The organism is Streptomyces sp. NPDC002156 (genome assembly GCF_053593675.1).
On sequence record NZ_JBSFDA010000087.1, the window covers coordinates 1 to 43,801 of the forward strand.

A 43,801-nucleotide genomic window follows, 5' to 3' on the forward strand; every position below is an offset into this window, starting at 1 on the left:
CAGCGCCATCACGCCACCGATGCAGAAGAACGCGAACGACGTCACCAGATACAGCGTGCCGATCGTCTTGTGGTCAGTGGTGGTGAGCCACTTGACGGCTCTGCGGCCGGTGGTGGTGCGGGGTGGGAGCTCGATGGTCTTCACGCCCCGCCTGTGTCCGTGCCCGGTCCGGGCGTCACACTCGGACGACGCGACAAGAATCACGGAAACGGGTGTGACGATCCGCGGACTGCCGGACACCAACGGAGCATGAGCAACGACGAGACCTTCGCCGCTGCCTATCGCGAGCACTACTGGGCGGTCAGCCGCTATGTCGCTCGGCGACTGGACGGCCGTACGAGCGAGGTGGAGGAAGTGGTGGCGGACGTCTTCACCGTCGCCTGGCGACGCCGTACCGATCTGCCCGCGTCCCCGCTGCCCTGGCTGTACGGCGTGGCACGCAACTGCCTGGCCAACGCGGTACGCGGCCAGGGCCGGCGCCGGCGGCTCGTCGACCGGGTGGGCAACGACGAGACGGCGCACGGCAGACAGGTCGTGGCGAGCCCCGACGCCGAGTCGCCGGGCGCCTGGGTGCACGAGGCGCTCGGCCGGCTCACCCCGGCCGACCAGGAGATACTGCGCCTGACGGCCTGGGAGGAACTCGCCGTCGATGAAGTCGCGGTGGCCCTGGGGTGCGGTACGCGCGCGGCGGCGATGCGGCTGCACCGGGCCCGGCGCCGGCTGAGAGCCGAGATCGACCGGATACGCCCCGCGCTCGCCGCCGACGTGAACTCCCCGAAGGAACACGGCCATGCCTGACGAACTCGACCTGCTGCGCGCCGCCGACCCGGTACCGGCGGACGGCCCCCTCTTCGGCGACGGCCCCCTGGACCACGACGCGGAACGCCGCCTGAACCAACTCCTGCACACCAGCGGCCGGTTCGGCCGTGGCCGCGCCCGCTGGACGTGGAGCCTCGCGACCGTCGCCGTCGTCGCGGCGACCGCGCTGGCCCTGCTCCTCGCGGGCCCGAACACGGCCCCGGCGGTGGCCGCACCCCGCCCGCTGCTCGTGCAGGCCGGCTCCACCCCCGTACCCCTGGCCAGGATGGCCGAGATCGCCGACGCGGCGGCCGCGGACGGCTCACCGGAACTCCGGAAGGGCACCCACGTACAGACGTGGAGCATGGGTATGTCGGAGGACAAGCCGCCGATCACGCTCCCCGTCGAGCGCATCGTGCGCTGGCACGCCGACGCGAGCCATACGGAGCTGGTGGTGGCGACCGACCCACAGCATCCCGGCCGACCGGTCCTCAGCGAGGGGGACGGCGAACCCGGCCTGGTCGAGGACGGGCACGTCATCAGCGACCAGACGTTCGGACCGAGCTGGAGCGACGCCCCACCCGAGTCGCCGCCACCGCACGACCCGGAGCGCCTGAAGGCCTACCTCCAGGAGGCACAGCACCAGACCACACCCCTCACCACCCCTGAACTCCTGGACGCGGTCAGGGTGTTGCTCGACCACTGGACCCTCGGCGCCCGCGAGAACGCGGCACTCGCCGCCCTGCTGGCGGACGCGGATGGCCTGCGCCCCGTCGGCCGGGTGACGGACCGACTCGGGCGCCCCGGCCAGGCGTACGTGTACGACGGCCACGGTGCCCGCCGCATGCTGATCCTGGCCCCGACCACCGGCACCGTCCTCGGCCTGGAACTCACCGCGACCTATGCGGAGCCCGAGTGGGGCCTGAAGGTGGGCGACGTCATGGATTACAGCGTCTGGATGCGCTGATCAGGAACCCTCCTCGTCCCACGCCTGCAGCACCGTCTGGTCGACGATCTTGCCGTCGCGGAGGGACAGCATCGAGCCGGCCAGGACTCGGACGCCGTCCGGGTACAGACAGGACTCGGTGTAGGCGACCTGGTCGCCCTGGACGACGACCTGTTCCAGTTTGTGGGTCATGTCCCTGCTGTAGACGTCGTTCAGCATGGTGCTGATCTCGTCGCGTCCGTGCATGACCATCGGGTGGCTGGGCTGGGTGTTGTGGTCGACGACGCGGAGTTCGGCGTCGTCGGCGTAGAGCGACAGCAGGGCCGTCGCGTCCTGTCCTTCGATGCCCCGGCGCAGTGCTTCGGTGTCGAAGGTGTGGCTTGCCGCGGTGCCCATGGTGACCTCCTCCGTGGGGGCGCGGCCCGGTCGGGCGCGGGCCGCGAGGGGCCCCTCCTTCTGAGGCTCCTCCGTCCCGGTGACCTCGGCAAGCGCAGGCAGAAGATGAGCCTGACGAGTGAGGGGGGCGGGGTGGCCGTGTCCGGGGAGGGGCGCGGGCCGTTGCTGAATGCATGATCTCAACACGACGAATCGCCGCCGCCGTTGGTCTCGCCGTCGGCGTCACCGGCCTCGCCGCCCCGCTGGCCAGTGCGGCCCCCGCCGCCGACCAGAACGCGGGCAAGCTGAACCCGATCGCCCAGCTCGACTCGCTCGCCGTGAGCGAGATTCCCGCCCAGTACCACGACGACCTGCCCCGGGTCTCCACCCAGCTCAGCTCGCTCAACCGGCTGAACGACCTCCAGCAGCTGCACCAGGTGACCGACATGGCCGCCCCCGTGACCGGGCTGCTGCCGGGCATCGAGGCCTGACAGACGTAACAGACGCAGCCTTACGAGCAGGAAACGAGGGCCCCCGGCCGCACCGGGCGGCCCTCGCTCTTGTGTGCTACCTCTGCCGGATCGCCGTCGTCGGTTCCGTGCCCAGGAAGTGGAAACCGGGTCTCGGGTGCATCAGGAAGTCGTGGTGGGAGATGTTCCACGCGTAGGCGCCCGCCAGTGAGAACAGGACTCTGTCGCCCGCCCGGAGTCTCGCTACCGGGACCCGGCGGGCAAGTACGTCCTTCGGTGTGCACAGCTGGCCCGCCAGTGTGACCCGTGCCTCCTCGGCCGCCGGGCGGGGCCACGGGTGCGGCCAGGTGTCCACCGGCAGTACCGTGCAGGGCTGGTCGTGGCCCTTCGTCGCCGGGGTGCGCAGATGGTGGGTGCCGCCCCGGACCACCGCGAACTCCTCGCCGTGGCTCCGCTTCACATCCAGCACCTCGGTGGCGTACCAGCCGCAGTACGCGGTCAGCGCCCGGCCGGGCTCGATACGCAGGGTCAGTTCCGGGTACGCCTCGGTCAGCCAGGCCAGGCCCCTGCCGAACGCCGCCCAGTCGAAACGGCGGTTCGGGGCGGCGTAGTCGACGGCCATCCCACCGCCGACGTTCACCTCGCTGATGCGCACCCCGAGCCCCGCCGCCCAGGTCACCACGGACTCCGCCACCGCCAGCTGCTCCCGGGCATCGAGTCCGCTCGCCAAGTGGGCGTGGATTCCGCGCAGTTCGAGCTGGGGGGACGTCCCGTCCGTGAGCGCCCGGAACACCCGCGCGGCTCCGGCCGGGTCCAGGCCGAAGGGGGTCGGCCGACCGCCCATCGTCAGCGAACTGCCCGCCAACGAGCCGTCCGCCACCGGGATGTTGACGCGGACCAGCACCGCCACCCGCCGCTCGGGTCCCACCTGCCGCGTCAACTCGGCGAGCATGCGCAGCTCGTGCTCGCTCTCGACATGGAACCGGTCGACGCCCTGCTTCAGCGCGGCCAACACCTCGTCCGGCGTCTTCCCCGGCCCGCCGAACGCCAGCGGCCGGCCCGGCACCGCGTCGGCGACATGGGCGAGTTCGCCGCCCGAGGAGACCTCGTAGCCGTCGACGTACGGCGCGAGCGCGGCCAGGATCTCCGGCTCCGGGTTGGCCTTGGCCGCGTAGTACAGCTCGACCCGCTCGGGCAGCGCCGCCCTGACCATCGCCGCGTGACCGCGCAGCTCCGTCAAGTCGTAGACGTACGCGGGCAGTTCGTTGGCGGGCAGGGACAGTGCGTGGTCGCGCACGGCGAGGGTCATCGGGTGCTCCGGGTGGTGTCGCGCAGGATGTCCTCGGCGAGCGGGGACGGCAGCCGTACGTATCCTGCCTCGCGGTCCGCCTTGCGCTCCCAGCGGGTGAGAAGGTTTGCCTTCGCGGGCAGCGGTACCCCGGCGAGCAGTGCGGCGAGCCGTGGCGGGCAGCCCGAACGGTCGGCGTAGGACCGGAGCGTGTCGCGCACTCGCGCCCACAGTGCGGCCTCGGCCTGTGGGTGCAAGTCGGCCAGGGCGGCGAGGAGTTCGGCGATGTGGTTGACGAGCAGGCAGTAGACGACCCGGTCCCAGCCGCGCTCCGCGTCGTACGTCATCGGGCCCGCGACCTCTGCCGGTACGGCGGTCAGTGTGTCGGTGTGGTGCTCGGGGACCAGTTTGGTGCCCTCCAGGTCCCGGAAGAGGACCTGGGCGGGGCGGCCGTCGGCGCCCACGCAGATCAGCACGTTCTGGAGATGCGGTTCCAGGACGAGGCCGTGGTCGAAGTAGGCGGCCAGCACGGGCGGGACGAGCAGTTCGAGGTACGCCGACCACCAGTCGAGGGCCGTGTCCGGGTCCGCGTCGGTGAGCAGCCGGGAGATGTGCGCGGCGCTGGACGGATACTCGTCGGCAACCGCCGCCGCCAGCAGGGGAGTTGCCCCAGGCGCGAGGCGTCGGGGCAGGCCCTCGCGGACGATCACGCCGAAGCCCTCGAAGAGGTCGCGGTCCGGGGTGCCGTCGGGGCCGGGCAGCGCCAGCGTGCGGTAGGCGGGCTCGCGGAGCACCGCGCTGCCGGGGAAGCGTTCGGCCAGCTCCGCGAGGGCCGGGGCGAGGGCGCGGGTGAGGGCGACTGCACCGGACAGCTCGTAACTGCTGTTCTTCCGTAGGCAGTTGGTGATCCGGACGTTCAGGCTGAACTTGAGGAAGGTCTCACCGTCGTACAGGGTCCGCACGGACGCGGTCGCGGCGAACGGGCGTCCGCCCGGGCCGAGGTCCAGGATGTCGCCGCGCTCCAACGCGGCCCGCAGCAGTGGGTGTTCGCGCAGGGTCTCGTACTGCCAGGGGTGCGTCGGCAGCAGCCGGTAGCCGTCGGGGACGTCCGTGCGCTGACCGTCCAGCGCGGCGGCGGCCCAGGGAGCGGCGCTCTCCTCGGCGATCAGATGGGCGCGTACGGCGAGATGCCGCAGCGGGAAGACGGCCCCGGTCTCCGGCGCGTACGCCGCCCAGGCGCGCGGGCAGCCGGTGCGGGCCTTGGGTGTTGGGTGGAAACGGTGGCCGAACAGCAGGGACTGCTCGGAGGCGAGATAGGCGGCGAGATGGGAGGTGGGGTGGGAGGTGGGGTGGTTGACCGGCCGTGCGGCGGGGCGCTCGTGGGCGAGTGCGGTCGTGATGGCCTGGTGGCTGGAGGTGATCTGTTCCAGGAACTCGTCGTTGCGTTCCCCGGTGCGCAGGGACAGTTCGTCGCGCGTGTACTCGGCCAGCCGCCGCCAGTCGACCACCGCCCAGCCGTCGCCGGTCTGTTCGCTGACCGGGCCGGTGAAGCGGTGGGCGCCCAGGAGGGACGTACGGCGGAGGCTGACCCGCAGGAGAACTCCGCGGCGGGGGAGGCGGAGCAGGAGATGGCCGTTGTCGACGACGGTCTGGCGTTCCGGGCCCGACACCTCGCGCAGCAGGCAGTTGAGGAGGGTGTGGGTCACCACGTCGTCGGCGGTGGGGAGTTCGGCGACAGGCAGTTCGGCAGCAGGCAGTTCGGCGGTGGTGGTGGCGGGCGAGTCGGTCAGTGAGGGCATCAGCGGCTCCAACGGGCGCGGTGCGAGCGGGGGTTGGGGAGGAAGAGGGAGGCGAGGACGGTGAGTGCGGCGGCGCCACTGCCGGTCAGTACCGGCGCGGCCGGGCCGAAACGGGCGCTGCCCACTGCCGCAGCGAGGCCGGCGGCGACCGCGCCGGCCTTGGAAAAGAACTCCAGCGCGCCGAACATCCCGCCGGGCGCACGGCCCTTGGCGCAGTCGGCGGCCAGCACGGACAGGGACACCAGGCCGAACGTGAGCCCCACCCCGAGGACCAGCCGTACGGCGATAAGCGCGGTCAGCGAGCCCGCCACGCCGTGTCCGGCGAGGCCGAGCGCGATGAAGGCGAAGCCGAGGACGATCCCGGTCCGGGGCCGGTCCCGGACGGCGGAGTGCACGGCCAGCGCCGACACCAGATAGACCAGGTGGGGGAGGGCGAAGAGGACGCCGGACAACGTGGCCGACGTACACGGCAGTCGGTCCTCGACCAGAGAGATCAGATAGGGGAAGGAGATGACGGTGGAGAACACGAACGCGAACTCCAGGGCGTACAGGGTGCGCAGGGAGACCACCGGCGCGGCGGAGGGCGCGGTGGTCTCGGGTATGGACTCGGGCGCCTGCTCCTCGCTCGGCTCGGGGAGCGCGGCGAGCAACAGGGCGGCGGTCAGCGGGAGTACGGCCAGCAGTGCGTACTGGCGGTGCGGCGACAGCCAGCCCGACAGCGCGCCGACGACGATCGGCGCGACGACCAGGGCGGCCCGGGCGCTGCCCTGCATCAGGGTGAGCGCCTTCGACAGGGCAGGGCCCTCCAGCGCGGCCCCCAAGTAGCCGTTGGACGCGGCGAACGTGCCGCCGAGGATGCCCTGAAGGATCAGCGCCACAGTGAACGTGGCCAGCGAGTCCGCCCAGCCGGCGAGCAGAAAGGCGACGGCGAGGCCCAACTGGGCGCGCAGCAGCAGCCGTTTGCGGCCGTAGCGGTCGGCGAGCCTGCCCCAGAGGGGAGCGCCGAGCGCGCCGAACACCGTCGGGACGACATACAGCACCCCGGCCCAGCGTGCGGAACGGTCGCCCAACTCCGGGAGGATCTCGGTGAGATACGGGGGAAGACCCAGGGCGGCGAAGGACGCGACGAAGTAGCAGGCGGCCACCGCGTGCACATGGCCGCGGCCGAACGAGGAGCGTCTCGGCAGCCGCCAGGCGGCCTCGGCACTCATACCGAATCCCCTGCCTGGAGAAGGTAGTTGGGGCCGGTGGTGTAGTGCTTGTTGATGTCGGCGGCGCCCGAACGGTCCTTGCTGAGCAGGGTTCCGGCGCTGACCATCGCCTTCACGGGCAGGTGCGGCGAGTCCAGGATCCGGCTGCGCAGTACGGTGGCCGGGGTGCCGCCGAGCCGGTCCACGGCCTCGGAGAGCCGGTCGCGGACCAGCCCCAGCAGCGTGGGCAGCGGTGCGCGGCCGTGCCGGGCGAGCCCGAACGCGTAGGCGCCCGCGCACAGATGGACGGTGATGGTGGCGAACACGTCGGCGACCGGCCCGTCCTCGGTGCCGTAGGTCCGCGCGTCGTCGAAGCCCCACGGCCCCGGCAGAGCGGCGGCGAGCCGGTCGGTGTTGAGGCGCGGCCCGTCGTTGTCCTTGAACAGCAGCCGCACCCGGCCCTGTTCGGGCCCCAGGACCAGCGACACGTTCTGCTGATGCGACTCCAGGGCGATTCCGAGGCCGAAGAGGGTGGTCTGCCAGTCGAAGAGGAGGGTGAGGCAGGAGTCCAGCAGGGCGAGCGGGTCGCCGCCGTGGAAGCGGTCGGCGAGCTGGTCGACGACCAGCCGTCCGCCGGGTGCCTCGGCCAGCAGGGCGGCCAGCGGGACGACGGCCGTGTCGTCGAGGCCGGCCGGGTAGCGGCGGCACAGGACGGCGAGGAGTTCGTGTCCGGCGTGCGCGTACGTGGTCTCGTCGGCGTGCAGAACGGTGTCCCGGAAGCGGGGCTCGCGCTCGACGACCCGCTCGATCAGCCGCTGCCCGGCGGCGCCGTCGGCGAGCGTGCCCGGCTTGATGGAGCGCCGGTTGCGCAGCCCCAACGTGGCGGTGGCCAGGGGGAGTTTGAGGTGCAGGGTGGGATCGGCGGCCACCGCGACGGTACGCATCGACAGCGTCGGCACCACTTCGAGGTGCCCGTGGTCGGCGAGCCGGGCGCGTCCCGCGAGGCCGGTGACCCGCATCGCCTCGTCGAGCGGGGCACCGACGGTCAACGGGTGCACGGGCAGGGCGATGTGAGTGCCGCTCAGATCCTCCATACCGAGCACAGCGGGCGTCGGCCAGCCCTCGGGCAGCGCTCCCGCAAGGGTCACCGCCTCCCGGGGCACGGCGAGCCAGCGCAGCGCGAAACGGGGGTGGAACTCCGGCGCGTACGCCCGCAGTTGCTTCTCCGTCAGCCCGGACCGGCCACGCGCGGTCGGATACACGGGATGGTCGATCCGGGCTGCGAGGGCGTCGTACGCCAGGGAGGCCGTCAGGCCCGTCCAGCGTGCGGGGTCGGTGCCATGACGGCCCGTCAGTCGCTCGGTGATCTCGTCCTGGGTGGCGTCGTGCAGCCGCAGCGTGGCCAGGGTCTGTCGGCACTCCTCGGCGAAGGCGTGGAAGCCGTCGCGGTCCACGGGGTCGGCCAGCGCGCGGAGTTCGGCGAGCACGGTGTCGTACGAGGTCAGCTCGGCGCCGTCCGACTCGCGTACGAGCAGCGGCAGTCGGGCGGCGTACACGCACTGGAAGCCGTCCTCGGTGAGCGGCAGCAGCAGGGCGTCGTCGGTGTCCGTCGGCAGGCGCAGCCAGATGCCGTCCGGGCGGTGGGTGAGCGTGCCCCGGGTGCGCAGACCGACGACGTCCTCGCGGAGCAGGGCGCTGAGGACGCGGGTGAGCAACTCGGCTCCGGCGTCGGCGGTCACGGCTGGACCTCCCAGCGCTGCGCCGCCAGGAACTCCGCCGACACCCGGTCGACCGTCGGCTGGTCGGTGCCGGTGGCCCGCAGGACGCCCACATAGTCGCGGTTGGTGCGGTACAGCTCGTGCCGCTCACCCACCGCGCGCAACGGACGGTACGTCAGATGGACGCCGTCCACGGTGAGTTCGGTGGCCGGGGGAGCCGAGGTCAGCGTGCCCGCGCGGTCGGCGCACGGGTACTCCAGCCGGGCGGCGCCGTCGCGTCGGACGCCGAGGTCGGCCGGGAGCGGCTCGCCCAGATGGGTGCGCAGGATGTGCTCGAAGAGCGGGATCTCCAGGAGCCGGGACAGCAGCAGGTCGACCTGGTCGCCGATGGCACGGTAGTTGACCTCGATGATCCGGGCGCGTCCCTCGTGCAGCACGAACTCGGTGTGGCACGCGCCGAACCCGACGCCCAGCGCGTCGAGTTGGGCCAGTATCTGGGCGACGACCGGCTCTGGGTGGGCCGGTACGAAGACGAGCCGCTCCTCGATGAAGTACGGGGGCGGCGACACGTCGGTGTGGAAACCGCCCAGGACGTGCCGGACGCTGCCGTCGCCGAGCGTCTCCAGGGTGTACAGCTCGCCGGGCAGATACTCCTCGACGACCAGCACGGCACCCGGCCGACGCGCGAAGATCTCCGTGGCGCGGGCCGCCAACTCCTCGGCGCCGCTGACGAGTACGACGTCCTCGCTGGCCACACCCTCACGCGGCTTGAGGACGCACGGGTACGGCGCGGCCGACGCGACAGGCTCGATCGGACCGGACTCCGTCAGCTCGGCGGACCACACGGTGTCCACGCCCGCGGCGGCGAGCCGGCGCCGCATCTCGGCCTTGTCCTTGCAGGCCAGAGCGGCCCGCCAGTCCTTGCCGGGCAGGCCGAAGTAGTCGGCGGCCAGGGCGGTCTGGGTCTGGAGATGGTCGCTGTTGCTGAAGACGGCGTCGGGCCGGTGATGCGTGGAGATCCGGGTGATGACGGCCCGGAAGTCCCGGACGTCGCACTCCAGGATCTCGACGTCCGGGTACACGGCCCTATGGGCGTCGGGCTGGTCGGTCAGCACGGTGACGTCCAGGCCGAGTTGGGCGGCGGCGGGCAGAAAGCCCTCGGTGACCGAGTCAGTGGGATTGAGAGCGAGCAGGTACAGGCGGCGCATGGTGTGTGGAACAACTTCCGCTAGCGGGTGGGGGGTGGGGCCCAGATCGGGGGTTCGGGCCGGGGGCCCGGGGGCGGGGCGCGTGCAGAAGGGCGTGCCCCGCCCCCGTACAGCGGGAGTTACTCCTTGGGGAGCCGCACACCGGTGGCCTTGGCCACGTCGGCGAGCATCTGCTCGGCGGCCTGGACGCCGATGCCGGACATCCAGATCTCGTCCGGGACCTCGAAGACCTTGCCGTTCTTGACGGCGGGCAGGCTCTTCCAGACCGGGTTGGTGACGACCTGCTGCTTCTGGGTCTTGTCCTCGGTGTCGGCGGCGGTGACGAAGACCAGGTCGGCGTCCGCCTGGTCGATCTGCTCCGGGCTGACGTCCTTCATCGTGACCTCGGGGTCGGTCGAGACCTGAGACTTGGGCCGGAGCAGGCCGATGTCGCCCAGGACGACACCGCTGTAGGAGTTGGACTGGTAGAGGCGCGTCGGACCGGCGATGAAGCGGACCACGGACGCCGTCGGCATGGTGCCCTTGTCCTTCGCCTTGATGGCCGCACCGAGCGCCTTGGCCCGCGTCTCGTACTCCTTGAGCTTGGCGGCGGCCTCGGTCTCCAGGCCGAGGGCCTCGGCGTGCACCTTCAGGTTCTGCTTCCAGACACCGCCGGTGGTCTCCGTGAAGACGGTCGGCGCGATCGCGCTGAGCTTGCTGTAGACGGCCTCGTGGCGGACCTTCGAGGACAGGATCAGATCGGGCTTGAGCGAGGCGATCAGTTCGAGGTTCGGCTCCAGGAGCGGACCGACGTCCTTCGTGCCGCTCAACTCGCCCTTCAGGTACGTCGGGAAGCCGCCCTCGGACTTGAAGTGCGGGGCGACCGCGCCGACCGGGTCGATGCCGAGCAGCGTCACGTCGTCCAGCTCGCCGGTGTCGAGCACGACGACCCGCTTGGGCTTGGCGGGGATCTTCACCTCGCCCATGACGGTCTTGAGGGTGCGAGGGAATCCGGCGGTGTCGGCGGCGGCCCGCGCCGTCGTGTCCGTGCTCTTGTCGTCGGACTCGCCGCTGCCGCAGGCGGCGAGCACGGCGGTGCCGAGTACGACGGCGAGGAGCAGGGCGATGAGCCTGCCGAGGCGGCCGAACCGGCCGATTCCGGGCAGGGAAGGGGTGTTGCGCATGAGGGGGGTCGGTCTTTCTGTCGATTGGGGTGGTGCGGGTGGGTCACGCGGTCGCGGCGGAGTGCCGCACCGCGCTGCCTCTGGGGACGACCAGCGGGGTGCCGGTCTCCGGGTCCGGTATGACCCGGCAGTCCACGTCGAACACGGACTTGACCAGCTCCGCGTCGAGCACGTCGGCGGGAGCGCCGGCGGCGGCGAGGCGGCCGTCCTTGAGGACCACCATGTGGTCCGCGTAGCGGGCGGCCTGTCCGAGGTCGTGCAGCACCATCACCACGGTGCGGCCCGCCTCGGCGTGCAGGGCGGCGACCAGATCGAGTACGTCGAGCTGGTGCCGGAGATCGAGGAAGGTGGTCGGTTCGTCGAGCAGGAGCAGCTCGGTGTCCTGCGCCAACGCCAGGGCGATCCAGGCGCGTTGGCGTTGTCCGCCGGAGAGCCGGTCGACGGGCTGGTCGCGCAGGCCGGTCGTGCCGGTGCGCTCCAGGGCCTCGTCGACCGCCCGCTGGTCGGCCGTCGACCAGGGGGCCAGCAGCCGCTGGTGCGGATACCGGCCGAGCCGGACGAGCGCCTCTACGGTGATCGCCTCCGGGGTGACCGGCTGCTGCGGCAGCAGCCCCATCCGCAGGGCCAGCGTCTTCGCGGACATCCGGTGGATGTCGGAGCCGTCCAGGGTGACGGTCCCGGCGGCGGGCGAGAGGAGTCGGCTCAGCCCTCTCAACAGGGTTGACTTCCCACAGGCGTTGGGGCCGACGATCGCGGTGACGGCGCCGCCGGGCAGGGTGAGGTCGAGTCCGCCGACGACGAGCCGGTCGCCGTAGCGCAGGTCGAGAGCCTCGGTGCGCAGCTGGTTGAGAGTGTCCGGCCGGGCGGTCATGCGTGACTCCTGTGAACGGGCTTGCTCTGACGGAACATCAGCACCAGCAGCCAGGGCGCGCCGAGCGTGGCGGTGACCGCCCCGACCGGCAGCCCCTCGACGGGCAGCAGATGCTGGACGACCAGGTCGGAGGCGAGCAGCAGTACGGCACCGGTGAGACCGGCCAGCGCGAGTGAGACGGCGGTCGGCGGGCCGGTGAGGAAGCGGACGATGTGCGGCACGGCGAGCGCCACGAACGTCACCGGTCCGGCGAGCGCGGCGGCCAGTGACGCCAACACGACGGCGACGAAGAGGAGTTGGAGCCGGGCGGCGGAGGTACTGAGCCCGAGGGCGCCCGCCGAGTCGTCCCCGAGGTCCAGCACGGCGAGCCGCCGGTGCAGTACGAGGGTGACGGCGAGCGCGGCCACCATGGCGCCGCCCGCTCCCCACACCTCCGTCCACGTCCGCCCGTACACCGAACCGGTGGTCCACTGGAGCGCGGAGCCGGCCAGCTCGGCCGGGAAGCGCACGATCAGCAGGTTCACGGCGGCGGCGAGCCCCGCCTGCACGGCGAGCCCGGTCAGCACCAGCCGCGTCACGGCGACCCCCGAACGCCAGGCGAACACGCCGAGCAGCAGGGCCGAGAACAGCCCCCCGGCCAGCGCGCCGACAGGGATCAGCGTCTGCGAGGCCCCGGCCGCGAGGAGCGAGACGGCGCCGAGCGAGGCCCCGCCGGTCACGCCCATGACGTCGGGCGAGGCCAGCGGATTCCGGAACAGCCGCTGCAGCACACACCCGGCGACACCGAGCCCGGCCCCGGCGGCGATCGCCGCGAAGGCGCGCGGCGCCCGGAACTGCTGTACGACCAGGACGTCCCCGGAGTCCCCGAGCCCGACCAGCGCCCGCAGCGCGGTACCGGCCGGCATGCCCATCTCACCGGTCGTCAGGGCGACGGTGAGCAGCACGAAGAGGGCGACGAGACCGCAGCCGGAGTACAGCAGCACGCGGCGGCGCGGTCGGAGCCGGGAGTCGGACGTCGTACGGGCGAATACGGCGGCGCTGGTCATGAGGCCGCCCTCCGGGCTGTACGGATGGCGGTCGTGGCGGAGTTCATCGGGCCACCTTCCGTGCCAGCAGCGCCAGCAGAGGCGCGCCCAGGAACGCGGTCACGATGCCGACCTCCAGTTCCGAGGGGCGGATCACCAGACGGCCCAGGACATCGGCCGAGAGCAGGAGAAGGGGCCCGGCGATCAGACAGCCGGGGACCAGGAGGCGGTGGTCGCCGCCCAGCAGCGGACGTACGAGGTGAGGCGCCGCGAGGCCGATGAACGCGATCGGGCCCGCCACCGCGACAGCAGAACCGGCCAGCAGGACGACCGCGATACCGCCCGCGAGGCGGATCCGGGCCACCGGGACACCGAGTGCCTGGGCCGAATCGTCGCCCAGGGCAAGGGCGTTGAGGGCGGGGGAGACCGCCAACGCGGTCAGCAGGCCGAGCAGCAGCGAGGGCAGGACCGGCCAGAGGGTGGTGAGGGTGCGGCCGGAGAGGGAGCCCGCCAGCCAGAAGCGGGCCTCGTCCAGGGTGCGCTGGTTGAGGAGCATCACCGCCGACGTCCAGGAAAGCAGGACCAGTTGGAGGACGGTGCCGCCCAACGCGAGCCGTACCGGGTCGAGGTCGCCTGCCCGGCGGGCCAGCGCTTGGGCGAGCAGGGCGGCGCCCGCAGCGCCCGCGAAGGCGAACCACACATACTCGACAGGGTCGTTGAGCTTCAGCGCGAAGATCGCGACCACCACCGCGAATCCGGCACCCGCGTTGATCCCGAGGGTGGTCGGTGAGGCGAGCGGATTGCGGGTGATGCCCTGGGCGACCGCCCCGGCGACCCCGAGCGCCGCGCCGACCGCGAGCCCGATCACCGTACGTGGCAGCCGCAGCCCGGTCACCACGAGCGCGTCTCTCCCCTGGGCGTGGCCGAACAGCGCGTCGGTCACCGTCGACAGGGGCACCGAGCGCGCGCCGAGGGCGAGACTCAGCGCGGAGATCAGGGCCAGGGCCCCGAGTCCGGTGAGAAGGATCGGGAGGTGCCTCAGGGCACGGAAGGGCACACCGGTGGTCGCACCGGTCGGTGCGCCCCGTTGGGTCGCAGTCACGAGCCGGGAGCTTAGGTTAGGCATGCTTTACTTTTCAACCAGCCGTGGAAGCGCTGTGACGTGCATGGTCCTTGATCATCGACATAAGGGCACCCCGGTAACCGCCTTGCGATCTTGCCAGTAAGGTAAGCCTTGCCTATCTAACCCCACCCGCACCTCTCTGCGCAGGAGTACCGATGAGCGTCGCCCTTGAGACCCCGCCGGCCACCGCCGCCGCGCGCGTGCTCGGCGGCGCCTATCAACGCCTCGCGGACATCTGCGAAGTGCTCAGCGTGCAGGTCGCGCGGCCAGGTGTGACGTGCCCTCAAGCGGGCGTCACCGGAGCCGAGTTGACGGACAGTCACGAGGCTCTCGGCGCCTTCGTAGAGGCCGAGACGGCACGGATCCAGGAGCGTTACGGGCACACCGCCCGCCCGCATGTCGCCGCGTCCCGCGCCCTGCACGACTACGCCTGGTCGGTCGGCCTGCTGATGAGCGGCGTCTGGTACCTGGAGCGCCGCGTGCCACGCGTCCGGCCCGAGGACGTACGGCTGGACCTCGCCACCGGGGAGTACAAGATCACACCGGGTTCCTACTTCTCCTGCCTCCCCGGGGACCCCGCCGCCACCCTCCCCGGAGTCACCGTGCTCCCGCACGAGGACGCGCTGCGGACCGAGTTGCGCTCGGCCGTCGCCGACCACATGGCCCCGCTGCTCACCGCACTCGGCCCGGTCGCCCGTCGGCGCTCGCGCGCCCTGTGGGGCCTGGTCTCCGACGACCTCGTCTCCGGGATCTGGTACCTCGGGCGCGTCCTCGGCCGCGAGGGCGACGCGATCCGCGCGGCCACCGAACTGCTGCCCTCCGCGGTCGCCCCGTACCCCGGCGGCGCCGACTTCCGCCATCTCACCGACACGTCCGGGCAGCGCCACCCGACCCGTACCCGCGCCGGCTGCTGCCTCTACTACACGATCCGCCCCGACGAGGCCTGCTCCACCTGCCCCCGCACCTGCGACTCGGAACGCCTGCGCAGGCTGGAGAGCTGAGCGCTGCCCGCAAGCCGTGTGCTCAGCCGGTGGTCGCCAGGAACTGGGTCGCCGCCAGCTCGGCGTACAGCGGGTCCCCCGCGACGAGTTCACGATGGGTGCCCACAGCCCGTACCCGCCCCGCGTCCATCACCACGATCCGGTCCGCCATCGTCACCGTCGACAGCCGGTGGGCGACGACGAGAACAGTCGTCGTACGGGCGACATCCGCGACCGTGTCCCGCAGCGCGGCCTCGTTCACCGCGTCCAGCTGCGAGGTCGCCTCGTCGAGCAGGAGCAGCCGGGGGCGGCGCAGCAGCGCACGGGCGATGGCCACCCGCTGGCGCTCACCGCCCGACAGCTTGGTGCCACGATGCCCGACCAGCGTGTCGAGGCCGCGCGGCAGCCGGGACACCAGACCGTCGAGCCGGGTCGTCTTCACGACGCGCGTGACCGCCTCCTCGTCCGCCTCCGGATTGCCCAGGACCAGGTTGTCGCGCAGCGAGCCCGACAGTACTGGCGCGTCCTGCTCGACATAGCCGATGGCGGACCGGAGTTCGGTCAGCTCCCAGTCGGCGGCGTTCCGGCCGTCGAGCGTGATCACGCCGGACTCGGGGTCGTAGAACCGTTCGATGAGCGAGAACACGGTGGTCTTGCCCGCTCCGGACGGGCCGACGAACGCCGTCATGCCCCGGGCCGGCACGGCGAACGTCACGCCGTGGTGGACGTACGGCAGATCGTCGTCGTAGCGGAAGCGCACCTCCTCGAAGGCGAGCGCCGCCGGTTCGGCGTCGGCGGCCGGGAGGGGCGCCGGGTGGGCCGACGACGGTTCGGCGGGCAGGGCGAGGGCCTCCTGGATACGGGTGAGGGCCGCCGCACCCGTCTGGTACTGCGTGACCGCGCCGACTACCTGCTGGATCGGCGACATCAGATAGAAGACATAGAGGAGGAACGCGACCAGCGTGCCGACCTCGACCGCGCCCGTCGCGACCCGCGCACCGCCGACCGCGAGCACCGTGATGAACGCGATCTGCATGGCCAGGCCCGCCGTGTTGCCCGCCGCAGCAGCCCACTTGGCGGCGCTCACGCTCTGCCGCCACGACTCCTCGGCCGCCGCGTGCAGGTTCCGCTCCTCGCGGTGCTCGGCGCCGGACGCCTTGATCGTGCGCAGCGCGCCCAGCACCCGTTCCAGCGAGGCACCCATGACACCGACCGCGTCCTGCGCCCGTCGGCTCGCCTTGTTGATACGCGGCACGATCACCCCGAGCACGGTCCCCGCGCCCAGGATCACGGCGAGGGTGACGCCCAGCAGCACCGGGTCCACCAGGCCCATCATCACGATCGTCGCGACCAGGGTGAGCCCGCCGGTGCCGAGGCCGACGAGCGAGTCGGTGGTGACCTCGCGCAGCAGGGTCGTGTCGGACGTGACGCGGGCCATCAGATCGCCGGGCTCGGTCCGGTCCACGGCCGGGATCCGCAGCCGCAGCAGATAGGAGGACAGCGCCCGCCGCGCCCCCAGCACCACGGACTCGGCGGTCCGCCGCAGCACGTACGAACCCAGCGCGCCCAGCGCCGCGTTGGCGACGACCAGCGCCGACATCAGCAGCAGGGCCTTGGTGATCGTCCGGTCGTGGGACAGATCGTCGATGAGCCCCCGCGCCACCAGCGGCAGTGCCAGCCCGGCGGCCCCCGTGGCCAGCGAGAGCAGGGCGCCCACCAGCAGGGTCCACCGGTGCGGCCGTACGTATCCGAGGAGCAGCCGCCAGGCGGGCGGAGCGGGGTTCGGCTCTGCGATGCTCACGAGGCTCCTCGGCGGGCAGACGGGCGGGAGATTTCACCCTACGTCGGTGGCCGGGGGAGCGACGAAGTAGTTATTTCTGCCCGTTCTCCGTGTGCTCCTCGTGCAGCGCCCGCCAGTCCAGCGCCGTCGCGAGGACGAGAGGAGGCGTGTCCCCGCTGGGCAGACAGTCGCCGAGCATGCCGGCCAGTACCTCGCCCGGGCCGAGTTCGAGATACGTGGTCACCCCGTCCTGCGTCAACAGGCCTACCGCGTCCGCGAATTGGACCGGCTCGCGCAGCTCGCGCACCCAGAACTCCGGTGTGCACGCCTCGTCTTCGCCGACCGGTTTCGCCGTGATGTCGGAGATCAGGGGGAGGCGTGGGGCGCGCAGGTCCAGCGTCCCCAGAGTACGGCGGTATTCGGCGAGGAGCGGTTCGAAGTGCGGCGAGTGGGCTGCCACATCGGTACGCAGGACCCGCGTCCGCCGACCGCGCCTCTCCCACTCCTCCTGTACGGCCGTCACCGCGTCCCGGTCGCCCGAAACCACCACCGCCCGGGGCCCGTTGACGGCCGCGACCACCACGCCGGACCCCGGGCGCAGCTCCTCCGGGGACGCCTCCACCGCCGCCATCGCACCCCCCTTCGGCAACGCGCCCATGAGCCGCGACAGCGTGCCCACCGCACGGCAGCCGTCCGCCAGCGAGAACACCCCGGCGGCATGGGCGGCGGCCATCCGCCCGGCCGAGTACCCGAACAGCACGTCCGGGCGCACACCCCAGCTCTCCAGCAGCCGGTACTGCGCGACCTGGAGCGCGAAGATCGCCGGATTCCCGAACGCGATCCGGTCCAGCAGCGCGGCCGTGCGCGTCCCGGCCTCGGCGAACATCACGTCCAGCAGCGGCACGTCCAGATACGGGTCGAGCCCCGCGCACACCTCCTTCAGCGTCGCCGCGAACACCGGGAAGCTGTCGTGGAGTTCACGCCCCATCCCTGGCCGTTGCGACCCGGCGCCCGAGAACAGGAACGCGGTCCGGCCGCCAGGAGGCCTCTGTCGTACGGGAGTCGGCCGCGCGGCAGCTGCTCCCTCGGGCAACGGCCGGACCGGAGCGGTCAGTTGAGCGATCACTTCCTCGGCCGACGAGCACACCACGATCCGCTCCAGGTCCCCGGGGTGCAGGAAGCCCTCGTCCCGCGCGTGTTCCAGGAACGCCAGCAGCGGGCGGTAGAAGCCGTACGGGTCGAGCAGCAGACACGGCTTGCGGTGGATGCGCAGCTGCGCCCAGGCCAGCGCCTCCAGCAGCTCCTCCGCCGTACCGAGCCCGCCCGGCAGCGCCACGAATGCGTCGCCCAACTCGGCCATCCTCGCCTTGCGTTCATGGATGTCGGTCACCACCTCCAGCTCGCTGAGGCCGGTGTGCGCGATCTCGTACGGCAGCATCCGGCGCGGTACGACGCCCGTGACCTTGCCGCCGCCGTCCAGTGCTGCGTCCGCGAGCGCGCCCATGAGGCCGGTGCGGGCCCCGCCGTAGACGAGGCGCAGGCCCGCCTCCGCGAGGGCGCGGCCCAGGTCGGCGGCGGTCTCCCGATGACCGGGGCGGTGTCCGGGGGAGGCGCCGCAGAAGACGGTGACGGTGTGAACCGAGGTCACAACGGTGGCGGAAGTCGCGGCGTTCACAGAGGTCACGGCCACAGTCCGTACCCCCGAGTGAGGACGGAGTGCGGGTCGTAGCGGTGCTTCGCACGGGCCAGGGCCTCCCAGGCGGGGCCGAAGTGGGCCCGCCAGTCCCCGGAGGTCATCGGCACCGCGCTGGTCGGGTGCAGGACACCGCCGAGGTCGCGCGCCCGCTCGTACAGCGCCCGGTTGGCGGCGACCGCCTCCCGTACGTTCTCGGGGGCGCCGGGCGGTGCCGTGCGCATCAGGGAGAGCAGGCACAGGAGTTCGCCCGGCGGCCTGCGCAGCAGCGGGGCGCGCAGAGCCCGGGAGGTGAGGGGGCGCAGCTGGACCACTCCGCAGGCGCGCAGGCCGGTCTGCGCGTGGTCGGCCAGTACCGTCGGGACGAACGCGGCGGCGGCCTCCTCCGGGAGGAGGAGCGTGAGCCAGGGGTGCGGGCGCTGCCACTCGCCCGTGGTGCGCAGGATCCGCTCGTCGCGGTCCATGCGGCGCAGGAACTCCTCGTACGAGAGGTTCTCGATCTCCTCGGCGTCCCGGTCGTGTTCGAGGCCGCCGGTCAACAGGGTGTCGTCGACGGGGAGTTGGCCGGTGTGCGGGGCCACGGCCTCGATCATGTAGTCCCAGGCGCCGTCGAGCGCGGGTCGTGCCTGGCCGCACACATGGCTGAAGCGGTCGTCGCGGGCGAGGGCGCGCTGGTCGGCGAAGAACGTGCCGGGTGTGTGGTGGTAGAGGCGGAAGCGGCGGACCAGGGCGGGTACGGGGACCAGGTCGAGCGTGGCGCGCACTATCAGCGCGCACTGGCCGAGGCCCGCCAGCACGGCGTCGAACAGGTCCCGGTGGCGCTCGCGCGAGCAGGTCACCTCCTCGCCGGCGCCCGTGACGACGTCCAACTCCCTCACGTGGTCGGCGACCAGACCGTGCCGGTGACTGGAACCGCCCAGGCCCCCGGTGCTCAGCAGCCCGCCGACGCTGCCGCCGAGATGGTCGGGGAGCACGGGCGGGGTGAGCCCCTCGGCGAGGGCGGCCCGGACGACCTCGCTCCAGCGGGCGCCCGCTCCGGCGGTCACCGTCCGTGCGGCGGGCGTACAGCGCACCTCGTTCAGGGCGCTCAGGTCGACGACGTACCCGCCCTCGGCCTGGCCCTGGCCGTAGACGGAGTAGCCGCCGCCCCGGGCGCTGACCGGCAGCCCGCGCGGGCCGGCCACCGCGACGAACTCGCGGAGCGCGGCCACGGACGGGGGCGAGAACACGCCGAGCGGCCGTGAACCGACGATATGGCCGAAGTCGTCGGCGGCCGGGACTGTTTTCGCGGCGTCCCCGCCGGCCGACTCCGGGAACGGAACCAGGTAATCCGACCGGGGAATGACGTTTGCTATCCCTTTCACGCGGCACGCCCCAGCATGCCGGGATCGAAAACCGGTCCAGACACCCGTTTCTCGAAAGTTTCGGTGAACACGCGGCTCTGCAGAATGCCGTGTTCGGCATGGCGCAGGGCGATCAGGGACGCCATCCGTGACAGCACCGGAGCAGGCGGCACCTGTTTGTGGATGGTCTCTACATCCAGTGAATATTTCGCACAGCATTCCAGGACGGCCTCAAAACCGTTCACGGACGCCGCGAAACGCCGTTGCCGGGGATCGACCCAGAGTGCGGCCAGCTCCTCCAGTAGGCTGCGGTCGGGGGCCGGCGGGGCGAGCATCGTCAGCGCGCGGCCGGTGAGCGCCTCGACGTACTCGTCGTACGCGGGCAGCGGCAGCACCCGTACGGACAGTTGCCAGGGCAGCGCGGCGCAACGTGCGGCCAGGACCCGCAGCAGGGAGATCGAGCCGCCCTCGACGATCACGAACCGATGCTGCGCGCCCAGCCGTTCCACCAGGTCGAAAAGGGACTCGGCGGCCGCTGCCGCGCCGAGGTCGCCGTCGGCGACGGTCCGGTCGCCGAGCCAGTACCGCCGTACACCCGGGGCCTGTCCGCCCGCGCGGGCGCTGGTGGTGGCCAGGTCCGTGAAGCACTGGAGCCGGTCGGCGACGACCACCGGGGCGCCGGTGACCCGGGCCAGATCGTTGGCCGCCGCGCTCTTCCCCGCCCCCGTCGGCCCCGCGATCAGATGAACAAAAGGACGAGCCGTGCAATCCGTCGTGCCGTCCGCTGGGCTCTCGGCCATCGGAGTTTCCCTCCCGATCCGTGCAACCGTTGTCGAGCACGGACAAGAGAAGCACGGTGTGACGTTGCGTCAAAACCAGCTCACAGCCTGGGCAGGGCAAAGAAACAACCACATTCATCTGTGGTTGTTAAAGGCCGGAAAATGCGGAGTGGAGTGTCGAATTCCGGGGAATCCGGAGTGGTGTGAGGCGGGCGCTGCAGCGCCTTTTTTAATGAATTCCTCACGCTGTGCGTCAGGTTCTTACCCAGGAGGACACCGTGCAATCCGAGATGTTGCTCGCCGCCGCCGACGCCCTGCCGCTCCCGGGAGGCGACGCGGGCCGCCCGGACGCCAGGGTCCTCGTCGGCTTCGGTGTGCCGGCGGAACTGGCCCGGTTCGTCGCCCGCCCGGGCTGGACCGTGTACGTCCCCGGCCATCCGGACGAGGTGCGGCGGGCCGTGATGACCGCCATGGCTCGGGGTGAGCAGGCGTACGTCCATGTGTCCGCCGAGTCCAACGCCGAACCGCGCGGCGCGACCGACGGTTTCGAACTGGTCCGGGAGGGACGTGCCGGTGTGGTGCTCGCGGTGGGCGCCACCCTCGACCCGGTGCTGCGAGCCACGGCCGGACTGGACCTCGCCGTCCTCTACACGGCCACCGTCCGCCCCTTCGACGAGCTCGGACTGCGCACCGCCGTGCTCGCCGCCGACCATGCCGACGTGGTGCTGGTCGAGCCCTGCGCGCGCGGCACCTCGGCCCATCATGTCGCCGGCACGCTGGTCCACGTACCGCACCGGCTGCTGGCCCTCGGCGAGCCGGACGGCCTGGACGAGGCCGAACTCGCCCGGGCCGTCCGGGACTTCATGCGCTGACGTCGGTGGCGTTGCCGGCCGACTCGGCGTGTGCCCGGGACCGCTGCGCGAGCGCGGTGAGGGTGGCGTCGAGGTCGGCGGGCCGGGGCCGGTTGTGCGGCAGCTTGGCCAACAGGTAGGCCATGCCGCAGGTGTTGCTGACGGCCGAGAACACGAGACCGCCCGCGATCCCCGCGGACAGCACCTGCCAGGCGGGGTGCAGAAGGCCCAGCCCGAGGCCGGCGAGGACGATGGTGCCCGCGGTGAAGCGGACCTGACGTTCCATGGACCAGATGGCGCGGGTCCTGGTCGCCGGGTGGTGCAGTTCGTGTCCCCCGTCCCGCCAGCCCTGGGTGCCGCCGGTCAGGGTCATGGCCGGGACACCGTTCTCGGTGAGGACCGTACAGGCGGACTCGGAGCGGGCGCCGGAGGCACAGACGACGAGCAGCTCGCCCTGCTCCGCCGCCTCCTTGAGGACGGGCAGCGCACGCCGGACGTGGTCCAGGGGGATGTTCAGGGCGCCGGGGAGATGCCCGGAGGCGTACTCGCCCGGGGTGCGGACATCGATGACGGTCAGCTGCGGCAGGCGGCTGCGGGCCTGGTCGGTGTCGAGGGCGAGGGGAGTGGTCATGGGGGACTGGGATCCTTTCGTGGGGTCCGACCGTTGAGGGAGGTAAAATACCCCCAAGGGTATGTAGCGGAGTGTGTGGAGGAGTGGTTGTGGAACTGCAGTTCGAGGGTGATGAGCTGAAGTCGGTGCTGAATCGGCTGCGCCGGGCGCAGGGGCAGATCTCCGGGGTGATCAGGATGATCGAGGAGGGCCGCGACTGCGAGGAGGTCGTCACCCAGCTCGCCGCCGCCTCGCGCGCCCTGGACCGGGCGGGGTTCGCCATCATCGCGACCGGACTCCAGCAGTGCCTGACCGATGTGGAGGCGGCCGAGCGGAGCGGCGAGACGAAGGAGCAGATGCGGGCCCGGCTGGAGAAGCTGTTCCTGTCGCTGGCGTGAGGGTGTTCGAGGGGTGAGTGGTAGGAGATAGGTGGGCGGGGGAGAGCCTTTCGGGGCTTCCCCGTCGGGAGGGCGCGGCATGCGGGTGACGGTCAGACCACCGCGTCGGCCAGCATGAACAAGGCCACCGCCAGCAGTACCCAGGCGAAGATCCGCTGGAGTCGGCTCCCGGAGACGCGGCCCGCGAGCCGTTTGCCGTCCCACGCGCCGAGGATCGCGGCCCCGGCGAAGGGCGCGACCAGCGCCCAGTCGACACGGGTCGCCGTACCGGCCCGGGCCAGCAGCGCGGCCAGTGAGTTGACGGTGATCACCAGCAGGCTCGTCCCGACGGCGGCCCGCATCCGCAGCCCCACGACGTTCACCAGCGCCGGCACGGCGAGGAAACCGCCGCCCACCCCCAGCACTCCGGTCACCGCACCCAGCCCCGCGCCGGCCTGAGCGACCTGAACGGGCCGCACCGGCACCCCTTCCCGTACGGATGCCGAAGGACGCAGCATGCGGTACGCGGCGAGGCCTGCGATCACCGCGAACGCGCCGGTCAGCAGGGCGGACGGTACATACCCGCTGACGGCTCCACCGAGCGTCGCGGGCACGAGTCCAGCCGCCGCGAAGACCGCCCCGGCCCGCCACTCGACGGTGCTCGCACGGGCGTGCGCGGCCAGCGCGGTGGCGGAGGTGACGGTGACTATGGCCAGGCTCGCGGTGGTGGCCGCGGCCGGAGTGAAACCGAGCAGATAGATCAACGCGGGCACGGCCAGAACACTGCCACCACCTCCGAGCGCCCCCAGCGCGAGACCGGTCACGGCCCCGGCGACCAGGGCGAGCACGAACGCAGTCACGCGACGGGTCCGCCATCGCTGGAGGAGACGGCCTGCGGCTGGCTCGCGGTCACCGTCGGCAGGTCCGTCGGGGTCGGCAGGCCGCTTTCGGTCCCTGCTGGCAGGCCTGCCTCTGCTGGCGGCCTGCTCGCGCTTGGCGCCGACAGGTTCGTCGTTGTCGGCAGGGCGTTCTCGGTCGGTGCCGGCAGGCCCGCTTCCGTTTGCGGGTCGCTCCCGTCCGGCACCGACGGCCCCGCCTCCGCTTGTAGCCCGCCTCCAGTCGCCACCGGCAGGCCGGCCCCCGCCCACGCCCCCATCCCGCCGATCACGTCCGAGACCTCCGCGCCGCGCGCCGTGAGCAGCGCCGCGGCCTGTCGGGAGCGCTTGCCGGAGCGGCAGATCGCGATCAGTGGGCGCCCCTGCACCGCCCCCGGCAGCGAGGTGCCTGCGGTCAGCGCCGACAGCGGCGCGTGCACCGCACCGACGGCATGCCCGGCAGCCCACTCCTCGACCTCACGGACGTCCAGGAGTACGGCCGGCCCGTCCGCGCCCGTGAGTTCGTGGGCCTCGGCCGCGGTGACCCGGGCCATGGGAAGCCCGGCTTCGCGGGCGGCGGCGAACCCGTCGTCGACGGCGACCACGACATGCCCCGCCGCGTCCACCAGCGAGGCGGCGATCGCGGCCCGCATCCCGCCCGCGCAATGCACCCACACCGTCCCGTCGGGTATCTCCGCGAGCCGATCGCGCAGTTGGTGGAGCGGGATGTGCAGCGAACCCGCGATATGGCCACCCGCACGCTCGGAGTCCCGCCGCACGTCCAGGATCACGACCTCCTTGCGCTCCTGGCCCGCCAGGTCCGCGAACGTGGCGCGCGAGAACGTGCGCGGCCGCTCGCCCGGGCGCAGCCACCCGGCCGGGGAGCCCGTCGAGGCGGCGGCGGGCCGGTCGATGCCGACCCGGGTCAACTCCCGCTGAGCATCCGCAAGTTGGGCCGCCGACTCCGCGAGCAGCGTCACCGGCTTGCCCCACGGCAGCAGCCACGCCAGATATGTGGCAAGCTGCCCCTCCGCCTCGAAGTTGACCGTCCCGGCGACATGGCCCTCGGCGAACGCGACCCGGCTGCGCAGATCCACCACCCACTCCCCGGCGGCGAGCCGCGCCGTGATCTCCTCGGCGTCCGCCGGGGCCGGCGGAGTCAGGTCGACGGGCGCGGGGCCGGCGGAGTTCAGCGGGCCCATGTGCGCGTAGTACGCGGGCACGTCGTCGAGCCCGGCGAGCAGGTCGGCGACGAACGTGTCGGCGTCCTTCACCAGCGCCTCGTTCGCTCCGCGTTCCCGGCCGATGGTCGTGGCGTCGTCGCCCGCCGCCGTCCCGGCCGAACAGAAGCTGCCGAAGCCGTGCGTGGGCAGTACGGCCGTCTCGTCCGGGAGCTCGGCCGCCAGGCGATGCGCCGAGGCATGCTGCGCCCGGGCCAGCTCCCCGGTGAGCCTCGGCTCGACCAGGTCCGGCCGTCCGACCGTGCCGATCAGCAGCGAGCCGCCGGTGAACACGGCCACGGCCAGGCCGGCCTCCTCCAGGACGTACGCGGTGTGGTGCGGGGTGTGCCCCGGCGTGGCCAGCGCCCGCAGTACCAGTCCCTCCTCCACTTCCACGCTGTCCCTGTCAGTCACCGGCACCCTGTCGTACGCCACCCGCGCGCCCGCCGGGACCAGGTAGGCGGCCCCCGTGATCCGGGCCAGTTCCAGGCCCCCGGTGACGTAGTCGTTGTGGACGTGCGTCTCGACGACGTGCGTGACGCGCACACCCCGTCGGGCGGCGGCCTCGATCACCCGGTCGATGTCCCGTGGCGGATCGACCACCACGGCCCGGTCCGGCCCGCCCGCCAGATAGCCGCGGTTGCCCAGTCCCGGCACGTCGATGCGGTCGACGAAGTACATGGCGGCACTCCTTCCTGTCCTTGTGAAGCCGTAGGAAGCCGTAGGAAGCCCTCGTGAAATTGCCCCAGGGGGTATATTCGCCACCGTAGCAGAGGTACCCCCGGGGGTATTTGTGAGCCGGGTCGCGCCGGGCTCGACCCTGGACGTGCCGTTACCGATCAGTCGCACGTAGGGTCGGAGAGAAGAACCGAACATTGGCCGATGGAAGGGTTCAGCACCATGGCGCAGGAAGTACGCGGCGTGATCGCACCGGGCAAGAACGAACCGGTGCGGGTCGAGACGATCGTCGTGCCCGACCCCGGTCCGGGCGAGGCCGTGGTGCAGATCCAGGCGTGCGGGGTGTGCCACACCGACCTGCACTACAAGCAGGGCGGGATCAACGACGACTTCCCCTTCCTGCTCGGGCATGAGGCCGCGGGCATTGTGGAGTCGGTGGGGGAGGGCGTCACCGATGTCGTCCCCGGTGACTTCGTGATCCTCAACTGGCGTGCCGTGTGCGGGAACTGTCGCGCCTGTCTGCGCGGGCGGCCCTGGTACTGCTTCAACACGCACAACGCCAAGCAGAAGATGACCCTGGAGGACGGCACCGAGCTGTCTCCGGCGCTCGGTATCGGCGCCTTCGCCGAGAAGACCCTCGTCGCCGCTGGACAGTGCACCAAGGTCGACCCGTCGGTCTCCGCCGCCGTCGCCGGGCTGCTCGGGTGCGGGGTGATGGCCGGCATCGGTGCCGCCATCAACACCGGCAACGTCGGACGCGGCGACACGGTCGCCGTCATCGGCTGTGGCGGAGTCGGCGACGCCGCCATCGCGGGCGCCAACCTCGCCGGTGCCGCGAAGATCATCGCCGTCGACATCGACGACCGGAAGCTCGCCACCGCCCGCACGATGGGCGCCACCCACACGGTCAACTCCAAGGAGACCGACCCGGTCGAGGCGATCCAGGGACTGACCGGCGGCTTCGGCGCCGATGTCGTCATCGAGGCGGTCGGCCGTCCGGAGACCTATAAGCAGGCCTTCTACGCCCGCGACCTCGCCGGGACCGTCGTCCTCGTGGGCGTCCCCACGCCGGACATGAAGCTCGAACTCCCGCTGATCGACGTCTTCGGACGCGGCGGCTCGCTCAAGTCGTCCTGGTACGGCGACTGCCTGCCCTCCCGTGACTTCCCCATGCTCATCGACCTGCACCTCCAAGGTCGCCTGGACCTGGCGAAGTTCGTGACGGAGACCATCCAACTCGACGAGGTGGAGAAGGCGTTCGAGCGGATGCACGGCGGCGACGTACTGCGTTCCGTGGTGGTGCTCTGATGGCCGCCCGCATCGAACGCCTCGTCACCTCAGGGCAGTTCAGCCTTGACGGCGGTACTTGGGACGTCGACAACAACGTCTGGATCATCGGAGACGACAGCGAGGCGATCGTCATCGACGCCGCGCATGACGCCGACGCCATCGCCGAAGCTCTCGGCGACCGGCGGCTGACCGCCATCATCTGCACCCACGCCCACAACGACCACATCGACGCCGCACCCGCGCTCGCCGAACGCACCGGCGCCACCATCTGGCTGCACCGCGACGACCTGCCGCTGTGGAAGCAGACCCACCCCGACCGCGAGCCCGACGTCTGGCTGGCCGACGGACAGGTGATCGAGGCCGCCGGCGCCGATCTCACGGTCCTGCACACGCCCGGACACGCACCGGGCGCGGTCTGCCTCTACGACCCGGGTCTCGGCACCGTCTTCACCGGCGACACCCTCTTCAACGGCGGCCCGGGCGCCACCGGCCGCTCCTACTCCCACTTCCCGACGATCATCGACTCGATCCGGGACCGGCTGCTCGCCCTCCCGCCCGAGACGAAGGTCCTCACCGGGCACGGCGACCCCACCACCATCGGGGCCGAGGCACCGCACCTGGAGGAGTGGATCGCCCGCGGCCACTGACGGCCACGGACACCGCACGCACACGCCAGTGGGCGCCCACCGTCACAACGGAGGGCGCCCACACGGACGTACAACATCAATCAAGGCAACCTCAGGCGGCCACCGGAAAGCCCGCCGTCCGGAGGACCTGGCGGTCGGCGTCCACCGCGAAGACCTCGCAGCCCTTGCGCGCGGCGGCCCAGTCGACGCCCTCCGCGCCCATCGCGAACGCCGCCGTCGCCGTGGCGTCCGCCTCGGTGAGCGTGGCGGCCACGACGGTCAGGCTCAGCAGTCCCGTCGCCGGACGGCCGGTGCGGCCGTCGAGGATGTGGTCGCCGCGTTCATAGCGGGCCGAGGTCGCCACACCGCCCTCCGTGAGCTCCAGCACCGTGCACAGCTGGTCGGCGTGCTCGGGGTGACGTACCCCGACCCGCCAGGGGCGTCCCGCGGCGACCACGTCACCACCGGCGTTCAGGCAGTACGTCCGTACGCCCGCCGCCTCCAGCAGATCCGCCGCCCGCTGCACCGCCCAGCCCTTCACCATCGCGCACGGATCGAGGCCACGGCCGGGCAGCCGTACGTCGAAGGCGCCCTTGGTCACGACCCGGTACTCCTCGCACAGGCCGAGCACCTCGGTGAGGTCCGGGCTCAGCCCGTCGGGCTCCAGTTCGCCCCGGTCGAGGCGGGACACCTCGCTGTCGTCCTTGAAGGGGCTGAAGCGCGCGTCGACCTCGTGGAGCCAGGCGAACACGGCGTCGGCCGCCTCCGCCGGGGCGTTCTCGTCGTCGATGCGCAGCGAGATCGGGAACCCCATGATGTGTTCGACGCGCCGCATCCGCTCAGCCCTTCGCGTCGATCGCGGCCTGGAGGGACTCCTTGTAGCCGTCGCTCGTGATGGTCGCACCCGACACCGTGTCGATGTCCGCGCTCTGCGCGGCGAGGGTCTCCTCGATCAGGACCGGCACAGCCGCCGTGGTCTGCGGGTGGTTCGGCTGCTGGAGCATCTTCACGGACGCGATCGTGTCGCCCTCGAAGGTCACCTCGACCTGCACGGTGCCCTTCTCGGTGTCCACCGCGGTCCCCGAGACGACCTTCGACGCGGACTCGGCAGCCGCGGACGACGAGGTGGAAGCGGACGGCGACGGGGACGACGCTGCGGACTCCGCCTGGGAGTCGATGGCGGCCTGGAGGGACTCCTTGTAGCCGTCGCTCGTGATCGTCGCGCCGGAGACCGTGTCGATGTCGGCGCTCTGCGCGGCCAGCGTCTCCTTGATCAGGACCGGTACGGCGGCGGTGGTCTGCGGGTGGTTCGGCTGCTTCAGCATCCGCACCGAGGAGATCTTCGTCCCCGCGAACGTCACCTCGACCTGGACGTCACCCTTCTCGGTGGTCACGGTCGTGCCCTTGACGACCGTCGACGACGTACCGGAGGAACCCGAAGCGGCGGAGGAGGACGCGGACGGCGTCGAGGCGGAGGCCTCCGAGGACGTCGTGCCCAGCGACGGCTCGTAGAGCCAGACGGGGACCAGGCCCGCGATGCTCAGGACCAGTACAGGCAGTGCTCGTTTCACGACGTTCCTCTTATCCGGCCAGGCTGAAGCGCTCGAAGTGGGTCTGCGACTTGGGCACGCCCAGTTCCCGCAGGCTGCGCAGCACCGCGTTCATCATGGGCGGCGGGCCGCACAGGAAGACGTCCCGGTCCGTGATGTCCGGCACCAGCTTGGCCAGCTCCGCCGGGGCCAGCTTGTCGGGGGCGACCGGCCCGGACACCAGGTGCAGCTCGGCACCCTTGGCGTGGGCGATGTCCCGCAGCTCCTCGTACAGGACGGCGTCCTGGTCCCTGGCCACCCGGTAGATGACCACGGCGTGGCCCTGGATCTCCTCAAGCAGCGCGCGGATCGGCGTGACGCCCACACCGCCGGCGATGAGGACGGCCTCGGGGCGGGTGCGGTGCATCGAGGTGAACGCGCCGTACGGGCCCTCGGCGAAGACACGGGTGCCGACCGGGATGTGCTTCAGGGTCGCGGTGCCGTCGCCGGCGACCTTCGCCGTGAGGCGCAGCGACCTGCCGTCGGGCGCCGCCGACAGCGAGAACGGGTTCGCCTGCCACCAGCGGTCCTTGGTGAGGAACCGCCACAGGAAGAACTGGCCGGCGCGGGCGGGCAGCTTGTCCAGGTCGCGGCCCGTCATGTAGATCGACACGACGTTGTCGGCCTCGGGGACGACCGCCGAGACCCGCAGCTGGTGACGGAGGTTCTTGCGCAGCGGCAGCACCACCCGGCCCAGGAACACCGAACCGAGCGCCACGCCCCACAGGGCCCACCAGTACGTCGTCGCGGCGGACGACGAGGTGAACGTCGTACCGACACCGACCTGGTGCGTGAACGCCAGGACCACCGCCACATAGGTGTAGAGGTGGATGAAGTGCCAGGTCTCGTAGGCGAGCCGGCGGCGGGCGTAGCGCGCGGAGACCGCGCCGATGATCATGATCAGGACCAGGGCGACGATCGCGCGCAGCACGCCCTCGGTGGTCTCGGCCAGCTCCACCAGCTCGTCGACCGGACCCATGGACGTGCCCTCGGCGTAGCCGAAGGTGATGAACACGGCGTGGCTCATCAGCGTCCACAGCAGGCCGAAGCCGACCCAGCGGTGCCAGGACGTCAGCCGGTCCATGCCGATGCGGTGGTCGAGCCACGGCAGCCGGGCCACCAGGACCAGCTGGAAGGCCATGAAGAGCGCGCCGTACAGCCCGGCGAGCCGGCCCATCACGATCAGCGCGTTCGAGGCGAAGCCTGCCTGGGCGAAGAAGACGGTCACGACGGCCACGTTGGCGGCCAGCACGGCGTACAGGCCGGTGCGGGCCACCACTTTGGGTCGTATCGCCGTGGGGGGCGCGGGAGGCGATTGGACGGTCGTCACGGACAGTGCTCCTTGATCGGGTCCGGGGACACCGAGCTTGACCGACGGTAGCTGTCGTAATGCTGTCGTTGGACTTTCAAGTTGTTATCGATCGCGCGTAGGGAGGGGAGGGCGTTATGGCACGGGAGCCACGTGGAGCACTATGAGCACGTGGAAAAAGTACGACTCCTCGTCGTGGACGACGATCCGCCCATCGCCGACCTGGTCGCGACGGTCGCCCGCTACGAGGGCTGGGAGGCGGTCACCGCGTACTCCGGTGAGGAGGCGCTGAGCCGGGCCGCCGAGTTCCATCCCGACATCGTGGTGCTCGACCTGATGCTCCCGGGCCTCGACGGCTTCGCCGTGCTCGACCGGCTGCGGCTGTCGGGCACGATGGTGCCCGTGGTCTTCCTCACCGCCCGTGACGGAGTCGCCGACCGGGTCGCGGGGCTCACCCGGGGCGGCGACGACTACCTGGTCAAACCCTTCGCCGTGGAGGAGCTGATGGCCCGGCTGCGCACCGTGCTGCGCCGCAGCGCGGGCCCCGGCTTCCAGCGCTCCGTGCTCCGGGTGGCCGACCTGACGATGGACGAGGACACCCGCGAGGTCAGGCGCGGCGACAAACGGCTCACGCTCACCCCGACCGAGTACGAGGTGCTGCGCTACCTGATGCGCAAGTCACCGACCGTGCTCACCAAGGCACAGATCCTCGACCACGTCTGGGAGTACGGCTTCGGCGGCCGGTCCAACGTCGTGGAACTCGTCGTCAGCCGGCTGCGCCGCAAGCTCGACGACCCCGACCAGCACGACGAACCGCTGATCCACACCGTGCGGGGCGTCGGCTACGTGGTCCGGCAGGTCGCCGAGTGATCCGGGTGATCCGCCACTGCCGGGCGAACTACCGCAGACTGCGGCTGGGCACACGGCTGGCGCTCGGCATGGGCGTGCTCTCGCTCGTCGTGTTCGCCGTCGTCGGCGCCGCGCTCTCCATGTACATGCGGGACTACCTGGAACGCCAGCTCAGCGACCAGATGAAGCTCGTCCAGATCACCCAGTCCAAGGACGTCGTGGACTACGGCAGTGTGCAGGGCAAGCCGTACTACGGCTGGTACACCGCCTCGTACAAGGTCTCCGGCGGTTCGCCCGTCCTGCGCGAGCCCGCCGACGTGCCGCCCGACTCCCGGGAACTCCTCGCCACCGCCGCGACCCTGCGGACCTCGGGCACCGACCCCGTCTACCGCACCGCGCGCATCGACGGGGACGCCTACCGGCTGCGCGCCTGCGAGGTCGAGTCCGGTGTCGTCCTGGTCACGGCGGCGCCCATGGACGACATCGAGAACACCATGGACCAGCTGGTCACGGTCCAGGTGGTCGCCTTCGCCATCGCCCTGCTGGGCCTGGTGATCTTCGGCCGCGCGGTGCTGCGGCGCGGCCTCAGGCCCCTCAGCGACATGGCCCACACCGCTCGTGGCATCACCTCGCACGACTTCACCGACTCCGCCCGGCTGCCCGTACGCGCCGACCGGGGCAACGGCGGTCCCGAGGTCGAGGAGCTGCGCACCGCGTTCAACACCATGCTCGAACACATCGACGACTCCCTCGCCGTCCGCACGGAGGCCGAACAGCGCCTGCGCCGCTTCGTCGCCGACGCCTCCCACGAGCTGCGTACCCCTCTGATGTCGGTACGGGGCTATGCGGACCTCTTCCAGTACGCCGCCGCCAACGAGCCCGGCGAACGGGACAAGCACCTGGCCCGCCTGCGCGCCGAGGCCGCCCGGATGGGCATCCTCCTCGACGACCTGCTGCTGCTCGCCCGACTCGACGCCGCCCAGATCGAGACCCCGCTGCGCCCGGAGACCGCCGACCTGGTGGACCTGACCGGCCAGGCGGCCGACGCCTTCCGCGCGGGCCACCCGGAGCACCCCCTGACGGTGACGGCCGCCCCCAAGGAACTGCTCCTGCGCCTCGACCCCCTCCGCATCCGGCAGGTCCTGGACAACCTGCTCACCAACGCGGCCGTGCACACGCCCGCCGGCACCCCGGTGTCCGTGGACGTGACCGTCGACGCCGGCCACGCGGTGGTCCGGGTCGCCGACGCCGGGCCCGGGATCCCGACCGCCGACCAGGACCGGGTCTTCGACCGCTTCTACCGCGTCGACAAGGCCCGCAGCCGCGACCGGGGCGGCAGCGGCCTCGGCCTCGCGGTCGCGCTGTCCCTGGCACAGGCGCACGGCGGCACCCTCGACCTGACGAGCGGACCCGGCTCGACCGCCTTCACCCTCCGTATCCCGCTCGACAGGACGGACCGACCTCCGAAGAACTGAACGACCGGACGATCCGAGGAGACCCCCCACAGTGAACGTACTGATCGTTTTCGCCCATCCCGAACTCTGCTCCTTCAACGGCGCGCTGAAGGTCAGAGCCGTGGACGTCCTGAGACGCGCCGGACACGAGGTCGTGGTCAGCGACCTCTACCGGCTCGGCTGGAAGGCCGCCGTCGACGCCGACGACTTCCCCGGCGTCTGGACAGACCCCGACTACCTGGACGTCCCCGCTGAGCAGGAACGGGTCCAGGCGGCCCACGAGACCCCGCCCGACGTCCTCGCGGAACAGGAGAAGGTCACCCGGTGCGATCTGATGATCCTCCAGTTCCCGCTGTGGTGGTCCGGAATGCCGGCCATCCTCAAGGGCTGGATCGACCGCACGATGGCCCGAGGCTTCGCCTACGGAGAGGGCCGCGCCTACGACACGGGCCCCCTGAAGGGCAGACAAGCCCTGATCTGCACCACGACGGGCACCCCCTCAGGCCTCTACACCCCCCACGGCACCGAAGAAGACCTGGACCGAGCCCTCTGGCCCATCCACCACGGCATCCTGAGCTGTCTTGGCTTCGATGTCCTCCCTCCGTTCGTGGCCAGGACCCCGGGCGAGGTGTCGCCGAAACAGAGGGAGCAGTACCTGACGGAGTACGGCGAACGTCTGCTGGCAATGGGCCTGTAGGAGACGCGCCCCAAAGGGGCGCGGGGAACTGCGCGACCAGCCACGACGGCGCAGCAGCCGGCTGACGGCATGTCGTGGCAGCCGCTCAGCCGACGCAGTCAATCCGTGCGGTAAAGGTCGGTAAGAAGCTCAATGACCCCCGCCCCCGCGGGATGCGGATCATCCCGCCACCACGCAAGCCGAACCACCACCGGCTCCGCATCCCGCACAGCCCGATAAACCACCCCAGGCCGCCGATACTGGTGCGCGGTCGCTTCCGGCGTAAGCCCCACGCAGTGGCCCGTGGAGATCGCGATCAGCCAGTCGTCGACATCGTGCGTCTCCTGGACCACCGGACGAGACCCCGGCGGCCACAACTCCTCCGTGGTCGTCCCGGTCCGCCGGTCCACCAACACCGTGCGCCCGCTGATGTCGCCGAGCCGGATCCACCGCCGCCGGGCCAGCGGATCGTCGGCGGCCATGACACACATACGCCGTTCCAGGCCGAGGACGACGGAGTCGAACCGCCGGTCGTCCAGCGGCCGGCGCACCACGGCCAGATCGCACGCCCCCTCCGCCAGCCCACCGGTGCCGGAGTTGGTCCGGACGAGCTGTACCTCCGTCTCCGGGTGCCGTTCGGCCCAGCGGCGCTGGAAGACGAGGGTGTGGCGGCCCAGCGCCGACCAGGCGTACCCGATCCGCAGCCGGGCATGCCCGGACGTCGCCTCCCCGACCAGGTCGTCCACCTCACCGAGCACCCGCCGGGCGTGCGCCAGCACCCGAACCCCGGTCCCCGTCACGCTCACCTCGCGCGAGGTCCGCCGCAACAGCCGTACGCCCAGGGCCTGTTCGAGCGAGGCCAGGGTGCGGGAGACGGCCGCCTGGGAGACGCCGAGCACGATGGCGGCATCCGTGAAGGTGCCCTCGTCGACGATCGCGACGAGACAGCGCAACTGCCGAAGCTCGATCTGTGGGGTCCGTCCCTGAAGCGCGTCCATGACTCCAGCGTATAGATGGCGAAGCCCATGCATTTTGCGCATCCACGGAACCGGCGCACGATCGGCGTATGCCCGCAGGCCCCGCACACACAGCAGCCCCCGCCCACGAGAGCGACGTCGCCCTCATGCCCCGGAAGCCCGGCGCCGGAAAGCTCGCCGGCGTCGCCGTCATGCTCGGCAGCGGGCTGGCCAACCAGGTCGGCGCCGCGACCGGCTCCCTCGCCTTCCCGGTGCTCGGCCCGGTCGGGGTCGTGGCCGTCCGCCAGTACGTCGCCGCCGCCGTCCTGTTCGCCGTCGCCCGGCCCCGACTGCGGAGCTTCACCCGCGCCCAGTGGGGGCCCGTACTCCTGCTGGCCCTGGTCTTCGGGACGATGAACCTGTCCCTGTACACCGCCATCGACCGGATCGGCCTCGGCCTCGCGGTCACCCTGGAGTTCCTCGGACCGCTGGCCGTCGCCCTGGCGGCCACCCGGCGGCGGGTGGACGCCTGCTGCGCGGTGATCGCCGCGGTCGGTGTCGTCGCGCTGCTGCGCCCCCAGCCGTCCGCCGACTACCTCGGGATGGGCCTCGGGCTGCTCGCCGCCGCCTGCTGGGCCTCGTACATCCTGCTCAACCGCTCGGTCGGGCGGCGGCTGCCCGGTGCGGAGGGTTCGGCCGCCGCCGCGGGCGTCTCCGCGCTGGTCTTCCTGCCGGTCGGGATCGTCCTCGTCGTCGAGCATCCGCCGACCGCGGCGGCCGTCGGCTATGCCGTCGTCGCCGGGGTGCTCGCCTCGGCCGTGCCCTATCTCGCCGACATGTTCTCCCTGCGCCGGGTGTCGGCGCGCTTCTTCGGCCTGTTCATGAGCGTCAACCCGGTCATGGCCGCCCTGGTCGGCTGGATCGGCCTGGGGGAGAACCTGGATGCCCTGGAGTGGGCGAGCATCGGGGCGATCGTCGCCGCCAACGCGGTGAGCATCCTGACCTCGCAGAAGTAACGCGCCACCCAACTCCCGTACGGACCACCCCTGTACGGACTACTCCCGTACGAGGGAGGCCACATGGTCGGTGACCGTGTCGAGGATCTCCACGCAGGCCTTCTCGTCGCCGAGGGCAAGGAAGTTGAGGGTCAGCCCGTCCGTCATCGCGGCCAGATAGCGGGCCAGCACCGGGACGGGCACGCTCAGTTCGAAGCCCATGCTCTCGCGCAGCTGCTCCAGCAGCCCGGCGTACGTGTCGGTGTACTGCTCGTACTGCCGGCGGGCCAGATGCGCGAACCCCGGCTCCCGCAGGGCGTACTGGGTGAGTTCGTACGTCAGCATGTGCTCGCCCGGGTGGGCGGCCACATGGTCCCAGTACGCGTGGAAGCCCGCGCGGATCGTCTCCTGGAGGGTGGACTGCGGCTGGATCGCCGCGCGCACCACGTCGACGGAGTGGTCCGTGATCGTCGTCATGACCGACTCGACCAGGGCCTGCTTGGAGTCGAAGCAGTAGTGGAAGACGCTCAGTGACACGCCCGCCTCCGCCGCGATGGACCGGGTCGTCGTCCTGGGGACGCCGTCCCGGGTCATCGCGCGGATGGCCGCCTCCGTCAGCTGCCGGCGCCGCTCGGCCGACGGCTTGCGTGCCATGACTCCCCCTAGGTACGGAACTCAGCTGCTGTAGACACCCACTTCGTAGAGCGAGTATCCCCAGTCCGTGCCGCGATCAAGACCGTGGACGCGCACATAGCGGGCCGGTACTCCCGCGAACTGTGCCGTGTCCAGGCCGCCGTCGCCGACGGTCGTGGACCACGCGGTCTGCCAGGTCGTACCGTCGGTCGACAGTTCGACGCGGTACGACTTGCCGAACGCCTTCTCCCAGTCGAGGGTGACCCGCTTGACCAGGTTCGTCGACCCGAGGTCGAGCTGGAGCCACTGGTCGTCGCTCCAGTCGCTCGCCCAGCGGGTGCCCGAGTCGCCGTCGACGGCCCGGCCGGGCTGGTAGCTGGTGAACGGGTTCGACTCGGACGAACTCGCCGTCGCCGTCACGCCCTTGGCGAGGTTCACCCCGGCCTTGTGGCTCTCGGAGGCGCCCCAGGTGTCGAGGTAGGACTCGGCGCCCCGGAACAGGTCGCTGACCGCGTCCGTGCCGCCGACCTGCTTGATGTCCTGGATCCAGTCCGGGATCAGCCCGACGTGCGCGGCGCCGTCGGTGTTGAAGTCCCAGGTGCGTTGACCGGTGGTCTGGCGGTCGATCACCGAGCCGCCGTCGACACTGGTGAAGGGGTACGTCACCGTCGAGGTGGCGCGTGGTGCCGGGTGGTCGCCGATGCCGTTGAAGTCGGTGCCGTAGCCGTAGCCCACGCCGTACTTGGTGCGCAGGGCGTCCGTGCGGGCGGCCTCCGTGACGAACTCCTCGGAGGAGTGCATGTACTGGGCGATGAAACCGCCGAGACCGTAGACCCGGTCGGTCCAGTTGAGGTCCATCCAGCTGTGCGAGGAGAGCACGCCCGGGTAGGACTCCGACTCGAAGATGTCCAGCGCCTGGCCGGTGGCCTTGACGCTCATGTGGTCGATCTCCAGCATCATCTTGCGTTGCATCATGCCGCGCACCGCGTACTCGCCGAGATCGGTGAGCCCCCGGGTGTTGCACTGCGCGTCCGCGTCGTACGTCGGCAGCTCGGTGCCCGCCGGCAGGTCCTCGGTCGCGCTGGTCGCCGTGGCGCCGCCGATGGGGTTGTCGTGCATCGCGGTCGTGCAGGTCTCCGTCTGCCAGAAGGTGCCCGTCGACAGGAACTGGCCGACGTTGATCGCCGTACCGAGCCCGCCCTCGTCGAACCGCACCCCGCACAGCGCGTTGTCGAACTTGTGGCACAGGAACATGCTGCGCACACCCAGGTCGTACAGCTCGTCGAGACCGGCGTCGATGTCGGCCTTGCTGCACTGTGCGATGTCCAGGATCTGCTTGCAGCCGAAGGGCTCGGACGTCTCGACGCCGAGTACGACCGCCAGCTTGCCCTGCTTGATGACCTCACGGGCCTGCGCGGTGTCGGTGACGATCCGGAACCAGCCCTTGCCCGTGCCGCCGTACTGGGCGTCGATGTAGTCCTGGAGGTCGTAGGTCAGCTGGGCCTGGAGGCGGATCGACGTCATCTCGTCGCAGCTGCGGTCCTTGAAGAAGTAGACCGAGCAGATCACGCCGTTGGTGACCAGGTCGTTGACCAGCACGCGCTGACCGCCGCGCCAGGCGCGCTCGATCCAGGCGTAGTAGTTGGCCTGATGGGTCATCGAGTCGTACGCGGGCCAGTCCTTGAACGTCGGGTAGCCGACCGGGTCGTGCTTGCCGTCGCCGCCGTGGGTGATGTAGTCGAAGATCGCGAGCGTGCCGTCGGGGTAGTGCTCCGGACAGTCCTTGAGGGCGTCCGCGATCCCGCTGGTGGAGAACACCTTGCCGCAGATCAGGCGTCCGCCGAACGCCTCGTTGGAGAACAGGTGGTTGTGCGCGTCGACGAACCCCTGTACCTCGCCCTGGGAGTTGGTGCCCTTGAAGGGCTCACCCGTGACGTTGATCTGGGAGTCGGGCGTCGGCCGCGCGGTCGGCGTCCACCAGTCCGTGCCGGCCGCCGAGCTGGGCACGGTGCCGAGCGTCAGCGCCAGGACGGCGAGCAGCAGCGACAACACGGTCAGGGGTCTGCGTCCGCGGCGCGGACGTGGCGGGAAGGCAGCAGGCACAGTCATCACTCACGTCCTTGCACCAGGGTTGTCATGGCTCGCGCAACTCTGTGATGAGGATCGCGACAGCGGGGTGATGGAGTCAATAGTCCGGGACGCTTGACCTGATAACAGATCGGGGTTCGTCGCGGTGTTTCTGTGGGTCAACTGTGTGCGAACATGGAGAACAATATTGTTGACAATGTTGTCGGTCTAGATTTAGCGTCGACAGGCACTCACTCAGGAGGGCACATGCCGAAACAAGCCCGTCCAGGCACCGGAGAGCAGGCCAAGCAGCACGCGTTGGAGCGGCTGCGGCAGGCGATTCTGCGCGGCGACATGGCACCGGCCCAGCGGCTGGTGGAGAACGAACTCGCCGAGCAGTTCGGTGTGACACGGGCCAGCGTCCGGGCGGCGCTGATCGAGCTGGAGTCGGAGGGACTCGTCGAGCGGATCCGCAACCGTGGCTCGCGGGTGCGGGTGGTGACCGTGGAGGAGGCGGTCGCCATCACCGAATGCCGGATGGTCCTCGAAGGGCTGTGCGCGGCCAAGGCGGCCGTCGCGGCCACCGACGACCAACTGGCCCAACTGACCGGTGTCGGCGAGGCGATGGCCAAGGCCGTCGCCAATGGTGAGCCGGTCACGTACTCCGAGCTCAACCAGGATCTGCACGCCCGGATCAGACAGTTCTCCGGCCAGCAGACGGCCGTGGAACTCCTGGAGAAGCTCAACGCCCAGTTGGTGCGCCACCGTTTCCAGCTCGCGCTGCGACCGGGGCGTCCCCAGCAGTCCCTCAGTGAACACCTGGCCATGGTCGAGACGATCACGGCCAGGGACCCGCAGGCGGCCGAAAAGGCCGCTCGCGCCCATCTCACGAGCGTGATCGCCGCGTTGCGCGAATAGCGTGTTCCGCGAACACGCGTTGCGCGGATGACGCCGCCGAGGTGGGCCGAACGACCTGTCCACCAAGGAGATTTCTGCAATGACACATGGTGCGGTGCCCGCAGCCGCTCGCTCGACGCTGGTGATCAGCGCCCATGCCGGTGACTTCGTCTGGCGGGCGGGAGGTGCCATCGCGCTGGCGGCCTCCCGTGGCGAGAAGGTCGTCATCGCCTGCCTGTCGTACGGGGAACGCGGCGAGTCCGCCAAGGCCTGGCGGGAGGGTAAATCGCTGGAGGAGATCAAGGGGATACGCCGGACCGAGGCCGAGCAGGCAGCCGCCGCGCTCGGCGCCGAGGTCCGTTTCCTCGACGCCGGCGACTACCCCCTCCTCGCCACCCCCGAGTTGACCGACCGGCTGGTGGGGATCTACCGGGACGTCCAGCCCGACGTGGTGCTAACCCATCCGCTCGCCGACCCCTACAACGCCGACCACCCGGCCGCCGCCCGGATGGCCCTGGACGCGCGGATCCTCGCCCAGGCCATCGGCTATCCCGCCCCCGGTGAAGTCCTGGGCGCGCCCCCGGTGTTCTTCTTCGAACCCCATCAGCCGGAGATGTGCGACTTCACCCCGCAGGTGCTGCTCGACATCACCGAGGTGTTCGACACCAAGCGCAAGGCCATGGAGTGCCTGTCCGCCCAACAGCATCTGTGGGACTACTACACCGACCTCGCCAAGCGGCGCGGCGTCCAGCTCAAGCGGAACGCCGGCCCCAACCTCGGCCTGCCGCACACCACTTACGGCGAGGCATATATGCGTCCCTACCCGCAGGTCACGGGAGAACTGGCATGAGCGGCGTCATCGTCACCAACCCGCCGCGCGCAGTCGCCGCGGACGTCGAGGAGCTGGCCCGCCACGGCGTGGCCACCGTCCACGAGGCCCTGGGCCGCACCGGCCTCCTCGGCCCGGCCCTGCGCCCGATCCAGCAGGACGTCCGCATCGCGGGCACCGCCGTCACCGCGCTGTGCTGGCCCGGCGACAACCTCATGATCCACGCGGCCGTCGAACAGTGCGCCGAGGGCGACATCCTGGTCGTCACCACCACCTCCCCGTGCACGGACGGCCTGTTCGGCGAACTGTTCGCCACCGCGCTCCGGCACCGGGGCGTACGCGGCCTGGTCATCAACACCGGGGTACGCGACACCGCCGAACTGCGCGCCATGGACTTCCCCGTCTGGTCGGCTGCGGTGTCCGCACAGGGCACGGTCAAGGCGACGGGCGGCTCCGTCAACGTCCCGATCGTCGTGGGCGGCCAGCAGATCCACCCCGGTGACGTGATCATCGCCGACGACGACGGCGTGATGGTCGTCCCCCGGCTGCGCTCGGCCGAGGCCGTCAAGGCGTCCGAGGCCCGCATCGCGAAGGAGGAGGCGTCCCGACTGGCCTTCGCCGACGGCCAGTTGGGCCTGGACCGGTACGGGCTGCGCGAGACGCTCGTACGGCTGGGGGTCACGTACCAGTCGTACGAGGAGTACGTCCGCGGCGGAGCCGACTCGTGAGCACCGGCGCGGGGGAGGAGCTGCGCTGCATGCTGATGCGCGGCGGCACCTCCAAGGGTGCCTACTTCCTCGCCGAGGATCTGCCGGACGACCCCGTCGCCCGCGACGACCTGCTGCTGCGGGTCATGGGCAGCCCCGACCCCCGCCAGATCGACGGCCTCGGCGGAGCGCACCCCCTCACCAGCAAGGTGGCCGTGGTCTTCCGCTCGGACGACGAACAGGCCGACGTGGACTATCTGTTCCTCCAAGTCGGCGTCGAGGAACCGGAGGTGAGTGACCGTCAGAACTGCGGGAACCTTCTCGCGGGCGTCGGCCCGTTCGCCGTGGAACGCGGACTGGTCGCGGCCGACGGGGAGTTGACCTCCGTGCGCATCCGCATGGTCAACAGCGGCGACCACGCCACCGCGACCTTCCCTACGGCGGACGGACGCGTCGTCTACGAGGGCACGACCGAGATCTCCGGTGTGCCCGGTGGCGCCGCTCCGGTGACGATCGGGTTCGGGCGGGGGAGCGGACCCCTGCTGCCGACCGGCCGGGTCCGGGACACCGTCGCCGACACGCCGGTGACCTGCGTCGACAACGGCATGCCGACCGTACTGATCGCCGCCTCCGCCCTCGGCGTCACCGGTTACGAGGAGCCGAGGGACCTGGAGGAGAACGTCACCCTCAATGAACGGCTGCGCGAAATCCGGCTGGAGGCGGGCAAGTTGATGGGCCTCGGGGATGTCTCCGCGACGACCGTGCCCAAGCTCAGCCTGCTCGCCCCGCCCGTGCACGGCGGCACCGTCATGACCCGCACCTTCATCCCGGTCCGCTGCCACACGGCGATCGGCGTGCTGGGTGCCGCGAGCGTCGCCGCCGGGCTGCTCATACCCGGTGCCGTCGGGGAGGGGGTGGCGCGTCTCCCCGCCCACGACGACGCCTCGCTGCGCATCGAACACCCCACCGGATTCCTGGACGTGGAAACCGTCGTCTCCCTCACCGACCCCGACGGCCCCACCCCGGTCGCGCACCGCACGGCCGTCGTCCGTACCGCCCGCAAGATCTTCGACGGCACGGTCTTCCCCCGCCCCGCCGTCCCCCTCCCCGTCAGGAGCCGCTGATGACCCCGCCGCTCGGCGACATCGCCCACCTCGGCCATGTCGAACTCCTCACCCCCGACCTGGACGCCAGCGTCCGGTTCTTCACCACGATCCTCGGCCTCACCGAGAACGGCCGCTCCGGCGACTCGGTGTACCTGAGGACCTGGGACGACTACGAGCACCACAGCCTCACCCTCACCGCCCACTCGACGTCAGGCATCCGCCGCACCGCCCTGCGCGCCTCCAGCGAGGAGGCACTGCAACGCCGGGTCAAGGAGACCGAGAACGCCGGCCGCCCCGGCCGCTGGGTCGAGGACGAGCCCGGACTCGGCCCGCTGTACGTCACCACCGACCCCGACGGCCACGAGTACGCCCTCTACTGGGAGAGCGAGTGGTACGAGGCGCCGCCCGAGCTGCGGCCCGGCCTCAAGAACCAGCCCCAGGCCAAGCCCGCGACGGGCGTCGGCGTACGCCGCCTCGACCACGTCAACTTCCTCGCCGCCGCGGTCGATTCGAACGCCGGCTTCGTCCAGCACGTCCTCGGCGCCCGCCCCACCGAACAGATCGTCCTCGACGAAGGACGCCTGGCCGCGCAGTGGCTGACGTTCACCAACAAGTCGTACGACATCGTCTACACGGAGGACTGGTCCGGCTCCAACGGCCGCCTCCACCACATCGCGTTCGCCACGGACACCCGCGAGGACATCCTGCGCGCCGCCGACCTGTGCCTGGACAACGGCGTGCACATCGAGACCGGCCCGCACAAGCACGCCATCCAGCAGACGTTCTTCCTGTACGTCTACGAGCCCGGCGGCAACCGCATCGAGCTGTGCAATCCGCTGACCCGGCTGGTGCTCGCCCCCGACTGGCCGCTGATCACCTGGACCCAGGCGGAGCGGGCCAAGGGCCAGGCATGGGGTCTGAAGACCATCGAGTCGTTCCATACGCACGGGACGCCTCCGCTCGACTGACGCCGACGCTCCCACCTGCGGCGCGGGCCATGACCGACCACGGCAGGGCCCGCGCCGTACCTGAGATTGTTGACAAAAACGTTGACACTCCTGCGACGGCTCCCTACCGTCGAGCGCATCTCATCCCCGTGTGCCGTTCCCGATAGGAAACAACGATGTCTCCGTCCCCCGCCTCCGCCCCGCCCGCTCGCGGCGGCAGACTGGCCGTGCTCGTCGTCGGCCTGTGCTGGCTGGTCGTCTTCTTCGACGGCCTCGACATGTTCGTCTACGGCGCCGAACTGCCCCACATGCTGGAGCACAAGGCCCTGGGACTCGTCCCCGACCAGGCCGGCGACCTCGGCAGCTACGCCACCTTCGGCATGCTGATCGGCGCCCTGTCCGCGGGCACGGTCACCGACTGGATCGGCCGCAAGAAGGTCATCCTCACCTGCACCACCGTGTTCTCGCTGGCATCCGCCCTGTGCGCGGTCGCCCCCAGCCTCGAGGTGTTCGGCCTCGGCCGCTTCATCGCCGGCCTGGGCCTCGGTGGCCTTCTCCCCACGACGATCACGATGGTCTCCGAGTACGCCCCGCGCGGCCGCGGCGCCCTCATCGTCGGCACGCTGATGACCGCGCACCAGGCCGGCGGCATCATGGCGGGCTTCCTGGGCCTGTGGACGAGCGGCCCCGACGGCTGGCGTGTCGCCTACTGGATCTGCGTCATCCCGCTCCTGGTCGGAGTCCCGCTGGTCGCGAAGTACCTGCCCGAGTCGATGCGCTTCCTGATCGCCAAGGGGCGGGTCGAGGAGGCCCGGGCCCTCGCCGACCGCTACGACGTCGAACTGCCCGTCGTCGCGGCGGACCGCCCCGCCGCCGGGGACCGCTGGAGCGCCGTCGCGGCCCTGTTCCGCGGCAACCTGTGGCGTACGACGGCCCTGTTCTGGCTGGCCTCCTTCTGCGGCCTGCTGCTCGTCTACGGGGTCAGCAACTGGCTGCCGACGATGATGCGCGGCGCGGGCTACGAACTGGGCTCCTCCCTCTCCTTCCTGATCGTCATCAACCTCGGCGGCATCGTGGGCATGCTGGTCGCCGGCCGCTGCTCCGACCGCTACGGCTCCGCCCGTATCGCCACGATCTGGTTCGCGGGCACGGCAGTGGGCGTCTACCTCCTGGGCATCCACATGGCACTGCCGCTCACGTACACCGTGGTCTTCCTCACCGGCATGTTCCTCTTCAGCGCCCAGGCCATGATCTACGCGACGGTGGCGGGCCGCTCGACCGACGCCAACCGGGCGACGGCGGTGGGCTGGGTGTCCGGCATCGGCCGCTTCGGCGCGGTGTTCGGGCCGTGGCTCGGGGGCCGGCTCGTGGCGAGCGGCTCGGAGACCTGGGGGTTCACCGCGTTCGCCATCGCGGCGGTACTGGCGACGGTGTTCGTCGCGCTGACGGGCCTGCGGGCGCAGGGCGAGCGGACGTCGCCCTCAAAGGCGGAGGAACTGACCAGGACGGGCTGAACCAACGCGGACGAGCCCCGAAGCGGTGTCTCGCCCCCGCCGCCCCCGAACCCCCGCTACGGCCCTGAACGGGCCTGGTCCTCAAACTCCCCCAGAGGGGGGACCCCCCAACGGGCTGGTTTGTCAGCCCGTCCGGCGTTTGAGGACAAAGGGGGGTCTGGGGGCGCAGCCCCCAGGAACGGGATGGGACGGGTAGG

41 protein-coding genes and 1 pseudogene are annotated in these 43,801 nt (G+C 71.2%); 18 read left to right on the forward strand and 24 right to left on the reverse strand.

Going from position 1 to position 43,801, the window contains the following annotated elements:
- Window positions 1–240: pseudogene (locus tag ACWCRB_RS29790) on the reverse strand (hypothetical protein); the annotation flags it as partial.
- A 9-nt stretch (window positions 241–249) separates the two neighbouring features.
- Here ACWCRB_RS29790 and ACWCRB_RS29795 point away from each other — a divergent pair.
- Entirely contained in the window at window positions 250–798 is a 549-nt protein-coding gene (locus ACWCRB_RS29795) for an RNA polymerase sigma factor (protein WP_450998988.1), read from the forward strand.
- The gene (locus ACWCRB_RS29800) at window positions 791–1,765 is read left to right on the forward strand and encodes a CU044_5270 family protein (RefSeq protein ID WP_450998989.1); all 975 of its coding nucleotides are present in this window, start codon (window positions 791–793) and stop codon (window positions 1,763–1,765) included. The genes ACWCRB_RS29795 and ACWCRB_RS29800 overlap by 8 nt, the downstream gene beginning before the upstream one ends.
- Here ACWCRB_RS29800 and ACWCRB_RS29805 read toward each other — a convergent pair whose 3' ends face one another.
- Complete coding sequence (locus ACWCRB_RS29805) at window positions 1,766–2,140, reverse strand: nuclear transport factor 2 family protein (protein WP_405534244.1); 375 nt, start codon at window positions 2,138–2,140, stop codon at window positions 1,766–1,768.
- A 173-nt stretch (window positions 2,141–2,313) separates the two neighbouring features.
- On the opposite strand from ACWCRB_RS29805, the gene ACWCRB_RS29810 reads away from it, so the two are divergent.
- Window positions 2,314–2,610: a hypothetical protein gene (locus tag ACWCRB_RS29810; protein WP_235472758.1), complete on the forward strand. Its 297-nt coding sequence runs from the start codon at window positions 2,314–2,316 to the stop codon at window positions 2,608–2,610.
- 76 nt (window positions 2,611–2,686) lie between these two features.
- On the opposite strand, the gene ACWCRB_RS29815 is transcribed toward ACWCRB_RS29810, so the two are convergent.
- The 9 genes from ACWCRB_RS29815 to ACWCRB_RS29855 all read right to left on the reverse strand — a co-directional run bounded on the left by ACWCRB_RS29815 (window position 2,687) and on the right by ACWCRB_RS29855 (window position 13,908).
- Window positions 2,687–3,898 (reverse strand): type III PLP-dependent enzyme, encoded by a 1,212-nt coding sequence (locus tag ACWCRB_RS29815; protein ID WP_450998990.1) that lies wholly within the window; start codon window positions 3,896–3,898, stop codon window positions 2,687–2,689.
- Window positions 3,895–5,676 (reverse strand): IucA/IucC family protein, encoded by a 1,782-nt coding sequence (locus ACWCRB_RS29820; protein ID WP_450998991.1) that lies wholly within the window; start codon window positions 5,674–5,676, stop codon window positions 3,895–3,897. Before ACWCRB_RS29820 ends, ACWCRB_RS29815 begins: the two co-directional genes overlap by 4 nt.
- The gene (locus ACWCRB_RS29825) at window positions 5,676–6,887 is read right to left on the reverse strand and encodes an MFS transporter (RefSeq protein ID WP_450998992.1); all 1,212 of its coding nucleotides are present in this window, start codon (window positions 6,885–6,887) and stop codon (window positions 5,676–5,678) included. Before ACWCRB_RS29825 ends, ACWCRB_RS29820 begins: the two co-directional genes overlap by 1 nt.
- Complete coding sequence (locus ACWCRB_RS29830) at window positions 6,884–8,605, reverse strand: IucA/IucC family protein (RefSeq protein ID WP_450998993.1); 1,722 nt, start codon at window positions 8,603–8,605, stop codon at window positions 6,884–6,886. The genes ACWCRB_RS29825 and ACWCRB_RS29830 overlap by 4 nt, the downstream gene beginning before the upstream one ends.
- The gene (locus tag ACWCRB_RS29835) at window positions 8,602–9,792 is read right to left on the reverse strand and encodes an ATP-grasp domain-containing protein (RefSeq protein ID WP_450998994.1); all 1,191 of its coding nucleotides are present in this window, start codon (window positions 9,790–9,792) and stop codon (window positions 8,602–8,604) included. The genes ACWCRB_RS29830 and ACWCRB_RS29835 overlap by 4 nt, the downstream gene beginning before the upstream one ends.
- A gap of 119 nt (window positions 9,793–9,911) precedes the next feature.
- A complete protein-coding gene (locus ACWCRB_RS29840) occupies window positions 9,912–10,955 on the reverse strand; it encodes an ABC transporter substrate-binding protein (RefSeq protein WP_450998995.1) in 1,044 nt (347 codons plus the stop codon).
- Window positions 10,956–10,998: 43 nt separating this feature from the next.
- Window positions 10,999–11,826 (reverse strand): ABC transporter ATP-binding protein, encoded by an 828-nt coding sequence (locus ACWCRB_RS29845; RefSeq protein ID WP_450998996.1) that lies wholly within the window; start codon window positions 11,824–11,826, stop codon window positions 10,999–11,001.
- Window positions 11,823–12,872, reverse strand: coding sequence for a FecCD family ABC transporter permease (locus ACWCRB_RS29850; protein ID WP_450998997.1), 1,050 nt, complete (start codon window positions 12,870–12,872; stop codon window positions 11,823–11,825). Before ACWCRB_RS29850 ends, ACWCRB_RS29845 begins: the two co-directional genes overlap by 4 nt.
- A gap of 43 nt (window positions 12,873–12,915) precedes the next feature.
- Window positions 12,916–13,908 (reverse strand): FecCD family ABC transporter permease, encoded by a 993-nt coding sequence (locus tag ACWCRB_RS29855; RefSeq protein ID WP_450999020.1) that lies wholly within the window; start codon window positions 13,906–13,908, stop codon window positions 12,916–12,918.
- Window positions 13,909–14,129: 221 nt separating this feature from the next.
- Here ACWCRB_RS29855 and ACWCRB_RS29860 point away from each other — a divergent pair, with 221 nt between their 5' ends.
- Window positions 14,130–14,975: a (2Fe-2S)-binding protein gene (locus ACWCRB_RS29860; protein WP_450998998.1), complete on the forward strand. Its 846-nt coding sequence runs from the start codon at window positions 14,130–14,132 to the stop codon at window positions 14,973–14,975.
- A 22-nt stretch (window positions 14,976–14,997) separates the two neighbouring features.
- On the opposite strand, the gene ACWCRB_RS29865 is transcribed toward ACWCRB_RS29860, so the two are convergent.
- The 4 genes from ACWCRB_RS29865 to ACWCRB_RS29880 all read right to left on the reverse strand — a co-directional run bounded on the left by ACWCRB_RS29865 (window position 14,998) and on the right by ACWCRB_RS29880 (window position 20,570).
- Complete coding sequence (locus ACWCRB_RS29865; RefSeq protein ID WP_450998999.1) at window positions 14,998–16,755, reverse strand: ABC transporter ATP-binding protein; 1,758 nt, start codon at window positions 16,753–16,755, stop codon at window positions 14,998–15,000.
- A 70-nt stretch (window positions 16,756–16,825) separates the two neighbouring features.
- Window positions 16,826–18,418 (reverse strand): TIGR00730 family Rossman fold protein, encoded by a 1,593-nt coding sequence (locus ACWCRB_RS29870; protein ID WP_450999000.1) that lies wholly within the window; start codon window positions 18,416–18,418, stop codon window positions 16,826–16,828.
- On the reverse strand, window positions 18,415–19,791 hold the full coding sequence (locus ACWCRB_RS29875) for an FAD-binding protein (protein WP_450999001.1): 1,377 nt from the start codon (window positions 19,789–19,791) through the stop codon (window positions 18,415–18,417). Before ACWCRB_RS29875 ends, ACWCRB_RS29870 begins: the two co-directional genes overlap by 4 nt.
- On the reverse strand, window positions 19,788–20,570 hold the full coding sequence (locus ACWCRB_RS29880) for an isopentenyl transferase family protein (protein ID WP_450999002.1): 783 nt from the start codon (window positions 20,568–20,570) through the stop codon (window positions 19,788–19,790). The genes ACWCRB_RS29875 and ACWCRB_RS29880 overlap by 4 nt, the downstream gene beginning before the upstream one ends.
- 257 nt (window positions 20,571–20,827) lie before the next feature.
- On the opposite strand from ACWCRB_RS29880, the gene ACWCRB_RS29885 reads away from it, so the two are divergent.
- On the forward strand, window positions 20,828–21,421 hold the full coding sequence (locus ACWCRB_RS29885; protein WP_450999003.1) for a transketolase: 594 nt from the start codon (window positions 20,828–20,830) through the stop codon (window positions 21,419–21,421).
- Here the strand turns inward: ACWCRB_RS29885 and ACWCRB_RS29890 are convergent.
- Complete coding sequence (locus tag ACWCRB_RS29890; protein WP_450999004.1) at window positions 21,411–22,031, reverse strand: rhodanese-like domain-containing protein; 621 nt, start codon at window positions 22,029–22,031, stop codon at window positions 21,411–21,413. The genes ACWCRB_RS29885 and ACWCRB_RS29890 overlap by 11 nt on opposite strands.
- An 89-nt stretch (window positions 22,032–22,120) precedes the next feature.
- On the opposite strand from ACWCRB_RS29890, the gene ACWCRB_RS29895 reads away from it, so the two are divergent.
- Window positions 22,121–22,408 (forward strand): metal-sensitive transcriptional regulator, encoded by a 288-nt coding sequence (locus ACWCRB_RS29895; protein WP_105973141.1) that lies wholly within the window; start codon window positions 22,121–22,123, stop codon window positions 22,406–22,408.
- Between the two features lie 92 nt (window positions 22,409–22,500).
- On the opposite strand, the gene ACWCRB_RS29900 is transcribed toward ACWCRB_RS29895, so the two are convergent.
- Together ACWCRB_RS29900 and ACWCRB_RS29905 are read right to left on the reverse strand one after the other, a co-directional pair.
- Window positions 22,501–23,247 (reverse strand): sulfite exporter TauE/SafE family protein, encoded by a 747-nt coding sequence (locus ACWCRB_RS29900; protein WP_450999005.1) that lies wholly within the window; start codon window positions 23,245–23,247, stop codon window positions 22,501–22,503.
- The gene (locus ACWCRB_RS29905; protein ID WP_450999006.1) at window positions 23,244–25,163 is read right to left on the reverse strand and encodes an MBL fold metallo-hydrolase; all 1,920 of its coding nucleotides are present in this window, start codon (window positions 25,161–25,163) and stop codon (window positions 23,244–23,246) included. Before ACWCRB_RS29905 ends, ACWCRB_RS29900 begins: the two co-directional genes overlap by 4 nt.
- Before the next feature lie 219 nt (window positions 25,164–25,382).
- On the opposite strand from ACWCRB_RS29905, the gene ACWCRB_RS29910 reads away from it, so the two are divergent.
- Window positions 25,383–26,468: an S-(hydroxymethyl)mycothiol dehydrogenase gene (locus tag ACWCRB_RS29910; protein WP_450999021.1), complete on the forward strand. Its 1,086-nt coding sequence runs from the start codon at window positions 25,383–25,385 to the stop codon at window positions 26,466–26,468.
- The gene (locus ACWCRB_RS29915; protein WP_450999007.1) at window positions 26,468–27,097 is read left to right on the forward strand and encodes an MBL fold metallo-hydrolase; all 630 of its coding nucleotides are present in this window, start codon (window positions 26,468–26,470) and stop codon (window positions 27,095–27,097) included. The genes ACWCRB_RS29910 and ACWCRB_RS29915 overlap by 1 nt, the downstream gene beginning before the upstream one ends.
- A 91-nt stretch (window positions 27,098–27,188) precedes the next feature.
- Here ACWCRB_RS29915 and ACWCRB_RS29920 read toward each other — a convergent pair whose 3' ends face one another.
- Genes ACWCRB_RS29920 through ACWCRB_RS29930 form a run of 3 tightly spaced genes read right to left on the reverse strand, consistent with a single transcriptional unit; the run spans window position 27,189 to window position 29,995 of the window.
- Window positions 27,189–27,911 (reverse strand): FAD:protein FMN transferase, encoded by a 723-nt coding sequence (locus ACWCRB_RS29920; protein WP_450999008.1) that lies wholly within the window; start codon window positions 27,909–27,911, stop codon window positions 27,189–27,191.
- Between the two features lie 4 nt (window positions 27,912–27,915).
- The gene (locus tag ACWCRB_RS29925) at window positions 27,916–28,647 is read right to left on the reverse strand and encodes an FMN-binding protein (protein ID WP_450999009.1); all 732 of its coding nucleotides are present in this window, start codon (window positions 28,645–28,647) and stop codon (window positions 27,916–27,918) included.
- A gap of 10 nt (window positions 28,648–28,657) precedes the next feature.
- On the reverse strand, window positions 28,658–29,995 hold the full coding sequence (locus ACWCRB_RS29930) for a ferredoxin reductase family protein (RefSeq protein ID WP_450999010.1): 1,338 nt from the start codon (window positions 29,993–29,995) through the stop codon (window positions 28,658–28,660).
- A gap of 150 nt (window positions 29,996–30,145) precedes the next feature.
- On the opposite strand from ACWCRB_RS29930, the gene ACWCRB_RS29935 reads away from it, so the two are divergent.
- The 3 genes from ACWCRB_RS29935 to ACWCRB_RS29945 are packed head-to-tail and all read left to right on the forward strand — an operon-like array spanning window position 30,146 to window position 32,974.
- Window positions 30,146–30,844, forward strand: coding sequence for a response regulator transcription factor (locus tag ACWCRB_RS29935; protein WP_369031070.1), 699 nt, complete (start codon window positions 30,146–30,148; stop codon window positions 30,842–30,844).
- Between the two features lie 5 nt (window positions 30,845–30,849).
- Window positions 30,850–32,298, forward strand: a complete 1,449-nt coding sequence (locus ACWCRB_RS29940; RefSeq protein ID WP_450999022.1) for a sensor histidine kinase — start codon at window positions 30,850–30,852, stop codon at window positions 32,296–32,298.
- A gap of 31 nt (window positions 32,299–32,329) precedes the next feature.
- Complete coding sequence (locus tag ACWCRB_RS29945) at window positions 32,330–32,974, forward strand: NAD(P)H-dependent oxidoreductase (RefSeq protein ID WP_450999011.1); 645 nt, start codon at window positions 32,330–32,332, stop codon at window positions 32,972–32,974.
- A gap of 98 nt (window positions 32,975–33,072) precedes the next feature.
- On the opposite strand, the gene ACWCRB_RS29950 is transcribed toward ACWCRB_RS29945, so the two are convergent.
- Window positions 33,073–33,951, reverse strand: a complete 879-nt coding sequence (locus ACWCRB_RS29950) for a LysR family transcriptional regulator (RefSeq protein ID WP_450999012.1) — start codon at window positions 33,949–33,951, stop codon at window positions 33,073–33,075.
- A gap of 125 nt (window positions 33,952–34,076) precedes the next feature.
- Between ACWCRB_RS29950 and ACWCRB_RS29955 the strand changes: the two genes are divergently transcribed.
- Window positions 34,077–34,925 carry an EamA family transporter gene (locus ACWCRB_RS29955; RefSeq protein WP_450999023.1) on the forward strand — a complete coding sequence of 283 codons (849 nt, stop codon included), beginning with the start codon at window positions 34,077–34,079 and terminating at the stop codon, window positions 34,923–34,925.
- Between the two features lie 39 nt (window positions 34,926–34,964).
- Here the strand turns inward: ACWCRB_RS29955 and ACWCRB_RS29960 are convergent, their stop codons facing one another.
- Together ACWCRB_RS29960 and ACWCRB_RS29965 are read right to left on the reverse strand one after the other, a co-directional pair.
- Complete coding sequence (locus ACWCRB_RS29960; protein ID WP_450999013.1) at window positions 34,965–35,558, reverse strand: TetR/AcrR family transcriptional regulator; 594 nt, start codon at window positions 35,556–35,558, stop codon at window positions 34,965–34,967.
- Window positions 35,559–35,579: 21 nt separating this feature from the next.
- Complete coding sequence (locus ACWCRB_RS29965; RefSeq protein WP_450999014.1) at window positions 35,580–37,646, reverse strand: discoidin domain-containing protein; 2,067 nt, start codon at window positions 37,644–37,646, stop codon at window positions 35,580–35,582.
- Between the two features lie 225 nt (window positions 37,647–37,871).
- On the opposite strand from ACWCRB_RS29965, the gene ACWCRB_RS29970 reads away from it, so the two are divergent.
- The 6 genes from ACWCRB_RS29970 to ACWCRB_RS29995 all read left to right on the forward strand — a co-directional run bounded on the left by ACWCRB_RS29970 (window position 37,872) and on the right by ACWCRB_RS29995 (window position 43,604).
- A complete protein-coding gene (locus ACWCRB_RS29970; protein WP_450999015.1) occupies window positions 37,872–38,522 on the forward strand; it encodes a GntR family transcriptional regulator in 651 nt (216 codons plus the stop codon).
- A 79-nt stretch (window positions 38,523–38,601) separates the two neighbouring features.
- The gene (locus ACWCRB_RS29975; protein ID WP_450999016.1) at window positions 38,602–39,351 is read left to right on the forward strand and encodes a PIG-L deacetylase family protein; all 750 of its coding nucleotides are present in this window, start codon (window positions 38,602–38,604) and stop codon (window positions 39,349–39,351) included.
- A complete protein-coding gene (locus ACWCRB_RS29980) occupies window positions 39,348–40,058 on the forward strand; it encodes a 4-carboxy-4-hydroxy-2-oxoadipate aldolase/oxaloacetate decarboxylase (protein ID WP_450999017.1) in 711 nt (236 codons plus the stop codon). The genes ACWCRB_RS29975 and ACWCRB_RS29980 overlap by 4 nt, the downstream gene beginning before the upstream one ends.
- A 29-nt stretch (window positions 40,059–40,087) precedes the next feature.
- A complete protein-coding gene (locus ACWCRB_RS29985; RefSeq protein WP_450999024.1) occupies window positions 40,088–41,161 on the forward strand; it encodes a 4-oxalomesaconate tautomerase in 1,074 nt (357 codons plus the stop codon).
- A complete protein-coding gene (locus ACWCRB_RS29990) occupies window positions 41,161–42,111 on the forward strand; it encodes a catechol 2,3-dioxygenase (RefSeq protein ID WP_450999018.1) in 951 nt (316 codons plus the stop codon). The genes ACWCRB_RS29985 and ACWCRB_RS29990 overlap by 1 nt, the downstream gene beginning before the upstream one ends.
- 155 nt (window positions 42,112–42,266) lie before the next feature.
- Window positions 42,267–43,604 carry an MFS transporter gene (locus ACWCRB_RS29995; protein ID WP_450999019.1) on the forward strand — a complete coding sequence of 446 codons (1,338 nt, stop codon included), beginning with the start codon at window positions 42,267–42,269 and terminating at the stop codon, window positions 43,602–43,604.
- Window positions 43,605–43,801: the final 197 nt, after the last annotated feature.

What these genes read in the sequence shown, in the direction of transcription:
- ACWCRB_RS29795 (WP_450998988.1), top strand. Translation starts at nt 250, where the DNA reads ATGAGCAACGACGAGACCTTCGCCGCTGCCTATCGCGAGCACTACTGG.
- ACWCRB_RS29800 (WP_450998989.1), top strand. Translation starts at nt 791, where the DNA reads ATGCCTGACGAACTCGACCTGCTGCGCGCCGCCGACCCGGTACCGGCG.
- ACWCRB_RS29805 (WP_405534244.1), bottom strand. Translation starts at nt 2,140, where the DNA reads ATGGGCACCGCGGCAAGCCACACCTTCGACACCGAAGCACTGCGCCGG.
- ACWCRB_RS29810 (WP_235472758.1), top strand. Translation starts at nt 2,314, where the DNA reads ATGATCTCAACACGACGAATCGCCGCCGCCGTTGGTCTCGCCGTCGGC.
- ACWCRB_RS29815 (WP_450998990.1), bottom strand. Translation starts at nt 3,898, where the DNA reads ATGACCCTCGCCGTGCGCGACCACGCACTGTCCCTGCCCGCCAACGAA.
- ACWCRB_RS29820 (WP_450998991.1), bottom strand. Translation starts at nt 5,676, where the DNA reads ATGCCCTCACTGACCGACTCGCCCGCCACCACCACCGCCGAACTGCCT.
- ACWCRB_RS29825 (WP_450998992.1), bottom strand. Translation starts at nt 6,887, where the DNA reads ATGAGTGCCGAGGCCGCCTGGCGGCTGCCGAGACGCTCCTCGTTCGGC.
- ACWCRB_RS29835 (WP_450998994.1), bottom strand. Translation starts at nt 9,792, where the DNA reads ATGCGCCGCCTGTACCTGCTCGCTCTCAATCCCACTGACTCGGTCACC.
- ACWCRB_RS29840 (WP_450998995.1), bottom strand. Translation starts at nt 10,955, where the DNA reads ATGCGCAACACCCCTTCCCTGCCCGGAATCGGCCGGTTCGGCCGCCTC.
- ACWCRB_RS29845 (WP_450998996.1), bottom strand. Translation starts at nt 11,826, where the DNA reads ATGACCGCCCGGCCGGACACTCTCAACCAGCTGCGCACCGAGGCTCTC.
- ACWCRB_RS29850 (WP_450998997.1), bottom strand. Translation starts at nt 12,872, where the DNA reads ATGACCAGCGCCGCCGTATTCGCCCGTACGACGTCCGACTCCCGGCTC.
- ACWCRB_RS29860 (WP_450998998.1), top strand. Translation starts at nt 14,130, where the DNA reads ATGAGCGTCGCCCTTGAGACCCCGCCGGCCACCGCCGCCGCGCGCGTG.
- ACWCRB_RS29880 (WP_450999002.1), bottom strand. Translation starts at nt 20,570, where the DNA reads ATGGCCGAGAGCCCAGCGGACGGCACGACGGATTGCACGGCTCGTCCT.
- ACWCRB_RS29890 (WP_450999004.1), bottom strand. Translation starts at nt 22,031, where the DNA reads ATGACCACTCCCCTCGCCCTCGACACCGACCAGGCCCGCAGCCGCCTG.
- ACWCRB_RS29905 (WP_450999006.1), bottom strand. Translation starts at nt 25,163, where the DNA reads ATGTACTTCGTCGACCGCATCGACGTGCCGGGACTGGGCAACCGCGGC.
- ACWCRB_RS29910 (WP_450999021.1), top strand. Translation starts at nt 25,383, where the DNA reads ATGGCGCAGGAAGTACGCGGCGTGATCGCACCGGGCAAGAACGAACCG.
- ACWCRB_RS29915 (WP_450999007.1), top strand. Translation starts at nt 26,468, where the DNA reads ATGGCCGCCCGCATCGAACGCCTCGTCACCTCAGGGCAGTTCAGCCTT.
- ACWCRB_RS29920 (WP_450999008.1), bottom strand. Translation starts at nt 27,911, where the DNA reads ATGCGGCGCGTCGAACACATCATGGGGTTCCCGATCTCGCTGCGCATC.
- ACWCRB_RS29950 (WP_450999012.1), bottom strand. Translation starts at nt 33,951, where the DNA reads ATGGACGCGCTTCAGGGACGGACCCCACAGATCGAGCTTCGGCAGTTG.
- ACWCRB_RS29955 (WP_450999023.1), top strand. Translation starts at nt 34,077, where the DNA reads ATGCCCCGGAAGCCCGGCGCCGGAAAGCTCGCCGGCGTCGCCGTCATG.
- ACWCRB_RS29960 (WP_450999013.1), bottom strand. Translation starts at nt 35,558, where the DNA reads ATGGCACGCAAGCCGTCGGCCGAGCGGCGCCGGCAGCTGACGGAGGCG.
- ACWCRB_RS29965 (WP_450999014.1), bottom strand. Translation starts at nt 37,646, where the DNA reads ATGACTGTGCCTGCTGCCTTCCCGCCACGTCCGCGCCGCGGACGCAGA.
- ACWCRB_RS29970 (WP_450999015.1), top strand. Translation starts at nt 37,872, where the DNA reads ATGCCGAAACAAGCCCGTCCAGGCACCGGAGAGCAGGCCAAGCAGCAC.
- ACWCRB_RS29975 (WP_450999016.1), top strand. Translation starts at nt 38,602, where the DNA reads ATGACACATGGTGCGGTGCCCGCAGCCGCTCGCTCGACGCTGGTGATC.
- ACWCRB_RS29980 (WP_450999017.1), top strand. Translation starts at nt 39,348, where the DNA reads ATGAGCGGCGTCATCGTCACCAACCCGCCGCGCGCAGTCGCCGCGGAC.
- ACWCRB_RS29985 (WP_450999024.1), top strand. Translation starts at nt 40,088, where the DNA reads ATGCTGATGCGCGGCGGCACCTCCAAGGGTGCCTACTTCCTCGCCGAG.
- ACWCRB_RS29990 (WP_450999018.1), top strand. Translation starts at nt 41,161, where the DNA reads ATGACCCCGCCGCTCGGCGACATCGCCCACCTCGGCCATGTCGAACTC.
- ACWCRB_RS29995 (WP_450999019.1), top strand. Translation starts at nt 42,267, where the DNA reads ATGTCTCCGTCCCCCGCCTCCGCCCCGCCCGCTCGCGGCGGCAGACTG.